General features: G+C 64.0%; 52 protein-coding genes (1 of these 52 running past the window's edge). 23 read left to right on the top strand and 29 right to left on the bottom strand.

From position 1 onward, the window contains the following. A protein-coding gene (locus AB5Y93_RS15785) for a sodium-dependent transporter (protein ID WP_041211033.1) crosses the window boundary here: on the top strand, positions 1-585 show its 3' portion. It extends 729 nt beyond the left edge of the window; only the last 585 of its 1,314 coding nucleotides appear in the window; the start codon falls outside the window, past its left edge; its stop codon occupies positions 583-585. 36 nt (positions 586-621) lie between these two features. Here the strand turns inward: AB5Y93_RS15785 and AB5Y93_RS15780 are convergent, their stop codons facing one another. The 3 genes from AB5Y93_RS15780 to AB5Y93_RS15770 all read right to left on the bottom strand — a co-directional run bounded on the left by AB5Y93_RS15780 (position 622) and on the right by AB5Y93_RS15770 (position 4,269). Continuing rightward, complete coding sequence (locus tag AB5Y93_RS15780; RefSeq protein WP_368229794.1) at positions 622-2,259, bottom strand: hypothetical protein; 1,638 nt, start codon at positions 2,257-2,259, stop codon at positions 622-624. Positions 2,260-2,401: 142 nt separating this feature from the next. Beyond that, the gene (locus AB5Y93_RS15775; protein WP_368229793.1) at positions 2,402-2,866 is read right to left on the bottom strand and encodes a hypothetical protein; all 465 of its coding nucleotides are present in this window, start codon (positions 2,864-2,866) and stop codon (positions 2,402-2,404) included. Between the two features lie 29 nt (positions 2,867-2,895). Next, positions 2,896-4,269, bottom strand: coding sequence for a PLP-dependent aminotransferase family protein (locus AB5Y93_RS15770; RefSeq protein WP_368229792.1), 1,374 nt, complete (start codon positions 4,267-4,269; stop codon positions 2,896-2,898). A gap of 116 nt (positions 4,270-4,385) precedes the next feature. On the opposite strand from AB5Y93_RS15770, the gene AB5Y93_RS15765 reads away from it, so the two are divergent. From AB5Y93_RS15765 to AB5Y93_RS15750, 4 genes are all read left to right on the top strand, one after another. Then, positions 4,386-4,982: a LysE family translocator gene (locus AB5Y93_RS15765; RefSeq protein WP_039039402.1), complete on the top strand. Its 597-nt coding sequence runs from the start codon at positions 4,386-4,388 to the stop codon at positions 4,980-4,982. Between the two features lie 102 nt (positions 4,983-5,084). Then, positions 5,085-5,675 carry a LysE family translocator gene (locus AB5Y93_RS15760; RefSeq protein WP_010672906.1) on the top strand — a complete coding sequence of 197 codons (591 nt, stop codon included), beginning with the start codon at positions 5,085-5,087 and terminating at the stop codon, positions 5,673-5,675. Positions 5,676-5,810: 135 nt separating this feature from the next. Further along, positions 5,811-6,503 carry an aspartate/glutamate racemase family protein gene (locus tag AB5Y93_RS15755; protein ID WP_043155387.1) on the top strand — a complete coding sequence of 231 codons (693 nt, stop codon included), beginning with the start codon at positions 5,811-5,813 and terminating at the stop codon, positions 6,501-6,503. Between the two features lie 227 nt (positions 6,504-6,730). After that, on the top strand, positions 6,731-7,945 hold the full coding sequence (locus tag AB5Y93_RS15750) for an aldose 1-epimerase family protein (protein ID WP_368229791.1): 1,215 nt from the start codon (positions 6,731-6,733) through the stop codon (positions 7,943-7,945). A 60-nt stretch (positions 7,946-8,005) separates the two neighbouring features. Here AB5Y93_RS15750 and AB5Y93_RS15745 read toward each other — a convergent pair whose 3' ends face one another. Then, positions 8,006-9,796 carry a long-chain fatty acid--CoA ligase gene (locus AB5Y93_RS15745; RefSeq protein ID WP_103244259.1) on the bottom strand — a complete coding sequence of 597 codons (1,791 nt, stop codon included), beginning with the start codon at positions 9,794-9,796 and terminating at the stop codon, positions 8,006-8,008. A 181-nt stretch (positions 9,797-9,977) separates the two neighbouring features. On the opposite strand from AB5Y93_RS15745, the gene AB5Y93_RS15740 reads away from it, so the two are divergent. Then, complete coding sequence (locus AB5Y93_RS15740; protein ID WP_042016521.1) at positions 9,978-10,520, top strand: hypothetical protein; 543 nt, start codon at positions 9,978-9,980, stop codon at positions 10,518-10,520. Positions 10,521-10,592: 72 nt separating this feature from the next. Here the strand turns inward: AB5Y93_RS15740 and rimI are convergent, their stop codons facing one another. Together rimI and AB5Y93_RS15730 are read right to left on the bottom strand one after the other, a co-directional pair. Further along, a complete protein-coding gene (gene rimI, locus AB5Y93_RS15735) occupies positions 10,593-11,042 on the bottom strand; it encodes a ribosomal protein S18-alanine N-acetyltransferase (protein ID WP_103255305.1) in 450 nt (149 codons plus the stop codon). Between the two features lie 74 nt (positions 11,043-11,116). After that, entirely contained in the window at positions 11,117-11,554 is a 438-nt protein-coding gene (locus AB5Y93_RS15730; protein WP_049635924.1) for a DNA polymerase III subunit psi, read from the bottom strand. 216 nt (positions 11,555-11,770) lie between these two features. On the opposite strand from AB5Y93_RS15730, the gene AB5Y93_RS15725 reads away from it, so the two are divergent. Together AB5Y93_RS15725 and viaA are read left to right on the top strand one after the other, a co-directional pair. Continuing rightward, positions 11,771-13,384, top strand: coding sequence for an ATPase RavA domain-containing protein (locus AB5Y93_RS15725; protein WP_102983761.1), 1,614 nt, complete (start codon positions 11,771-11,773; stop codon positions 13,382-13,384). 95 nt (positions 13,385-13,479) lie between these two features. Then, entirely contained in the window at positions 13,480-14,934 is a 1,455-nt protein-coding gene (gene viaA / locus AB5Y93_RS15720) for an ATPase RavA stimulator ViaA (RefSeq protein ID WP_368229790.1), read from the top strand. Between the two features lie 12 nt (positions 14,935-14,946). Here viaA and AB5Y93_RS15715 read toward each other — a convergent pair whose 3' ends face one another. Next, entirely contained in the window at positions 14,947-15,951 is a 1,005-nt protein-coding gene (locus tag AB5Y93_RS15715; RefSeq protein WP_368229789.1) for a diguanylate cyclase, read from the bottom strand. Between the two features lie 195 nt (positions 15,952-16,146). Here AB5Y93_RS15715 and AB5Y93_RS15710 point away from each other — a divergent pair, with 195 nt between their 5' ends. The 4 genes from AB5Y93_RS15710 to AB5Y93_RS15695 all read left to right on the top strand — a co-directional run bounded on the left by AB5Y93_RS15710 (position 16,147) and on the right by AB5Y93_RS15695 (position 21,398). Next, the gene (locus AB5Y93_RS15710; RefSeq protein ID WP_368229788.1) at positions 16,147-18,009 is read left to right on the top strand and encodes a diguanylate cyclase; all 1,863 of its coding nucleotides are present in this window, start codon (positions 16,147-16,149) and stop codon (positions 18,007-18,009) included. 244 nt (positions 18,010-18,253) lie between these two features. Further along, a complete protein-coding gene (gene prfC, locus AB5Y93_RS15705) occupies positions 18,254-19,843 on the top strand; it encodes a peptide chain release factor 3 (protein ID WP_103255304.1) in 1,590 nt (529 codons plus the stop codon). 168 nt (positions 19,844-20,011) lie between these two features. Next, positions 20,012-20,350 carry a nuclear transport factor 2 family protein gene (locus tag AB5Y93_RS15700; protein ID WP_039039412.1) on the top strand — a complete coding sequence of 113 codons (339 nt, stop codon included), beginning with the start codon at positions 20,012-20,014 and terminating at the stop codon, positions 20,348-20,350. A 103-nt stretch (positions 20,351-20,453) separates the two neighbouring features. Beyond that, entirely contained in the window at positions 20,454-21,398 is a 945-nt protein-coding gene (locus AB5Y93_RS15695; protein WP_041214550.1) for a bile acid:sodium symporter family protein, read from the top strand. Positions 21,399-21,454: 56 nt separating this feature from the next. Here the strand turns inward: AB5Y93_RS15695 and AB5Y93_RS15690 are convergent, their stop codons facing one another. Continuing rightward, positions 21,455-22,366 (bottom strand): MarR family transcriptional regulator, encoded by a 912-nt coding sequence (locus AB5Y93_RS15690; protein WP_042864394.1) that lies wholly within the window; start codon positions 22,364-22,366, stop codon positions 21,455-21,457. 192 nt (positions 22,367-22,558) lie between these two features. After that, positions 22,559-23,596 (bottom strand): alkene reductase, encoded by a 1,038-nt coding sequence (locus AB5Y93_RS15685; RefSeq protein ID WP_041211048.1) that lies wholly within the window; start codon positions 23,594-23,596, stop codon positions 22,559-22,561. A gap of 167 nt (positions 23,597-23,763) precedes the next feature. Here AB5Y93_RS15685 and AB5Y93_RS15680 point away from each other — a divergent pair, with 167 nt between their 5' ends. After that, a complete protein-coding gene (locus AB5Y93_RS15680; RefSeq protein WP_368229787.1) occupies positions 23,764-24,330 on the top strand; it encodes a TetR/AcrR family transcriptional regulator in 567 nt (188 codons plus the stop codon). A gap of 339 nt (positions 24,331-24,669) precedes the next feature. Here AB5Y93_RS15680 and AB5Y93_RS15675 read toward each other — a convergent pair whose 3' ends face one another. Both AB5Y93_RS15675 and AB5Y93_RS15670 read right to left on the bottom strand, forming a co-directional pair. Beyond that, entirely contained in the window at positions 24,670-25,005 is a 336-nt protein-coding gene (locus AB5Y93_RS15675) for an endonuclease domain-containing protein (protein WP_368229786.1), read from the bottom strand. A gap of 418 nt (positions 25,006-25,423) precedes the next feature. Then, on the bottom strand, positions 25,424-26,335 hold the full coding sequence (locus AB5Y93_RS15670; RefSeq protein WP_128345618.1) for a LysR family transcriptional regulator: 912 nt from the start codon (positions 26,333-26,335) through the stop codon (positions 25,424-25,426). 145 nt (positions 26,336-26,480) lie between these two features. Here AB5Y93_RS15670 and aguA point away from each other — a divergent pair, with 145 nt between their 5' ends. Both aguA and AB5Y93_RS15660 read left to right on the top strand, forming a co-directional pair. Beyond that, positions 26,481-27,578: an agmatine deiminase gene (aguA, locus tag AB5Y93_RS15665; RefSeq protein WP_368229785.1), complete on the top strand. Its 1,098-nt coding sequence runs from the start codon at positions 26,481-26,483 to the stop codon at positions 27,576-27,578. Between the two features lie 256 nt (positions 27,579-27,834). Continuing rightward, positions 27,835-29,538 (top strand): amidase, encoded by a 1,704-nt coding sequence (locus AB5Y93_RS15660; RefSeq protein WP_368229784.1) that lies wholly within the window; start codon positions 27,835-27,837, stop codon positions 29,536-29,538. A 119-nt stretch (positions 29,539-29,657) separates the two neighbouring features. Here the strand turns inward: AB5Y93_RS15660 and AB5Y93_RS15655 are convergent, their stop codons facing one another. After that, positions 29,658-30,452: a hypothetical protein gene (locus tag AB5Y93_RS15655; protein ID WP_368229783.1), complete on the bottom strand. Its 795-nt coding sequence runs from the start codon at positions 30,450-30,452 to the stop codon at positions 29,658-29,660. Between the two features lie 668 nt (positions 30,453-31,120). Between AB5Y93_RS15655 and AB5Y93_RS15650 the strand changes: the two genes are divergently transcribed. Beyond that, complete coding sequence (locus tag AB5Y93_RS15650; RefSeq protein ID WP_336574758.1) at positions 31,121-31,300, top strand: hypothetical protein; 180 nt, start codon at positions 31,121-31,123, stop codon at positions 31,298-31,300. Between the two features lie 109 nt (positions 31,301-31,409). Here the strand turns inward: AB5Y93_RS15650 and AB5Y93_RS15645 are convergent, their stop codons facing one another. The 10 genes from AB5Y93_RS15645 to AB5Y93_RS15600 form a co-directional block, all read right to left on the bottom strand. Beyond that, positions 31,410-31,805: a hypothetical protein gene (locus AB5Y93_RS15645; protein WP_042016530.1), complete on the bottom strand. Its 396-nt coding sequence runs from the start codon at positions 31,803-31,805 to the stop codon at positions 31,410-31,412. 314 nt (positions 31,806-32,119) lie between these two features. Further along, complete coding sequence (locus AB5Y93_RS15640) at positions 32,120-32,725, bottom strand: LysE family translocator (RefSeq protein ID WP_368229782.1); 606 nt, start codon at positions 32,723-32,725, stop codon at positions 32,120-32,122. 16 nt (positions 32,726-32,741) lie between these two features. Continuing rightward, a complete protein-coding gene (locus AB5Y93_RS15635) occupies positions 32,742-33,569 on the bottom strand; it encodes an AraC family transcriptional regulator (protein WP_069652483.1) in 828 nt (275 codons plus the stop codon). Positions 33,570-33,713: 144 nt separating this feature from the next. Further along, positions 33,714-35,039 (bottom strand): ferric reductase-like transmembrane domain-containing protein, encoded by a 1,326-nt coding sequence (locus tag AB5Y93_RS15630; protein WP_368229781.1) that lies wholly within the window; start codon positions 35,037-35,039, stop codon positions 33,714-33,716. A 227-nt stretch (positions 35,040-35,266) separates the two neighbouring features. Then, positions 35,267-36,520: a DEAD/DEAH box helicase gene (locus tag AB5Y93_RS15625; RefSeq protein ID WP_368229780.1), complete on the bottom strand. Its 1,254-nt coding sequence runs from the start codon at positions 36,518-36,520 to the stop codon at positions 35,267-35,269. A 102-nt stretch (positions 36,521-36,622) separates the two neighbouring features. Next, positions 36,623-38,098, bottom strand: a complete 1,476-nt coding sequence (locus AB5Y93_RS15620) for a GGDEF domain-containing protein (protein ID WP_368229779.1) — start codon at positions 38,096-38,098, stop codon at positions 36,623-36,625. A gap of 219 nt (positions 38,099-38,317) precedes the next feature. After that, positions 38,318-38,971, bottom strand: coding sequence for a DUF799 domain-containing protein (locus AB5Y93_RS15615; RefSeq protein ID WP_214006037.1), 654 nt, complete (start codon positions 38,969-38,971; stop codon positions 38,318-38,320). Next, positions 38,968-39,327 (bottom strand): DUF4810 domain-containing protein, encoded by a 360-nt coding sequence (locus AB5Y93_RS15610; RefSeq protein ID WP_368229778.1) that lies wholly within the window; start codon positions 39,325-39,327, stop codon positions 38,968-38,970. Before AB5Y93_RS15610 ends, AB5Y93_RS15615 begins: the two co-directional genes overlap by 4 nt. 11 nt (positions 39,328-39,338) lie before the next feature. Next, the gene (locus tag AB5Y93_RS15605; protein ID WP_182935825.1) at positions 39,339-40,010 is read right to left on the bottom strand and encodes a CsgG/HfaB family protein; all 672 of its coding nucleotides are present in this window, start codon (positions 40,008-40,010) and stop codon (positions 39,339-39,341) included. Between the two features lie 89 nt (positions 40,011-40,099). Further along, positions 40,100-41,008: a LysR family transcriptional regulator gene (locus tag AB5Y93_RS15600; protein ID WP_368229777.1), complete on the bottom strand. Its 909-nt coding sequence runs from the start codon at positions 41,006-41,008 to the stop codon at positions 40,100-40,102. A 246-nt stretch (positions 41,009-41,254) separates the two neighbouring features. Between AB5Y93_RS15600 and AB5Y93_RS15595 the strand changes: the two genes are divergently transcribed. After that, positions 41,255-42,481 (top strand): MFS transporter, encoded by a 1,227-nt coding sequence (locus tag AB5Y93_RS15595; RefSeq protein WP_368229776.1) that lies wholly within the window; start codon positions 41,255-41,257, stop codon positions 42,479-42,481. Between the two features lie 7 nt (positions 42,482-42,488). Here AB5Y93_RS15595 and AB5Y93_RS15590 read toward each other — a convergent pair whose 3' ends face one another. Next, a complete protein-coding gene (locus AB5Y93_RS15590) occupies positions 42,489-42,950 on the bottom strand; it encodes a hypothetical protein (protein WP_368229775.1) in 462 nt (153 codons plus the stop codon). A gap of 150 nt (positions 42,951-43,100) precedes the next feature. Between AB5Y93_RS15590 and AB5Y93_RS15585 the strand changes: the two genes are divergently transcribed. Both AB5Y93_RS15585 and AB5Y93_RS15580 read left to right on the top strand, forming a co-directional pair. Then, complete coding sequence (locus tag AB5Y93_RS15585) at positions 43,101-44,009, top strand: S-adenosyl-l-methionine hydroxide adenosyltransferase family protein (RefSeq protein WP_368229774.1); 909 nt, start codon at positions 43,101-43,103, stop codon at positions 44,007-44,009. Between the two features lie 270 nt (positions 44,010-44,279). Beyond that, a complete protein-coding gene (locus AB5Y93_RS15580; RefSeq protein ID WP_368229773.1) occupies positions 44,280-46,175 on the top strand; it encodes a PhoX family phosphatase in 1,896 nt (631 codons plus the stop codon). 223 nt (positions 46,176-46,398) lie between these two features. Here the strand turns inward: AB5Y93_RS15580 and AB5Y93_RS15575 are convergent, their stop codons facing one another. Together AB5Y93_RS15575 and AB5Y93_RS15570 are read right to left on the bottom strand one after the other, a co-directional pair. Continuing rightward, positions 46,399-48,348: a MacB family efflux pump subunit gene (locus AB5Y93_RS15575; RefSeq protein WP_368229772.1), complete on the bottom strand. Its 1,950-nt coding sequence runs from the start codon at positions 48,346-48,348 to the stop codon at positions 46,399-46,401. 2 nt (positions 48,349-48,350) lie between these two features. Beyond that, positions 48,351-49,508, bottom strand: coding sequence for an efflux RND transporter periplasmic adaptor subunit (locus AB5Y93_RS15570; protein ID WP_368229771.1), 1,158 nt, complete (start codon positions 49,506-49,508; stop codon positions 48,351-48,353). A 148-nt stretch (positions 49,509-49,656) separates the two neighbouring features. Here AB5Y93_RS15570 and AB5Y93_RS15565 point away from each other — a divergent pair, with 148 nt between their 5' ends. Beyond that, positions 49,657-50,337 (top strand): response regulator transcription factor, encoded by a 681-nt coding sequence (locus AB5Y93_RS15565; RefSeq protein ID WP_010672948.1) that lies wholly within the window; start codon positions 49,657-49,659, stop codon positions 50,335-50,337. Positions 50,338-50,351: 14 nt separating this feature from the next. After that, positions 50,352-51,671, top strand: a complete 1,320-nt coding sequence (locus AB5Y93_RS15560) for an ATP-binding protein (protein ID WP_234936755.1) — start codon at positions 50,352-50,354, stop codon at positions 51,669-51,671. A gap of 90 nt (positions 51,672-51,761) precedes the next feature. Here the strand turns inward: AB5Y93_RS15560 and AB5Y93_RS15555 are convergent, their stop codons facing one another. The 3 genes from AB5Y93_RS15555 to AB5Y93_RS15545 form a co-directional block, all read right to left on the bottom strand. Next, positions 51,762-52,172 (bottom strand): DUF6515 family protein, encoded by a 411-nt coding sequence (locus AB5Y93_RS15555; RefSeq protein WP_214006029.1) that lies wholly within the window; start codon positions 52,170-52,172, stop codon positions 51,762-51,764. Position 52,173: 1 nt separating this feature from the next. Next, positions 52,174-52,467, bottom strand: a complete 294-nt coding sequence (locus AB5Y93_RS15550) for a hypothetical protein (protein ID WP_041214573.1) — start codon at positions 52,465-52,467, stop codon at positions 52,174-52,176. Between the two features lie 146 nt (positions 52,468-52,613). Then, a complete protein-coding gene (locus AB5Y93_RS15545) occupies positions 52,614-53,174 on the bottom strand; it encodes a carbonate dehydratase (RefSeq protein WP_010672952.1) in 561 nt (186 codons plus the stop codon). Positions 53,175-53,395: 221 nt separating this feature from the next. Here AB5Y93_RS15545 and AB5Y93_RS15540 point away from each other — a divergent pair, with 221 nt between their 5' ends. Both AB5Y93_RS15540 and AB5Y93_RS15535 read left to right on the top strand, forming a co-directional pair. Further along, the gene (locus AB5Y93_RS15540) at positions 53,396-54,037 is read left to right on the top strand and encodes a ribonuclease (protein ID WP_214006028.1); all 642 of its coding nucleotides are present in this window, start codon (positions 53,396-53,398) and stop codon (positions 54,035-54,037) included. Between the two features lie 203 nt (positions 54,038-54,240). Continuing rightward, positions 54,241-55,287 (top strand): NAD(P)H-dependent flavin oxidoreductase, encoded by a 1,047-nt coding sequence (locus AB5Y93_RS15535; RefSeq protein ID WP_368229770.1) that lies wholly within the window; start codon positions 54,241-54,243, stop codon positions 55,285-55,287. A 230-nt stretch (positions 55,288-55,517) separates the two neighbouring features. On the opposite strand, the gene AB5Y93_RS15530 is transcribed toward AB5Y93_RS15535, so the two are convergent. Then, positions 55,518-55,751, bottom strand: a 234-nt coding sequence (locus AB5Y93_RS15530) for a hypothetical protein (RefSeq protein ID WP_368229769.1), incomplete at its 5' end; no start/stop codon positions are given.

Here is a 55,751-nt window from a genome sequence, read left to right as displayed (position 1 = left end):
GCGCTGCGCTCCGGGGTCTGGGTGGTCACCCTGGCGAGCTGCATCTCGGTGCTGGCGGGGCTGATGATCTTCCCGGTGCTGGCCTCTACCGGCATCGATCCTGCCGCCGGCCCCGGCCTCACCTTCATGACCATGCCGGCGGTGTTCAACCACCTGCCGTTCGGTCAGGGGCTGGCGGTGATCTTCTTCCTGCTGCTGCTGGTGGCGGCGCTCTCCTCCTCCATCTCCATGCTGGAGCACCTGGTGCGCTTCACCACCGAGGAGTGGGGCTGGTCGCGCCGCAATGCCTGCCGGGTGCTGACCCTGCTCATCATGGCCTGCGGCATTCCGGTCAGTCTGTCGTTCGGGCCCTGGGCGGACTACACCCTGTTTGGCAAGACCCTGTTCGATCTGCTGGATTACCTCACCTCCAATCTGATGATGCCCCTGTTCGGTCTGGTGCTGACCCTGCTGCTTGGCTGGAAGCTGGGGGACAGTATTGTGCCTGCGGATCTCTCGCCGCTGATGCGTGGTGCGCTGCTCTGGTGCTGGCGGCTGGTCGCCCCCCTGCTGATCGCGGGGATCCTGGTGCGGGGCTTGTTGTAACGCACCTGCCAGGGCGGCATGCACCGCCCTGGATGGCTATAGGCCCTGGTGGGGACCGAGGGGCGGCAGTTTGGGGGCCAGGTGGGATCTCACCTGTTGCAGGGTCTCCCGATAGGCGTTCCCATGGTGCTCCAGGAAGGCGGCACTGTGGTTGAGACGCTGCTCCAGCCTGTCCACCAGGCGGGCCACCGCCGGGGCCGCCATGCCGGCGGGCCAGCACTGGGTCAGCAATACCAGCAGTTGCCAGGCATCCCCCGCCTGGGCCGGGAATCGCTCCTGCAGGGTCAGAGCACTCTGCACGGCGAGCTGGAGCTGACCCGTGGTCATGGCCCGTTGCCGCTCCTCGCGCAGCTGGGTCAGCTGCTGCTCCCGCTGCGCCAGTTGCCGCGCCAGATCGTCGACCACCTGCAAAATGAGCCCCTGCAACAGCGGGGTCTGTGCCACCGGCCCCTGATATTGGCCGAGCTGGGCCAGATAACGCTGGGCATGGTGGGGAAGCCCGCAGAACTGGCTGACGGCCACCCCGAGCAACTGGTTGAGGTGATTGTCCCGCGCCGCCTCCGGCGGGTGCTTGGCCAGCAGCATCAAGGCGTCATCGAATCGATAATCCAGACCCAGCATCAGGGCGCGCAGCAGCCCCTCCTCGTGGGCCCGCAGGGTCACGGCCTGCTGGCCGAGCTCCTCCAGGGTCTGCTGCAGCTCATGAACTCTGGCCTCTCCCGGTGGATGCCAGAGCACCGCCAGGGTCGCATCCAGCAGGCAGCGTTCGACAGAGTGGCGAAACGTCTGTTTGGGGAAGTAGCGCAGGATGAAATCGCTGGCCTGCGCCAGCACCTGACCTTCATCCCTTCGCAGCAGGGCCAGCAAAATGGCCACCTGGCGCCACTGCGGCTGCCAGGGGCAGCGTTGCAGCAAGCCTGACAAGGTTTCCCAGGCAGGATCCCACTGCGTCTCGTGCAGTTGGCAGGCGAGAACCAGCGCCTGATGGATGACGGGGGGCAGTCGCTCCCGGTTGCGGGCCAGATCCTTGTGGGCGCTCTCCACCCGGTTCAGCCCGAGCAGGGCCTGGTTCAGTCCCTGGCGTGGCCACCAGGCATCGTACTCCGTGGTGCAGATGGCGTAGTGCTGGGCGGCCTGCACCCGTTCCCCGGCTTGCAGCAGCATGTAGCCCTTTACCCTGTCCATCTGTGCTTCCAGCCCCTTGTGACTGGCGTGCCGGTAAAGCAGATCCTCGCACTGGGCGCAGGCGCTGCGCCACTCCCTGAGCGCCATGGGGGTGGCCAGGGGGCGGGTCACCGTGGTCAGTGCCAGCAGCGCTTGCAGGCTGTGCGCCAGCTGCTCCGTGGTGAAGGGCACGGCCAGACGCAGGGCGAAATAGAGGTCGGAGGGGGGGAACTGGCCGGTGTCCTCGTCCTGCTCCAGCAGCAGGAGCACGCAGCCGGGCGCGAGCAGGCCCAGGTGGTGTGCTTCATGCAGCAGCCTGACTCCCTCGTGGGCCTGGTGGTGATACTGGCGGCAAAGAATGGCATCGAAGGCGTGCTGGCGCAGCAGGGCGGGCAGGCTTGCTATCTCTTTGCAGTGGAACAGCTCGGTGGGGGGCAGCCCCAGATCACTCAGTCCCTGGGTGAGGGTCGAGCCCATCATGGCATCGTCTTCGATGAGGAGGATCTGCATCTTTGACGCTCCTTCGCCGGTCGGGGGTGGCGAGGTTGGATTCAAAGTTAGCCTCCACTCTCCCGCGAGAGCCAGAGGGGGTCAATACCCCACCTGGGTCAGGGATGGTTCAGTGCCGGCCTTCGGCGGGGCAAAGAAAGCATCACTGAAGGCCGGGCCCCCTGGCCGAGAAGGGGCAGTCCCTCTGGGGGACACGCAGCTCCCCGGCTCCCGACTTTCCCTGCCAGGCGAGCTCGAGCTGGCCCTGGCGCCCGAGGCGGCGCAGCTCGAACTCGTAGCGCAGGCAGGGGTTGTCGGTGGGCAGCTGCGTCATCCCGGCGGGCAGCCGGTAGTCGTAGCGCAGCAGGGGGCCATCTTGCAGCCGGCTTTGCACGGGCACCAGTCCCTCCGCCGTCGGTGCGGGGGCCTTGAGATAGCGGCGCAGCGCCACCGGGGCGTCGATGGCTTTTTGATAGTGAAGGCCGTTCAGGGCTGCCAACTCCTCCTCCAGCCGCGTCAGCTCCCCCTCCAGCCCGCTCAGGGCGGCGCCAAGCTGTTGATGGGCCGGGGAGGCGCAGCCTCCCAGCAGCAGGGTCGCGATCAGCAGGGCGGGACGGACGGCAGACATGAAGGCTCCTCGGGTGCCAGGGTCAATGACTATAGCAGGGGATTGGTGGGCGGCGAGCCCCTCAGCAGCCCGGCTAGGCGCTCCAGCCCTTCGGCGACGCGGGCGTCGGTGGCGGGCTGGCTCAGGCTGAGGCGTACTCCCTGCGGGGCGGCAAACTGGCCGGCGGCGAAGTGTTCTCCGCTGGCGACCCCCACGTCAAGGGCGTTGGCGGCCTCCGCAAACTCCTGGCTGCGCCAGGGCTCGGGCAGTGGCAGCCAGGCGTGCATGGACCCCGGCTGCCAGCGCGCTCCCGGCAGCAGGTGGCGCAGGAGCTCACCCCGGCGCGCCAGGATTTTTCGCTGGTGTTCGATGAGCGGCATGATCTGGCGCTGGCTCACCAGCTTGCAGGCCAGCTCGATGAGCAGCGGACTCACCATCCAGCTCGACAGCCGCATCGCCTGGGCGAAGCCGTTGCGAAGGGCGGGGGGGGACAACACGAAGCCGACCCGCAGGCCGCCGCAGGCGATTTTGGCGAGACTGCCGAGGTAGATGACCCGCTCCGGTGCCAGGTTGACCAGGGGAGGGAGCGCACTTTCGGGCAGCAGGCCGTTGACGTCATCCTCGACGATCAGCAGATCGTGGCGACGGGCGATGGCGACGATGGCGTCGCGCCGCGCCAGGCTCATGGTGGCCGTGGTGGGGTTTTGCAGGGTGGGGGTGAGGTAGAGCAGCTTGGCCCGGCGGGTACGGCACGCGGCATCCAGCGCCTCTGGCAGCAGTCCCTCCTCATCCATCGCCAGTCCCACCACCTGATTCTTGAGCTGGCGTGCATTGCCCAGCATGCCGGGGTAGCTCAGTCCCTCGCAAAACAGGGTCTCTCCCACGCAGCCGGTGGCCAGCAGGGCCAGCATGATGCCGTGCTGGGCCCCATGGCTGAACAGCAGGCGATCTTCGCTCGCCGTGATGCCCTGCTCGGCGAGCCAGTCGACGAACAGCTGGCGCTGTGCGGGGCGTCCCGCCTCCTTGTCATAACCGAGCAGGCCGTTGAGATCCCCCTGCGCCAGATCGGTGAGCAGGGGCCTGATGATGGCGCCCCTGTCCAGCTGGACCGGGAGGTTCTGCCACAGCTCGATGCGCTGGCTGTCTTCATTGCGGATCACCCATTCGTTGGCGGGATCCGCCGCTCCCCTGACCCAGGTGCCGTGCCCGACCCGGGCCGCCAGCAGGCCCCGTCGCTCCGCCTCGGTGTAGGCGCGGGTGACGGTGCCCACGGTGACCCCCAGCTTGTCTGCCAGGGCCCTGTGGGTCGGCAGCCGGGTCTCGGGTGAGAGGATGCCGGTGGAGATGGCCTGCTCGATGGCCTTGACCAGTTTGAGGTAGAGGGGCCCCTCGAAAGGGGTGAGGTCGGGCGTCCAGATTGTCATGGTGACAATAAATCCATTGATCCAATATTGTCCGCAATATAGCGTGATTATCAGCCTATACACAACCAACAAGCACACATTGTATCGGTACAATGTGGCGAGAAAGGAGTCTCCCCATGACCATCGAATGGTATGCCACCCTGTTTGGCTTCGCCCTGCTCACCTGCGGCACGCCCGGGCCGAACAACCTGATGTTGACGGCGTCCGGCGCCAACTTCGGCGTGCGGCGCACCCTGCCCCATCTCATCGGGGTGGCGGTGGGCCAGCCTGTGTTGCAACTGGTGCTGGCGCTCGGCTTCTATCCGCTGTTCGAGCGCTGGCCCCTGCTCAAGCTGAGCCTGCAGGTGCTGGGCAGCCTTTACCTGCTGTGGCTGGCGTGGCGCATCGCGGTGGCAGGCGCCCCCGGAGATCCCGCCAGCCGTGCCCGCCCCTTGACCCTGCTTGAAGGGCTGGGCTTCCAGTTCCTCAATCCCAAGGCGTGGATGATGGGGATCTCGGCCATCAGTCTGTTCAGCCTGCCGGGGAGCGACTACTGGCCGAGTATGTGGGGCATCATGAGTGTCTTCCCCATGGCGGGGTTCCCGGTCTGCTTCGCCTGGGTGATGTTTGGCCATCAGCTCAGCCGCTGGATCAACTCGGACAAGGGGTGGCGTCGTCTCAACGGCAGCCTGGGTGCCTTGACCGCCCTGTGCGTGGTGATGCTCTGGTATTAACAGCACCTTGATTATTCATGCAAAGAAAATGCATTGCTGACCTTGTCGTCAGGGCGTCGGCTCTGCATATTAGGAGGCTTGCCGTATCTGAACGAGGTTGAGATGGATCTGAACTGGTTGCTCCCCCTGGCGGGCTTTGCCCTTATCACCTGTGGCACGCCGGGCCCCAACAACATGCTGCTCACCAGTGCCGGGGCCGCCCAGGGGTTTCGCCGCTCCGTGCCTCTGCTGGTGGGGGTGGTGGGGGGCATCAACCTGATGATCCTGGCCACGGCCCTGGGGCTCGGGGTGGTGTTCGAGCGTCTGCCCCTGCTGCACGACGGCCTCAAGCTGGTGGGGTCGGCCTACCTGCTCTGGCTGGCTTGGAAGGTGGCCAACGCCAGTGGCCCGGCGGAGGGGAACCGGCCGCTCATCCCGGCCCATCAGGGGGCCATGCTGCAACTGCTCAACCCCAAAGCCTGGATGATGGCGCTCTCCGCCATCAGCGGCTTCACCCTGGCGGGGGAGGCTTACTGGCCGTCCGCGGGCTGGGTGCTCGGCATTTTCTTCGTGACCGGCCTCTATACCGGTGCCTTCTGGGTGCTGTTCGGTGCCCAGGTGCGCCGCCTCATCCGCACCGCCACCGGTTGGCGTCGTTTCAATCTGGGCATGGGGCTCGCCACGGCGGCCTGCGTGCTGATGATCTGGGTTTAGGCCTCGGCCTGAGCCTTTACCGGCTGTCTTGTTGGCCCTTCGGGGCCTTTTTTATTGCCGGGGCGGTGCAATCAAACGCGCCCCCTGAGGGATTGCGGCATTGGTTTGCATCATCGGGTTACATAAGGAGATCCCATGAAATGTATCGGTCTGCTGGGTGGCATGAGCTGGGAGTCCACCGTCAGCTATTACCAGGCCCTCAACCGGGGGGTACGCGAGCGGCTCGGCGGTCTGCACTCGGCGCGGGTGCTGCTGAGCAGCGTGGATTTTGCCGGGATAGAGCGGTTGCAGCACGCCGGTGACTGGCCCGCCACCGCCCGTCTGCTGGCGGCCGAGGCCAGGGCCATCCAGGCCGGTGGCGCCGATTTCCTGCTGATCGGAACCAACACCATGCACAAGGTGGCGCCGGAGATCGAGGCCGCCATCGACATTCCCCTGCTCCACATCGCCGATGCCACGGCCCATCGCCTCCAGGCCGACGGGGTGACCCGGGTGGGCTTGCTCGGCACCCGCTTCACCATGGAGCAGGATTTCTACAAGGGGCGGCTCCAGGAGCGCTTCGGGCTGGAGGTGCTGGTGCCTGATGACGCTGCACGGGAGCGGGTGCACCGCATCATCTATGACGAGCTCTGCCTCGGCGATATTCGCGAGTCGTCTCAGGCCGAGTATCTGGCCATCATCGCCGATCTGGCACAGACCGGTGCCCAGGCGGTGATCCTGGGTTGCACCGAGATCGCCCTGCTGGTGGGGGCGTGCCAGGCCGCCGTGCCTCTCTATGACACCACCGCCATCCACGCCGAAGCCGCGGTGACGCTGGCCCTTGCCTGATGTGGTGCGGGCGGGGTGAGGGGGCGCCCCTCTCGGCGCCCCGCCTGTTTTTTCCTCCTTTCATAACTGTGAGTCAGCCTTCATTTCAGCAGGGCTGAAGCCGTTTTTATTGTCAATCGGCTCACATTTCCTCTTTTTGTCTCTTGAGTCCGGGGCATCAGACGCCTAGTTTTCGATCACTGAAACGATTCAGCTTTCACAAAAACAAGAGACACGAGGATAAATCCATGTTGAAGAAACTCTCCATTGCCGTGCTGCTCGCCCTGGGCGCCACCGCGGGTCACGCCGCCGAATTTCTGCTGACCGACTCCCAGCAAGGGCTGGATGTGGGTGACTGGAAGATCACCAGCGAGAAGCTCGGTATCAAGAGCCCGGTTCCCTTCACCATCGAGAAGAAACGCCTGCACGGCGGCCGCCAGGAAGGGGTGGATCTGCTCATCGTCGACAACGGCGTCATGAAAATCACCCTGGTGCCGACCCGCGGCATGGGGATCAAGGAGGTCAAGGCGGCGGATCTGCGCCTCGGCTGGGATTCACCGGTCAAGGAGGTGGTCAATCCCGCCTTCATCGATCTCGAGAGCCGTGGCGGCCTCGGCTGGCTCGACGGCTTCAACGAGATGCTGGTGCGCTGCGGCTACGAGTGGACGGGTCATCCCGGGATGGATGACGACGGCCGCCTCAAGAGCCTGCATGGCCGGGTGCAGAACATTCCTGCCTCCGTGGTCAGCGTGACCGTGGACGAAGAGCCGCCCTATGCCATCCACGTGCTGGGCCGGGTGGACGAGCGCACCTTCAAGATGAGCGAACTGGTCACCTGGACCCAGCTGAGCGTGGTGCCCGGTCAGGCGGAGTTTGCCCTGCAGGACAAGCTGACCAACCACGCGGACTACGAGAACGAGTACCAGATCATCTATCACGGCAACTTCGGGGCCCCCATTCTGGAGGAGGGAGCCAGGGTGAGCACGCCGGTGAAGCAGATCTCCCCGTTCAATGACTACGCCAAGGCCGGACTCAAGGGCTGGCAAACCTATCTGGGGCCCACCAAGGGCTTCGACGAGATGGTGTTCAACCTGGTGCCCTACAGCGACGCCGACGGCAATACCCTGGCAGTGCTGAACAACCGGGCCGGCAACGCCGGAGTGGCGGTGGGCTACAACACCAGACAGCTGCCGGTGCTGACCCTGTGGAAGAACACCGACACCCGGGCCCAGGGCTATGTGACCGGCATCGAACCCGGTACCAGCTATGCCTACAGCACCAAGTACCAGCGCCCGCTCGGGCTGGTCCCCAAGATCCAGCCGGGGGAGACCAAGACCTTCGATCTGACCTATCGCCTGCTGCAAAATGCCGACGAGGTGAAGCAGGCCCTGGCCCAGGTGGAGAAGATCCAGGGCGGTCGGGGCACCGAGCTGCGCGAGCACCCCCTGGTCAAGCTGCCATAAGGGAGAGACGCCCAGCAAAAAGCCGCTCCATGAGCGGCTTTTTCATATCAGGCCCGTCGATCAGACGTGGCTGTACATGGCTTCTATCTCGCGCTGGTACTTGGCCTCGATGATCTTGCGGCGCAGCTTCATGGTGGGGGTGATCTCCCCGAGCTCCATGGAGAAGGCGCTCGGCAGCAGGGTGAACTTCTTCACCTGCTCGAACTTGGCCAGCTCCTTTTGCAGATCCTGAATGCGGGCCTCGAAGAACTCCATCACTCGGGAGTGGCGCAGCAGCTCGGTCTTGCACTGGTACTGCAGGTTGATGGAGCGGGCGTACTCCTCCAGGGACTCGAAGCAGGGCACGATGAGCGCCGACACGAAGTGGCGGGCATCGGCGACGATGGCAATCTGCTCGATGAAACGATCCTTGCCGAGGGTCCCCTCCACCAGTTGCGGCGCCACGTACTTGCCGTTGGAGGTCTTCATCAGCTCCTTCAAGCGCTCGGTGAAGTAGATGTTGCCCTCGTCATCCAGCTCGCCTGCATCGCCGGTGCGCAGGAAGCCATCCTCGGTCATCACCTCGGCGGTAGCCTCCGGCTTGTTGTAGTAGCCACGCATCACGGTGGGGGCGCGCACCAGCAGTTCATTGTTCTCGCCGAGTTTCACCTCGATGCCGTTTAGCGCCGTGCCGATGGAGCCCAGCCTGAACTGGGTGTCTTCATAGCAGCAGACGGTGGCGGTGGTCTCGGTCATGCCGTAGCCGTACTTGAGGTTGAGCCCCATGGCCTGGAAGAAGAGATTCACCTCGTCCGCGAGACGGGCGCCCGCCACCGGCAGGAAGCGGGTGCGGCCGCCGAAACGGGCGCGCAGCTTGCGAAACACCAGGCGCTCGGCAAGCCAGAGCTGGCCATAGAGCAGGGGAGAGGCGGACTTGCCCGCCTGACGGGTGGCGACCATCTGCTTGCCCACCCGGGTGGCCCAGCCGAACAGGGCGCGGCGCAGGCGCGGCGCCTGGGCGACCTTGGCCTGGATCATGGCGTAGGCCTTCTCGTAGAGGCGGGGCACGGCGCACATCACGGTGGGCTTCACCTCGCCGATGACATCCATCACCTTCTGCGGGTCGCGAATGTAGACGTTCTCGGCGCCGCAATAGAGCACGTAGTAGCTCCAGGCGCGCTCGAACACATGACTCAGCGGCAGCATGCAGAGGGAGACATCCTGCTCGCTGAGGTCGAGGCGAGCGTCATGCATCTCGAAGCAGGCGGCCATGTTGGCGAAATCGAGCATGACCCCCTTGGGTTCGCCCGTGGTGCCCGAGGTGTAGATGAGGGTCAGCAGGTCGTCCATGCGGTAGTGGCGCTCGCGCTCGCGCAGCACCTGCTCGCTGGGTTGGTGGTTGCCGGAGACGAGGAAGGTCTGGAAGTGGCTGGCCGAGGCGCAGCCGCGCAGATCGACGGTGCCGTCCAGGGCGACGATGTGGCTTATCTCGCCGCTGTCGATGAGGTGCAGCGCCTGATCGAACTGGGGCTGCTCCCCCACGAACAGCATCCTGATGCCGGCATCCTTGACGATGTAGCGCAGCTGATCGAGGGTGCTGGTGGGGTAGATGGGCACGCTGACGCCGCGGGCGGCCAGGATGCCGAGGTCGGCCTGGGTCCACTCGGGCATGTTGCGGGCATAGATGCCGACCATCTCGCCGGACTGGTGGCCCGCCCGGATCAGTCCCTGGGCGCAATAATCCATGGCCTGACCCAGGGTTCGCCAGCCGATGGCGCGCCACTGGCCATCCTGCTGGACGCGCAGGGCGGCCTTGTTGCCAAGGCGGGCAATACGCTCACGCATCACTCTAACCAGATGAAACTGCGACATCTCACGCATCCTCAAGTAACAGTTGTGCGCCCGCAGGGGCACCAAAATCGGGGCTGGAGTTTAAACTCTAACATTACAGCTTACAAGTGTGCGCCATTTGTCCTGGATCACAAAGTCGTCAACCAGATGAGAGTGAGGCATGATAGGGAGCAGGGATCGGATTCATTCAGGGAGTTGCACCATGAATATCGGGATCAAGAGCCTGTTCACCGGCGTGTTGCTGCTGTTGGCGGGGGCAGGCGCCCTCTGGTATCTACTGGGGGGCGCGGGGGAGCAGGATAATCCCTGGCTGAGCGGCGCCGAGGGCTATGAGCAGGCGCAGCGGCTGGCGCTGAGGGAAGGATACCCCTTGCTCTACGTGATCGAGCGCGCCAAGTGCCGACGCTGCAAGGCGCTGAATACCAGGCTGTGGCGTGCCCCCGAGATGCAATCCGCCCTGGCGGGGCTGGTGAAGGTGCGACTCAACCCGGATGCGGGGGATGGCAGCGAGCACATTCTGCGCCGCTTCCCCCAGGTTGCGACGGCCCCTGGCATCTATGTCCAGCGACCGGGTGAGCCGCTTCGCCCCATCAAGATCGCGGTGGATATCGAACAGATCTGGATGCCCGGCGTCACCTATGGTCGCGGCTTCTTCATGCCCCTCTCGGGAGCCGCCTTCGAGGCCGTGCTGAGGGTGACCCTGAGCCTGGAAGACCCCTCCATCGACAATGCGCCCCTGCCCTGAGGGGGGAAGCGAAGAGGGGGAGTCTGGGAGGTCAGAGGGGGGCGTCCGCTGACGGCGGTCTGCTGCGGGTTGTCAGCCGAAGTCGAACAGACGGGACATCAGCACGGCATCCTCCCTCTCCTGCCCGGTGCCGTAGTAGTCGGCGCGGCGGCAATATTCGGCAAACCCCTCGCTCTCGTAGAGGTTGATGGCGGTGCGGTTGCCGGCCCTGACCTCCAGGAACCAGGCCTCGGCCTTGCCGGCCTTGCTGCGGGCCAGGTACTCCCTGAGCAGCGCCCGCCCCAGCCCCTTGCCCTGAAAATCGGGGTGCACGCAGAGATTCATCAGGGAGCTGTCTCCCGCCACCAGATCCGAGATGTAGAAACCGGCCGGTCGTCCGTCCACCAGCATCAGGCCGTTGAGATAGCGCGGCCCGAAGCAGGAGAGCAGGTTGGCCTGGCTCCAGGGCTCCTGGTGGGCGGCCTGCTCGATGGGGTAGATGGCTTCGAAGTCCGATTCGAGTAGGGGGCGAAAGTGGGGCAAGAGGTCAGACATGGTCACTCCGGACGGGATTCAGGCTTGCGATGGACACCATGGCCGTGCCATGGTCGTGAGCATCAAGGGGTGTGGCGCTGCCGGCACTGCTGCCAGAGGGCGCGCTTGTGCGCCCCATCGGGCTTGAGCGGGCAGACCAGTGCATCGGGCCAGCGAGGGTCCGGCGCCGTCAGCCAGAGCAGGGGCGAAGTGGCCCCCGCGGGCAGGGAAGGCATCTCGGACAGCAGGGAGACCTCGTCGGTGCCAAGGCCGAGCCAGCGGCAGATGTCCCCGAGCAGGGAGGGCGCGGGCAGCGTCTCTGCCAGCAGCCAGAGCTTGCCGGTCGGCAGAGGGGCGGTCTCCTGCGGGGCCAGCACCTCGTCGGCGGGCGTGTTTGCCGGCTGCGCGGCGCCGTCGGGGCTGGTGCCTCCCGCCAGGAGTCGGCCTCTTTGTTGCCAGAGGGGGATGCCCATGCGGGCCAGGATGCGCTGGCGCAGCGGGTCCAGCAGGGGATCTTGCATGGCGAAGGCTCACTCTTGATCTGCGTTGGGGTAAATAATGATGCGCAGAGTACACTCTCGCGGGATTTGCTGCACCCCGGACGTGCGCTTTTCGCCCTGTGGCGATGGTAAACGAGCGCCTCCCCGGGGGCAGAGATGACAGACAATGAGAGTGGGGCGGGGCCAGAGGCCGGACCCCGTCACCACGGATGACCTATCAGCTTCGGAACTGTGCCTATGCCGCCTTTAGCCCAGAATACTGTTCGTGCCACCCCCATTCATGAGCGCCTGCCACGGCTCCTTTCCGCCCTTGGTGAGGGACTGTATGAGCGCCAGGATGCCCTGCGGCTCGGCCTGCTGGCGGCCCTGAGTGGCGAGAGCGTCTTTCTGCTGGGCCCCCCGGGCATCGCCAAGAGCCTGATCGCGCGGCGCCTCAAGCTGGCGTTTCAGGATGCCCGCCATTTCGAATACCTGATGACCCGTTTCAGTACGCCGGAGGAGGTGTTCGGCCCCCTCTCCATCCAGGCGCTCAAGGAGGATGGCAAGTACCTGCGGTTGACCAGCGGCTACCTGCCGGAGGCCGAGGTGGTCTTCCTCGACGAGATCTGGAAGGCGGGCCCCGCCATCCTCAACACCCTGCTCACCGCCATCAACGAGCGGCAGTTTCGCAACGGCGACAGCCAGCACCCCATTCCCATGCGGCTGCTGGTCACCGCCTCGAACGAGCTGCCTGCCCCGGACAGCGGGCTGGAGGCGCTCTACGACCGCATGCTGGTGCGGGTCTGGATGGACAGGGTGCAGGAGAAATCCAACTTCCAGGCCATGCTGGCGAGCGATGGCCAATCCCATCAGAACCTGACCCCGGCGGTGCAGATTCGGGGGGAAGAGTACGACGCCTGGCAGGATGCCATCGAGCAGGTACGCCTGCCGGACGCCTGTTTCGAACTCATCTACCAGCTGCGCCAGCAGCTCGACAGCCAGCTCGGGCACGGCTGCTATGTCTCGGATCGGCGCTGGAAGAAGGCGGTGCGGCTCATCAAGGCGAGCGCCTTCTTCAATGGCCGCGACGAGGTGGCTCCCCTGGATCTGCTGCTGTTCAAGGATTGCCTCTGGCACGACGAGGCTTCCCGCACCGCGCTGCTGGAGATGATCGGCGAGTTTTCCCGCCTCTACGGCTACCAGCAACTGGCGCTGACCCGGGAGCTGCTCTCCCTGCGCGAGCAGTTCAAGCAGTTGCAGGGGGCGGTCGCCTTGCGCATCGGCTGCAAGGCGGTCAAGCGCAAGCAGTGGTTCGGCCGCCGCGCCCGCGGCACCGAACTGCCGCTGGCCAACGCCAGGCCGTTCGGCAAGCTGGTGCACTTCCAGCTGCTCACCCCGGCGCCCCTGGATGGCAGCGATCCCGAGCGCCTCACCGGCACCCTCACCTTCGATCGCACTCTGCTCTCTCACTGGCACCCCACCGGGGAGGCGCTGGTGGGCTGGCCCCTCGGCAACCCCAAGGAGGGGCACTACGAGCTGGTGCTGGACGAGCAGTTGCGGCTGCATGTGCTGGATATCCAGCGCCAGCCCGTGCCCCTGATGCTGGTGGAGCGTACCCCCATCCCCGAGGTGGTGATGGCCCCCTGGCTGTCGGCCCTGGACGACCTGACGGGCCAGGTGAACCGGGTGCTGCAAAATCTCAAGGGTCAGCGCAACCTGTTCGACCGTCACCAGCCCCATCTGTTCGTGGGGGACCACTGGTTGCGTCAGGTGGAGGACAGCTTCTTCGTGCTGAGCCGGGACCTGGAGCGGCTGGGGGCCGAGCTGCAGCAGTGGCGGGATCGTCTGCCTCTTCTCGATGCACAGGGGTGACGTCGCGCCTGACGTGGGATTGGTGAAATAAAAAGGATGAAAAACATGTTTCGTCAGCATGATACTCCATCACATCTCAACATCCGGGGTGGCCCATGCTAGAGATCGGCATGATGGACCTGGGGCTGCTCATGGGGGAGGGGGAGCTGGCGGGGGAGATGGCGCTGCTGCTTGCCTCCACCCCCAAGATCTCCGAGTTCCTCAAGCGCTCGCCCCTGCAGGGGAAGCTGCTCAGAAAGCGAATCCAGACCTGGAGCGAACAGCTTGGGGAGGAGATGCGCCACAAGCCGGTGCCGGTGGCCCTCGAGCGGGAATACCTGCTCTATCAGGCCCACCGGCAACTGCCCCTGCCGGAGCTGGTGGGGCGCCTGCCCGCCCTGCTGGAAGCCCTGGAGCAGCACAGCCCCTTCGCGGGGGATGCCCGAAGCCTGGTGCGCCAGATAGTGGCCCAGCCCACCGAGGGACTGCGCCAGCTCTTCATCGAGAAGTGGCGCGCCAGCCTGGTGGGCAGCCTGTTGCAGTTGCAGCAGCAGATAGCGGAGGCGGAGCGGGAGAAGCAGCGCCAGGAGATAGAGGATCAACTGCTGGCCAACCGGACCCTGGCCGATGCCCTGGATCCGCACCAGATCTCCGCCGGTGGGCTCTGGGATCTGGCCCAGGGGAGCTGGCACAAGCGCAGCCTGGCGCTGGTGAAGCAGTACGCCCGCATGTTGCAGCAGGAGCCTCTGCTCGCGGAGATCGCCGCCCTGCTTGGACGCAGCGAGCGGGAGCGGCGCAGCGAGGACAGGACGCTGCCGCCGGTGCCTGTGCACGAGCTGGAAGAGGTGCAAAGTGACGATGTGCCCGACGATCTGGTGGGGGTGCACCCGGCCAGCGATCTGATGCGCCTCCTGCCGAGCGAGGCGGTGATGCTGGCGCTGCCGGAGCTGGAGCTGGAGTTCTATCGCCGTTATCTGGAGCGGCGCCTGCTGAGCTACCAGTCGCGGGGCACCCTGCCGCACCAGCGTCTGATGCTGCGCTCCCCCGAGCAGGGAGGGCAGGAGGTGCAGCCGCGGGGCCCTTTCATCGTCTGCGTCGATACGTCAGGTTCCATGGGGGGCTATCCGGAGGAGTGTGCCAAGGCGCTGTTTCTCGCCCTGCTCAAGGGGGCGATGGAGGAGAAGCGGGGCTGCTATCTGATGCTCTTCTCCACCGAGGTGGCGACCCTGGAGATCACCGCCGACACCGGGCTTGAGAAGGCGGAGCGCTTTCTCTCCATGAGTTTTCACGGGGGGACCGATCTGGTGCCCTGCCTGGAGCAGGCCCTGACCCAGCTCGAACAACCCGCCTTTGCCAAGGCCGACGTGCTGGTGATCTCCGACTTCATCGCCCAGAACCTGCCCCACGCCCTGCTCGAGCGGATGAACCGGCGACGGGCGCAGCAGACACGCTTCCATGCGGTCGCCATGTCCCGTCACGCCAAGGCGGCTATTTTGCGGGTGTTCGACAACAGCTGGCTGCTCGATTGCGGCCTGCGTGGACGCCTGCTGCGGCGCTGGCAGCGCCATTGAGGGCACTCAGGCTCAGAGAGTGGGCCTGTGGTAGAGGCCCCGTTCGTTGACCTGCTCCTGATCCAGCAGCGGCTGACCGCTTGGCTGGGCAATATAAAAACCCCGCTTGCCGCTGCGCTTGACCCTGTACATGGCCTGATCCGCCCGGGCCAGTGCCGCGCCGAAATCGTCCTGGGGCCGGATGGCCGCAATTCCCATGCTCAGTCCCACCGAGGCGTCCCCGTTGGGCAGCTCGAAGGGGGTGGCGATGGCATCGATGCACTGGCGGGCGAGGTGGCTGGTGCGGGGATCGTCGCACGCCCAGGGCAGCAGCAGCACGAACTCGTCCCCGCCGATGCGCCCCAGCCGTACCTTCTCGCCGCAGCAGTGGCGAAGGCGCTGGGCAAGGGAGACCAGCAGTTCGTCACCTGCCCGGTGGCCCAGGTTGTCGTTCACCAGCTTGAAGTCATCGAGATCGATGAAGCAGATGGCCTGGTACTCCCCGGGAAAGTGGCGGTGCAGCGCGGTGCGGTTGAACAGGCCGGTGAGGGGATCCCGGTGGGCAAGCTGGGCGAGCTGCTGCTCGTACTCCTTCTCGTGGGTGATGTCGATGTGGGTGCCCATCACCCGGACGGGGTTGCCCTGATCATCCCGCTCCACCACCCGGCCCCGGTCCAGCACCCAGGTGGTCTTGCCATCCTTGGCGATCATGCGGTGCATCGCCTGATAAAACGGGCTCTTGCCCTCCAGATGATCGAAGAAGGCCTGCAGCACCTGCTCCCTGTCCTCCGGGTGCAGGTGGGCGCGCCAGACGTCGAAGTGGGCCGACAGCTCCTTGGGCTGGTAACCGAGCATGGAGCCCCAGCGCCGGTTGAAGATGATGAGTTTGCCGGTGGGCACATGGTTCTGCCAGATGCACAGGCCGGTGCCGTCCATGGCGGCGTCCAGCTTCTCCCGCGCGTCATCCGCGATGCGTTTGAGACGCTCGTTCTCCAGCAACAACCTGTCGTAAGCCTCCCTCAGCTCCTCGTAGGTCATTCCTCATCCCTTCCCCTGTTCGAAAGCATATATAGTCGATGCACTCTCTCCTTCTGTAAAGAAGGGGATAGGGGAGGCTCTCGTTCGATATGAGGCGTTTTCTCACCCTCTGGCGGCTGTGCGCCCAGAGTCTGTGGGGATATGATGACAGCGGTGAGCGCGGCGTCCGGCCAGTGAAGAGGAGAAAATGTCCGCATGAAGATCCTGATGGGAGGTGGTCTGTTGCTGGGGGTTGCCCTGGCCCAGGCGACGCCACTGGCTGGGTACGAGTTGCAACTGGCGTTGCAGCGACTGGAAGAGTCGACGATGCCGGTGCAGGTGTTTCGCGAGCGCGTCGCCGCCCTGACTGCCGAACAGGCACACTATCCGCCCGAGGTGCAGGGCCGCCTTGCCCGGCTGCAGTGCTGGGCCCAGCCGAGTGAACGGGACGAGGAGTTTCGCCGCGCGGTGGCGTTTGCCGAGCAGGGGCTGGCGCAGGCCCGTGCCCGCAAGGACAGGGTCACCGAGGTGGGGTTGCTCGCCTGTCGCGGCTATCACCGACAACTGCTCGGCAACATGGCCGGGGCCGGGGAGGATTACGACGCCGCCCTGACCCTGGCTCGCCGACTCGGGGATGAGCGCCAGCGTGCCGACATCCTGAGCCTGCGGGGGGAGATGTACTCCTACCAGGGGGAGCTGGCGGAGGGGCTGATGGAGCTCATCGATGCCCACCAGCGCTACGAGGCGCTCGGGCTGGAGGCCAAGGGGCGCGAGGTGCTCGCCAATATTGCCAATGCCTATCGCAGGATGGGGCTCTATGAGCGGGCCGAGAGCTATTTCAAGGAGCTGGAGCACGACTACCGGCAGCTCGGGGTCGAGGAGTACCTGGTGGACATTCACAGCCAGCAGGGGCTCCTCTACATCGACACCGAAGAGTACGACAAGGCGCTGCCCCTGATGGCCGAAGCGGAGCGTTACTATCTGGGGTCAAACCAGGAAGGGGTCCTGGCCTGGAGCCGGATCGAGCTGGCCACCATCCTGCAGAAACAGGGCAAGCCGGACCAGGCCATGACCAAGCTCGATCAGGCGGCAGCCTCCCTTCATCAGGGGGAGGGGGCGGACAGCGTCACCCTGGGCCACTGGCACCTCGTCATGGCCGAGGTCCTCGAGGCCCTGAACCGACCCGGCGAGGCGCTGCGGCACCTGGACGAGGCCGAGCCCATCTTTACCCGGGAGCAGAACCTGCGCTTCCTCGCCCGGGTGCATGAGACACGGGCCCGGGTGCTGGAGCGTCAGGGGCATATCCAGTCGGCCCTCACCAGCCTCAAGACCTATGTCGAGACCCGCCAGGCCCTCGAGCTGAGATTGCGGGAACAGCGCTCCTTGCAGATGCGTTTCGAGTTCGATCTCGCCCGCAAGGAGCTGGAAAACCAGACCCTCAGGTCCCAGCAGCAGTTGCAGGCGGAGAAACTCAAGCAGTTGCAGGAGAGGCGCTACTGGCAATACCTGGTGGTGGCCCTGCTGCTGGTGGTGATGGGTACCCTGGTGGTGCACCAGCGCGGGCGCACCCGCAAGATGCAGCGCCTCGCCATGACGGACGAACTGACCGGCATCCACAACCGGCGCCAGATCCAGGCCAAGGGGCGCAAATGGTTCACCCAGGCGCGGGAGGAGGGCAAACCCCTGTGCGTGCTGCTGCTGGATGTGGATCACTTCAAGAAGGTGAACGACCAGCTGGGCCACCACGTGGGTGACAGGGTGCTCACCGCCGTGGCCCAGTGCATCGAGGAGCAGTTGCGCAGCCTCGACAGGGTGGGGCGCAACGGCGGCGAGGAGTTTCTGGTGCTGCTGCCGGATACCCTCCTGAACGAGGCCGTCGAGGTGGCGGAGCGGATCCGCCAGGCCGTCGCCCGTCTCGAGATTGAGGGGGTGCCTGCGGATCACCCCATCCGCATCAGCATCGGCTGCGCCCAGTACAAACCCGAGGATGACAACCTGGGCGAGCTGGTGCGCCGGGCCGACGAGGCCATGTACCAGGCCAAGCTGGCGGGGCGCAACCGGGTGATGACGGCCCGGTGAGGCCGACCCCAGGCCCCCGTGATAGCGGGCTGGGTATTTTTCACTCGCGCGGGTATAATGCCGCGCAATTTTGCTTTGATCCGGGGCCAGACCCATGTAATGCAACGCGCTTCTCCTGTCTCCACCGGCGGTCACTGACCCGCCCGCGTGGTGTCGTTGTCTGCATGGGCGCCCTGATTCCAAGGTGCTGTCCCGCATTTTTCCCACGGTGGCTCCAGGCCGCCGCTCAATAGAAGAACGTCGAATTATGTCAGCTGAATTTCTGAGTGAAGTCTCCAAGAGACGCACTTTTGCGATCATCTCGCACCCGGATGCGGGTAAAACCACCATCACCGAAAAGGTCCTGCTGTTCGGACAGGCCATTCAGCGCGCCGGTACCGTCAAGGGCCGTGGCTCGGGCCAGCACGCCAAATCCGACTGGATGGAGATGGAGAAGCAGCGCGGTATCTCCATCACCACTTCCGTAATGCAGTTCCCCTACGCCGACTGCCTGGTCAACCTGCTCGACACCCCGGGTCACGAGGACTTCTCCGAAGATACCTACCGTACTCTCACGGCGGTCGACTGCTGCCTGATGGTCATCGACGCCGCCAAGGGTGTTGAAGACCGGACCCGCAAGCTGATGGAAGTGACCCGTCTGCGTGACACCCCCATCCTCACCTTCATGAACAAGCTGGACCGCGAAGTGCGCGATCCGATGGAGGTCATGGACGAGGTGGAGCGCGAGCTCAACATCATGTGCGCCCCCATCACCTGGCCCATCGGCTGTGGCAAATCCTTCAAGGGGGTCTACCACCTCTACAAGGACGAGACCTACCTGTATCAGAGCGGTCAGGGCCACACCATCCAGGAGAAGCGGGTGGTCAAGGGGTTGAACAACCCCGAGCTGGACGCCGCCATCGGTGAAGATCTGGCTGCCCAGCTGCGTGGCGAGCTGGAGCTGGTGCAGGGCGCCTCTCCCGAGTTCGATCACGACGCCTTCATCGCCGGCGAGATGACCCCGGTCTTCTTCGGGACCGCCCTCGGCAACTTCGGTGTCGACCACATGCTGGACGGCCTGACCGACTGGGCGCCAGCCCCCATGCCGCGCAAGGCCGAGAGCCGCGAAGTGGTGGCCACCGAGGAGAAGTTCTCCGGCTTCGTGTTCAAGATCCAGGCGAACATGGACCCGAAACACCGCGACCGTATCGCCTTTATGCGTATCGTGTCAGGCACTTACTCCAAGGGCATGAAGATGCGTCACGTGCGCATCGGCAAGGACGTGAACATCTCCGACGCCGTCACCTTCATGGCCGGTGACCGTGAACAGGCGGTCGAGGCCTGTGCCGGCGACATCATCGGTCTGCACAACCACGGCACCATCCAGATCGGCGACACCTTCACCCAGGGTGAAGATCTCAAGTTCACCGGCATCCCGAACTTCGCGCCGGAACTGTTCCGCCGCATCCGCCTGCGTGACCCCCTCAAGCAGAAGCAGCTGCTCAAGGGGCTGGTGCAGCTCTCCGAAGAGGGGGCGGTGCAGGTGTTCCGTCCGCTCATCAGCAACGATCTCATCGTCGGTGCGGTCGGTGTGCTGCAGTTCGACGTGGTGGTTTCTCGTCTGAAGAGCGAGTACAACGTCGAGGCCATCTACGAGGCGGTCAACGTCGCCACCGCCCGCTGGGTGGAAGGGACCGACGTCAAGAAGTTCGAAGAGTTCAAGCGCAAGAACGAGGTCAACCTGGCCCTCGATGGGGGTGACAACCTCACCTACATCGCGCCGACCATGGTCAACCTGCGCCTGGCCCAGGAGCGTCACCCGGACGTTCACTTCCGCCAGACCCGCGAACACTGATCACCCCGCCCGCGCACAGCGGGTGGCGGATGACCAGAGAGACCCCGCTTCGGCGGGGTTTTTTGTTATGGGGCGTTTCATTGGAAGGGGCGTAGATCCCCATTCGGGGCTTGATGTCTGAATAAAAATCCAGGATAAGTGATTTTAATTTCGCTCATGGAGAGAGGCATGTCCGTCACCCAACCCGTAGAGGCGCAGTTTGCCGCCTACAATGCCCACGATCTCGACGCCTTCGTGGCCTGCTTTGCCCCGGATTTCAAAGGCTATCGCATGCCGACTGAGACGCCGAGCACAGTCGGCAAGGGGGCGCTGCGGGCCTTCTATGCACAGCACAGATTCAACAACCCGCTGCTCAAGGCCGAGCTGCTGTCACGCACCGTCTTGGGCAACAAGGTGTTCGATCACGAGCTGATCCACGGTCTCTCCCCCGAGCCCATCGAGAGCGTGGCGGTGTTCGAGGTGAAGGAGGGTCTTATCCAGACCGCCTGGTTCTATTTCCCTTCCTGAGCGCCGCTACACGGGCCTGCCGGCGACAAAGCTGGTATAAGAGAAAGTTCCCTGCGGGCATCCTCCGGTCAGCCCGCGTCTGGACAATAACAAGGAGTACATCATGCTTGGACGCATCACCCACCTCTTCCCGCTTTGGGCCCTGCTGTTTTCCCTGCTGGCCTACTGGCAGCCCGAGCCCTTCGTCGGCCTCAAGGGCCAGATAGTGCCGCTGCTGACCATCATCATGCTGGCCATGGGGCTGACCCTCAAACCCCAGAACTTCCTCGACGTGGTGCGCAACAAGAAGGCCATCGGCCTCGGGCTGGTATTGCAGTTCAGCGTGATGCCGCTGGCCGCCCTGCTGGTCAGCCTGTTGCTGGGTTTTGATGCCGAGCTGACCGTGGGCATGGTGCTGGTGGGCAGCGTCGCCGGTGGCACCTCTTCCAACGTGATGTGCTATCTGGCCAAGGGCGATGTCGCTCTCTCCATCACCATGACAGCTCTCTCCACCCTGCTCGGGGTGCTCGTCACCCCCCTGCTGGTGCAGTTGCTGGCTGGCAAGAGCGTCGACGTGCCGGTGCTGGACATGCTGCTGAGCCTGGTGAAGATAGTGCTGATCCCCGTGGTGTTCGGGGTGGTTGCCAATGTCTTCCTCCACTCCCTGACGGCACGTATCGAGCCCGTGCTGCCGCTCGTCTCCATGGCCGCCATCGTCATGATCATCGCCATCGTGGTCGCCCTCAACGCAGGGCAGTTCGCCAGCATCGGCCCCATCGTGGCGCTGGCGGTGATCCTGCACAACGGCATCGGCATTGCGGCGGGCTACTGGGTCAGTCGCTGGCTGGGCTTTGAGGAGCGGATCTGCCGCACCGTGGCTTTCGAAGTGGGGTTGCAGAATTCTGGCCTCGCCACGGCGCTGGCCATGAAGTTCTTCACCCCTGCCTCGGCCATGGCTGGTACCCTCTTCTCGGTCTGGCACAACCTGTCCGGCTCGCTGCTGGCCGGGGTCTGGGCCAAGCGGCCGCTTTCCCGGCCTGCTGGGACCCTGGAGCAGAGCGCTGGCTGATCAGGGGGCGACAGATGAAACAACTAGGGGCCATGGGCCCCTAGTTGTTGTTTGAGCTAGTCGAGCGCCAGTACCATGCAGATCTCGCAGGCGTCGTGGCCCGTGCAGCCAAGGGGCCCCGGCAGGTGTTCGAAGCCCAGGGATTCATAGAGGGCGGTGGCTTCCCGCAGCACGGCGGTGGTCTCCAGATAGCAGCGCTGGTAACCCAGGGCGCGAGCCTCGGCCAGCGCCTGCAACACCAGCCGCCGTCCCAGCCCCAGCCCTCGCAGGGCGGGCAGGAAGTACATCTTCTGCAGCTCGCACACATCCGCTGCCCCCGCCAGCGGCGCTATGCCGCCCCCGCCGAGAATGGCGCCGTCCGGTCCCTCAATCACCCAGTAGCGGCTGCGCTCCCCCTGATAGGTCTCGTGGAGAAAATCGAGGTTGGGATCCGCCACCCCGTACCCCTTGTCGGCAGTGAGGCCGTATTCGGCGGAGACGGCGCGCACCACGGCGGCGATCCGGGGATTGTCGGCCGGGGTGATGGGGCGGATGACGAAGCCCTGCTGGCGGCGGGCGCGGGAGAGGGCGCTGCGATAGAGCCGCATGCCCTCCCAGATCTGCTCGCACTCGGCGGGGGAGAGCTGGGCCAGGGCCCCCGCCATGGTCTCGTCCATCTGCCGGTGCAGCTCCTCAAGCTGTGCCTTGCCCGGCTCGGTGAGGCTCGCCTCCTTGCTGCGCCCGTCCGAGGGGTGGGGTTGCCAGGCGATCAGCTCCCGCTCGGCGAGGCGGGCCAGGGGGCGGCTGGCGTTGGACTTGTCGATGCGAAGGCGCTCGGCAAGCTGCTGGTTGGTGGCGGGACCGTTCTCCAGCTCGATGAGCAGGTGGGCCTCCAGGGGGCTCAGTGCCAGCGAGCCGCACTGCTGGGAGAGCATGCCGAGTTCGCGTACCAGTTCCCTCGACAGGGCGCGCAGGGGGCGGGGGTCCATGGGGTTGTCTCCTAGTGATGGTATTTGGTTGTTGTACGCAACCAATAGCATCATTTGGTTGTTGATGACAACCATTTGCGTGAAAAAGGGCGAAAGACAGGCAGAAAAAAGGGCCCGGGAGGGGGCCCAAACATTGGAAACCCGCGCGGGGGCGCGGATCCCATCCTTGGTCAGGCAAGGCGCCGGCGAGGGTTAGACCAGTTCCGCCAGCATGGTGTCGGCATAGGGGGTCAGCGCCTCTCCCTGCTTCACCTTGGCGAGGTAGTCCGGGTTGGCGATGAGGGGGCGACCGATGGCGACGAGGTCGAAGCGGTCCGCCTCGATGGCCTCGAGCGCGGTCTCTGCGCTGTAGTTGCCCACCCCTACCAGGTGGCCGTCGTAGCGGGCACGCAGGTAGTCGGAGGCGCGGCCGTCCAGGTAGTCGAAGGTGAGGCTGTCATCGAAGATGCCCAGGTGCAGATAGGCCAGAGTGCGCTGGTTCAGCTCGGCCAGCAGGTGGTCGAACACGGCGCGATCCCGGGCATCCCCCTCCAGGTGCACATAGGCGCCGGGGGAGAGACGAAGGCCGGTGCGATCCCCGCCAATGCGGGCGGCGATGGCATCCACTACCTCGAGGGCGAAGCGGCTCATGTTCTCGGGGCTGCCGCCGTAGTTGTCGGTGCGCAGGTTGCTGGCGTGGTGCAGGAACTGATCGATGAGGTAGCCGTTGGCACCGTGGATCTCCACCCCGTCAAAGCCCGCCTCGATGGCGTTGGCGGCAGCCTGGGCGTAATCCTCGACCAGCTGGGCGATTTCGCGCTCGGTCAGGGCGCGCGGCACCTGATAGACCAGCTCGCGCATGCGCGGCACCGTGCCCTCATGGGCGACGGCGGAGGGGGCCAGCACTTCGGCGTGGTGGAAGAAGGGGTGGGAGAGACGGCCCACGTGCCACAGCTGGGCGAAGATCTTGCCGCCGTTGGCATGCACGGCGCTGGTCACTTTCTTCCAGCCGGCGATCTGTTCGGCGCTGTAGAGCCCCGGGGTATTGGGGTAGCCCTGCCCGTCCGGACGGATGATGGTGGCTTCGGAGATGATGAGGCCGATGTCGGCGCGGCGGCCGTAGTAGGCGGCCATCTGTTCGGTGGGCACCAGACCCGGGCCCGCCATGCAGCGGGTGAGGGGGGCCATCATGAAACGGTTCGCGAGGGTGAGGGTGTCGTTGAGGCGATAGGGCTGAAACAGGGTATTCATGATCGTCTGTCCTGAGGGAGTGATTCTTGAACGGGCATTCAAGACGTTTTTTGGTTTGTGTGCAAGTATTTTTTGAGCAAGCATTCAACATGGATTGACGGGGGGGGCTGGGGTAAACTTGCCGCCCTGTTTTTTCCGTCCTGCGGGACCTTGCCACCGGAGACCCCATGCGCAGCGCCGAATACGATCGGGATGCCGTCTTGCGAAACGCCATGGAAGCCTTTCGCGCCAAAGGCTATGCCAAGACCACCATGCAGGAGCTGGTGGCCGCAACCGGCCTGCACCCGGGCAGCCTCTATGCCGCCTTTGGCAACAAACGCGGCCTGCTGCTGGCGGCGGTCGATCACTATGTGGCAGAGAAGGGAGCCCTGCGCCGTCGCTGCCTGGCACAGCCCAGCCCGCTGGCGGGGCTGCACGCCCTCCTCGAGCAGGTGGTGGACGATGCCCTGCAGGGCTCCTGCCTGCTGACCCGCACCCTGATGGAGCTGGCGGAGCAGGACGAGGAGCTGCACCTTCGCTTCAAGGCCATCTACGGCGAGCTGGAACAGGATCTGGCCGGGCAGCTGGCCCTGGCAAAGGCGAAGGGAGAGCTGGCAAAAGAGGGGGACATCCCCACCCTGACCGCCTTCTTGCAGGTCCATATCCAGGGACTGGTCACCTTCGCCCAGTGCCACCCCGACCGCCCTCTGCTGGCCGGTGTCGTCGCCCGGATGATGAGCGCCCTGCGGGCGTGATGGCGAGGATGGAAACAACAAAGGCTCCCGCGGGAGCCTTTGTTGTTGCTGGGATGCCACACGCCGCCGGGTTGTTTGCTCCCTTCTCCCCTTGCGGGAGCCATGGCTGTTTCTGGGGGAGGCCACACGCCGCTGGGTTGTTTGTTCCCTTCTCCCCTTGCGGGAGCCATGGTTGTTGCTGGGGATGCCACACGCCGCTGGGTTGTTTGCTCCCTTCTCCCCTTGCGGGAGCCATGGTTGTTGCTGGGGATGCCACACGCCGCCGGGTTGTTTGCTCCCTTCTCCCGCTCATCTACAAAAGAATGGGAGAAGGGCTGGGGATGAAGGGGAGGGCTCTGCTCAGCGCAATGAGAGCCAAATATGGGCCAGTACGGCCTCCATCCGACTCAACACATCGTTATTCCACACCCTGATCACCCGAAAGCCTTGCTGATTGAGGTAGGCCGTTCTTGCTCCATCATATTGCCGCCCTGCCGGTTCGTTGTGCTGCGATCCATCGACCTCGATGATCAGCCTCTGCTCAAGCGAGATGAAATCGACAATGTAGGGCCCGATGGGCATCTGGCGACGGAATTTCACCCCGGCCAGACGGCGGTCGCGCAATTGCAGCCACAGTTTCTGTTCGGCAAGGGTGGCTTCTCGCCTCATGCGCCTGGCAAATGCATGGGTTCTCATGGTGCCTATCCAGAGCTGTTTGACCCTATTAGATATAGCCATTCCCCGGTCTGGTGACTGAGTGGGTGGCGTCCCCTCACCCTGACCCTCTCCCAGAGGGAGAGGGGACAGATCGAGTGACAGTTGTCATCTTGTTGGTCATCTCGGGGCCATCGTGGTGTGGTGTGACATTGAACTGATGAATCGATAGGTCGATGTGCTGGTGGGATGTATTCCGCCCTAGCAGACAGGTTGTTTGCGATGCTGCCAGTGGCGCAGATCCGCTCCCTTCTCCCCTTGCGGGAGAAGGGTTGGGGATGAGGGGGGGAGTCACACGCCGTCGGGTTATTCAGGAGTCACCAGCTCTTTCATCAGATGCTTGAGCCACACCTGGGCCGGCTGCTGCGCATGCTGCTTTGGTATGCCAGACGCTGCGGGTTTACGCGGGGCTGACCAGATCCTTCATCAATGCCTTCAACCAGATCAACGCCGGTTGCTGGGCGTGGACCGGGTGCCAGACGCAGTTGAGGTGATAGTCCGGCACGTCGTCGGGCAGGGGCAGGCTTTTCAGCGGCCAGTGGCTGGCGAGCAGCTCGGCCACCATGCTGGGCAGCACCAGCAGGTGATCGCTCTGGCTCACGATGGCGGCGGCGGACATATAGCTCTGGCTGTTGACCGAGATGGTGCGGCTGTGGCCCAGGCTCTGCAAATAGCGGTCGAGGCTCGCCTCCGAGGTGCCGAGCGGCGAGTGGAACACATGGGGCATCTCGATTAACTGGTCGAGGGTGATGCGCTCCTCCTCCAGCTCCAGGGTGGCGCGTACCAGCCCGGCCAGGGGTTCGGTGAGCCAGGTCTCCTTGCCCAGATACCCCGGTACCTGCATGTACTCGTCAAACCCAAGCACGAGATCTATCTCGCCGCTCGCCAGCTCGGCTTCGGGCAGGGTATCGCGCAGGATGCGGATTTCGATGGTGACGCCGGGGGCCAGCTTCCTGAGGCGCTGGATAAGGGGCGGGATCAGCACGCACTCCACGTAATCCGTGGTGCAGAGCACGAAGCGGCGCTTCGACTGACGCGGCGCGAACTCGTCCTCCTCCCAGAGTTGCTGCTCCAGCAGCCGCAGCGCCTGCTGCACCCCCAGATGCAGGCGCTGGGCCCGGGGAGTCGGCAACATCCCCTGGGGCGTGCGCACCAGCAGCGGGTCGCCGAGAAAGGCCCGTAACCGGCCGAGGGAGTGGCTCATGGCGGGCTGGCTGATAAAGAGCGATTCGGCGGCGCGGGTCACGCTCCCTTGCGTCATCAGGGCGTCAAAGGCGAGCAGCAGATTGAGGTCGAGCTGGTGCAGTTTCATGGGGGGATTATTCGCCGTGTTTATGGGACAATTAATCCTATTCATTTGATGGATGGGCGCGCAACTTCTTACACTGCGACCCACTCTTATTTTTTCAGGGTTCCCAGGCAAATCGGGGGCCTCAATCCATGCAAGGAGCCTTGCGATGAGCATCAAGACCATGAATTCCACGCCGGCCGCCGACGGCTTCACCATGCCCGCCGAGTGGGCTCACCAGCAAGCCGTCTGGATGATCTGGCCGTTCCGCCCGGACAACTGGCGGGAAGCCGGTCGCTTCGCCCAGGCCACCTTCGCCAAGGTGGCGGATGCCATCGGTGGCGCGACGCCGGTCTTTATGGGGGTGCCGGCCCAGTTTATGGAGCAGGCCCGTGGCATCATGCCCGCCCACGTTACCCTGGTGGAGATGGCCAGCGATGACTGCTGGGCCCGCGACACTGGCCCCACCATCGTCACCAACGCCGCTGGCGAGTGCCGTGGGGTGGACTGGGGCTTCAACGCCTGGGGCGGCCACAAGGGGGGTCTCTACTACCCGTGGAACCAGGATGAAGAGGTCGCTGCCCGGATGCTGGAACAGCACGACATGGATCGTTACGACGCGCCGCTCATTCTGGAAGGGGGCTCCATCCATGTGGATGGCGAAGGCACCTGCCTGACCACCGCCGAGTGCCTGCTCAACGAAAACCGCAACCCGCACCTGACCAAAGAGCAGATCGAAGCTCACCTGCGCGACTATCTGGGCGTCACCAGCTTTATCTGGCTGGACGAAGGGGTCTACATGGATGAAACCGACGGCCACATCGACAACATGTGCTGCTTCGTGCGCCCGGGTGAAGTGGCCCTGCACTGGACCGATGACGAGAACGATCCCCAGTACGCCCGCTCCGTGGCTGCCCTCCAGGTGCTGGAAGCGGCGGTCGATGCCAAGGGGCGCAAGCTGAAAGTGTGGAAGCTGCCCCAGCCGGGCCCGCTCTTCTGCACTGAAGAGGAGTCTGCTGGCGTCGAGAGCGGCAGCGGTGTGCCGCGCGAGGCAGAAGGCCGTCTGGCCGGTTCCTACGTGAACTTCCTTATCACCAACGATCGCATCGTCTATCCGCTGCTGGATGCCGCCACCGACGGCGAAGCCCAGCGCATTCTGGAAGAGATCTTCCCGGAGCATAAGGTCGTCGGCGTACCGGCCCGCGAGATCCTGCTGGGCGGTGGCAATATCCACTGCATTACCCAGCAGATCCCTTCCGGCAAATAAGAACCGGATGACGATCCTGCTGCGAGGCCGTGATCAAGGCTCATGTGCTGCTCGGAAGCCTCACGTATGTTTATACGCTCCGGTTCCTGCGCTGCTCTTCACCTTGCTGACGGCCTCTCGCGACGGGTCGTAAACCGGTTCTAGTTAGTATTCAAAACCCCACGCCGTGGGGTTTTATCTCTTGATAATGTGATGGTCGCAGGCGCCGATGCGGCGATCATCATGACAAACAGTCACCCTTTTACAGGAGATCCCCATGATCGAAGTGACCGAGGTTTCCATTGCAGAGCTGCGCGGTGCGCTCGAAGCAGGCCGCACCACCGCGGTCGAACTGGTCGAGGCCTATCAGGCCCGGATCGCCGCCTATGACGGCCCCGAGACACAAACCCGCCTCAATGCCGTCGTGGTGCCCAACCCCGATGCCCTGAAAGAGGCCGAGGCTTCCGATGCCCGCCGCGCCCGTGGGGAAACCCTGGGGCCGCTCGACGGCATCCCCTACACCGCCAAGGACAGCTATCTGGTCAAGGGGCTGACCGCCGCCTCCGGCAGCCCGGCCTTCAAGGATCTGGTGGCCCAGCGCGATGCCTTTACCGTTGAGCGCCTGCGCGCCGCCGGTGCCATCTGCCTTGGCAAGACCAATATGCCCCCCATGGCCAATGGCGGCATGCAGCGCGGCGTCTATGGCCGCGCCGAGAGCCCCTACAACGCCGACTACTTGACCGCGCCCTTTGCCTCCGGCTCCTCCAACGGGGCCGGTACTGCCACCGCCGCCAGTTTCGCTGCCTTTGGTCTGGCGGAAGAGACCTGGTCGAGCGGCCGTGGCCCTGCCTCCAACAACGGTCTGTGCGCCTACACCCCGTCCCGTGGCGTGATTTCGGTGCGCGGCAACTGGCCGCTGACTCCGACCATGGATGTGGTGGTGCCCTATGCCCGCACCATGGCCGATCTGCTGGAAGTGCTGGATGTGGTCGTCGCCGACGATGCCGAGACTCGTGGCGATCTCTGGCGCATGCAGCCCTGGGTGCAACTGCCCAAGGCCTCCGAAGTGCGTCCGGCTTCCTATCTGGAACTGGCTGCCAAGGCCGATGCCCTCAAGGGCAAGCGCCTCGGCGTGCCGCGCATGTTTATCAACAAGGATGAACTGGCGGGCACCAGCGACAATCCCGGCATCGGCGGCCCGACCGGTCAGCGCATCCATACCCGCGAGGCCGTGATTGCCCTCTGGGAAGAGGCGCGCAAGGCGCTGGAAGCGGCAGGTGCCGAAGTCATCGAAGTGGACTTCCCGCTGGTCTCCAACTGCGAAGGGGACAGACCGGGCGCGCCGACCGTGTTCAATCGCGGCATCGTGAGCCCGGAGTTTCTCAATGACGAGCTGTGGGAGCTCTCCGGCTGGGCGTTCGACGACTTCCTGTGCGCCAATGGCGATCCCAAACTCAACAAGCTTGCCGATGTAGATGGGCCGAAGATCTTCCCCCACGATCCGGGCACCTTGCCGAACCGCGAGGGCGATCTGGCGGCGGGCATGGACGAGTACGTCAAGATGGCCAAGCGCGGCCTCAAGCGTTTCGACGAGATTGCCTCGGTGCCGGACGGCCTGCGCGGTCTGGAGCAGACCCGCAAGCTGGACTTGGAGGACTGGATGGATGGGCTCAAGCTCGATGCCGTGCTGTTCCCCACCGTCGCCGACGTCGCCCCGGCTGATGCGGATGTGAACCCGGCCTCCGCCGACATCGCCTGGAGCAACGGCATCTGGGTTGCCAACGGCAACCTCGCCATTCGCCATCTCGGTGTGCCGACCGTCACCGTCCCCATGGGCGTCATGGCCGATATCGGTATGCCGGTGGGGCTGACCTTCGCCGGTCGCGCCTATGACGACAATAACCTGCTGCGCTTTGCCTCGGCCTTCGAGTCCACTGGCAGCAAGCGCAGGGTGCCGCCGCGTACCCCGCCGTTGGGGTGATTGGTGTTGTGAGTTAAATTTCTTGGGATTTACCGGCAATAAGAAAAGCAAACCCATCCGTTATGCGGGTGGGTTTTATTTGCTTTAATATGACTGTTCGTAGGTGTTTTTTATGGGGTTTATTTTGTTCTATTAGGATGGGATGAGAGTTTTTCAATAGACACAGCAATAGTCTCTGCAACCTCTTTAATATCGAAAATGTTTATAAATGGAATTTTCAATATGGTTTTATTTATCATCTGATTTTTTATTTTTATCACTCTTTGTTGATGTATATCATCATGGCAATTTAGGTTTATCATGACTAAGCATCCATCTATTACATAAAAATAAGTTATCCCATCGTTTATGTCTTCAGTCTTTACTATATTCAGGTCTATAAAAATGCGTTTAATAACGTCATCATCCAGTTGTCTACTGAAGTCTTTTAACCTGAAAATAGCTACTCGAAAGAAGTGGTCTAGCTTTATAGATGGTGACAACCTGACTGACTCTTTAAGAAGGCATGCTGCAAACCTAGCATTCATTTTGTCATCAAAGTTAATATGGCGGTATCGTTCAATTGTTGAAATAGATGCTCGCCAAAGAATAGAAATGAGGAACAAATAAAATTTATTGTAGTTAAAGTTCTTTATTTTTACATGAAGATTTTCTCTTTCAATGTTTTGTGTCCTTCTGAATATTTGAGTGCCGTACGCTTCATATTTTTTAGAAATGTGTTGCTCACATTCAAAACAAAGTAAATGCTCTTTAGGGTCAAAGTTAGATAGTGATGGTGGAGTATCCTTATCTATTGCTATCTCCAATACTTGGCCGTTCCCCGATTTTATTTTTTTGAAATACGATCGAGGGAATATGTGAGACTCCTGTAGTTCGGCTTCTTGTTGACATAAATGGCATTTTGAAAAAATCACGTATACCTCTCATTCCTCACGATAAAAATACATTTCGTATATTGTGAATCGTTCGACATTGTGTTTGTGGTTAGCATAACCGCAAGCAGTGGGTTCGAATAGCGCAGCGTATTCGAACGATCGCGAATAGGAGGTCGGCCGAGAGACCGCCGATATCTGGAGTTTCCTGCCGGTCTTGCCATTACTCGGTACGTGGCGGTATGCGGACGATTACGCTGCGCTAATCGACCCTACATAATGGGGCTTATTGTTACCTCCCCCTCATCCCCGGCCCTTCTCCCGCAAGGGGAGAAGGGAGCAAAACGGTTCAGCTGACTCTGCTTTACGTACGAGGTTCGGGTGGGGATATGAGGGGGTTGGAATTGGCTCGGACCATCCCCTCTCCCTCGGGAGAGGGCTAGGGTGAGGGGCTGCTATCTGTGTTGTCGTTTCGTTTTGAGCCTTTACCTCTCTCCATTTCCCGCACCGTCAATCGCCATATTGGTCGTGGCTCGCTGCCGATCCCCCTGATTTTTTCTGACTTCCACCTGACTTTCCCCAGACTTCACCTTCTCTTCACACAACCTCATTTTCCCCTCACAAATCCCCCGTATCTTCTGCTCACTGCTTAAAAGGCCCGGCTTGCCACAGGGGTGGCGAGGGGGCGGTTGGTTCGAGGGAGCAAGATGATGAAAGGTTGGATAAAGTGCACATTGGCCGGAGCCGTGGTGCTGATGGCGAGTTTCTGGGGTGGCAGTGTGCGTGCGGCGCAGATGCCCCTTGGCCGGGATGCTGCCCTGCCGGTACAGATAACCGGGCAAGATGCGGCGGTTCTGACGGTGGCCTCTTTCCTGTCGCTCGGGGAATAGCCATCGGTTGCTGCCGGGCTCAGCACCTCAGGGCAGGGATTGGGGCCTGTCTATCCGGACCTGGGCGGTGAGGGCGCGGCATATGGCGTATCAACACAGGCCGGGTGGCCTATCGCGTCTGGTATTGGGCATCCAGCCAGGCGATGGCCTCTTGGGGGTCGTTGAATGCCCGGATATGGTCCGGGTGGGTGAGGGAGAGGCAGGAGAGGGCGATGTGATGGAGCACCTTGGCCGAATAGAGGGAGGCGATGGCCACCAGATTCTTCTGGGTCAGCCACTGATAGGTCTCCTGCAGATGGGGCAGGGCGGATAGCACTACCCCCTGATGCTGACGATGGTCCACCAGGGCGCAGAAACGCTTACCGTCCAGGCTGTTCACCACGGACTTTATCTGTGCAATCCACGCCAGCATACCCTCTTCATTGAAAGGGCCGATCAGCTCGCAGGTGACCAGGTGTTCCTGCACATTGAAGATGAACTCACCGTGCTTTTTATCAAAGGACATACAACATTCTTATCCATGACCAGGGGCCGCAAGATGATATTGATTCATTCAACCTGCATCAATATCCGAATGAGGGTTTTGGTCATGGCGTCGTATTGCTGCGTTGACGCCGATGAGGGAAGGGGTCTGCCTCTGGTACCGAAGCGAACCATGGGGAGCGTCACTTCGGGCACAAGACCCTGTTGAGGATAGTCAGCCCATGGCGAAAATGACCCGAAAAGGCCGGTGAAGCAGTGCCCGGCCTGTGTCTTCTCAGTTGCAGTGCCATTTCATCGGTGGTGTTTTACCGTTTTTGGCATGGGCAATTGACCTGCTCAGGCGGCCAACGGCAGGTAGACATGCTGGTAGGCCAGGGCGATGGCGCTGTAGAGCAGCAGGGCGGCCATCAGCAGGTTGAAGTACCTGAACCAGCGAGGATGTTGAAGATGACGTCCGATGAGGCTGCCAGCCATCGAGTAGCTGCCGGGGGCACCGGCGGCCAGCAGGCCGAGCAGCAGGGACCAGGGCAGCAGGCTCCAGCCGTGGATCTGGGCTGCCGGGAACTGGATGCTGGTGATGGGCAGGGTGGCGATCATCGCCTTGGGGTTGAGCAGCTGGATGACGAAGCCGCTGCGCACCCCCAGAGGGCGGGCAGGCGCCTCGTTGGCACCGAGCTCGCCGCTGTCGCTGGCGATCTTGATGGCGAGATAGGCGATATAGAGGCACCCCACCAGGCTGACATAGATCAGGGTATCTTCCCGCACCAGGCGGGTGCCCGCCCAGCCAAACAGCAGCAGGAGCACAAACATCGCGATGCCAACCCCGAGGAAGAAGCCAAGGGAGGCACGGGTGCGGCCGCCCAGGCCAGCGTTGAGGCCGATGAGGTTGACGGGGCCTGGGGTATACATGATGCCGATGGCATAGGCGAGGAGCTCAATCATGGGGCGTTCCTTGGGCTCAGCGGATCAGGCTGGCGCTGTATTGGGTGGGGGTCATGCCATAGATGCGCTTGAAGCGACGGTTGAGGTGACTGAGATCGGTGAAACCGAAGCGGTACACCAGATCCTGCGCCGACTCTCCGGCGGCCAGGGCGCGCCGGGCGGCATTGATGCGGCAGTTGATCACGTATTGATGGGGGGTGATGCCAAGCTGCTGGCGAAACAGCCGCAGGAAGTGGTACTTGGAGATGTTGGCCGCCGCGCTGATGTCGGCCAGGGAGATATCCTGCTGGAAGTGGGCGTGGATAAAGTCCCTGGCCTGCAACAGGAGGCGATCGATGCGACTCACCCGGCCATTGGGCTCAAAACGTCCCGCCTGCTGCATCACCCGGGTGGCGAGGCGATAGAGGGCAAACTCCTGCTCTATGCTGTCGGCCTGGCCGCGTACCGCCTGCGCCAGATCGAGGATGCAGGCGCTCAGCGCCTCATCGCGCACCAGGGGCTGCAACAACCGGTAGGTCCCCATTGCCCGCTCGCCCGCGGCATCGGCAAACAGCGGAGTGAGTTCGTGGGGCGGAATGTAGAGCATGGTGTAGTCGAGGCTGGCGTTGTCCCCGGCATGGCCGTCGTGAACATCCCCGGGATTGAACTGGATGACGCTGCCTGCCGGGCTGGAGTGGGCTCCACCGTGGCAGAAGAAGTTCTGCCGCCCGGCCAGGGTGACCCCGAAGGAGTACTCCTCGTGGGCGTGACGGTCGTAGCGAAATTCCGTCATGTTGACCCGCAGCGCAGTCAGGCTCGCCAGGTGCTGACTGTGTGCGAATATGAACTGGTTGTCCTGCGCCATCTTTCCCTCCTGGACCAGACTGCCCCCCTAATCTAGCCCCAAGGGTGTGCCTCTCGCTTGGACAATCTTGCTGTTTGCCGGCCCGCCTGCGCCCCGCACCGAGAAAAACGGCGCTGCCGATGGCTGGCTGCGCCGGCTGGCCCGTCAGCGAAAGCGGAACAGCTCCCGGTGCAGCGGGGTGGCCAGATGGGCATCCAGAGTGTGGGCCATAGGCTCGGGGCCGCAGAACCACACCGGGGTGTGCTGGCGCTCACCCAGGGCGGCGAGATCCAGCCGGCCACGCTCGGACTCCAGGTGCAGCCGGTAGTCGATCCCGACCCGGCGGCACAGATCGGCCAGCCGACCGTGATAGGGGGCGGCCTCGGCGGTGGGGGCGCATTGCAGCAAGGTGGTGCCCGGGCGTGTCTCGCCACGGCGCACCAGGGCCTCCAGCCAGGCGACGAAGGGGGTGATGCCGATACCGGCGCCCACCCAGAGCGCCGGGGCCGGATCTGGCAGGGCGAAGGCGCCATAGGGGCCGGTCACGGTGACCGTATCCCCCACCTTGAGGTGGCGGTGCAGCCAGCGGGTGTGATCCCCGAGGGCACGTACCGCTAGGGTGAGGGTGCGGCTATCCGCCGAGACATCGACCAGGGTGTAAGGGTGGGGCTCGCCGCGCCCGGCAAAATCGAAGAAGGCGAACTGCCCCGGGCGATAGCCGTGCAGGGGCGCGGTGAGGCCAACCCGGATCTCCAGGGTGCGCTCGTCCAGAGGGGTGAGGGCGCTGACCGTCCCCTGGCGGCGTGCGTCCCGTCCCACTCGGCCAAACAGGGAGTAGAGCGCCCCCAGAGCACCCAGCCCGCCACCGATAAGCAGGGTCAGGCCGACCGGGGTCAGGGCGCCGATGCGCGGCAGCAGACAGAGCCCGTGCAGCCAGCCCATCAGATAGATGACCGGGGCCAGCCGGTGAACCACCTTGAAGCGCTCGTAGCGCACCACCGCCAGCAGGCTTACCACCACCAGCGCCAGCAGCAGATAGAAACTCCATTCCCCCAGGGTATTGCCGAGGCTGTGCCAGAGGGCATCGTTGCCAGCACCAGCACCAGCACCAGCACCAGCACCAGCACCAGCACCAGCACCGCGGCGCGCCGGCCGGGTCAGCCAGTCGGCGGCGACAGCCCACTTGGGGGCTTCCACCAGCAGCCAGTGTGCCACCAGGGTGCCGGTGGCCCAGAGGGCGCTGCTGCGGTGCAGGTGCAACATGCGATCCAGCCCGCCGCACCAGGCTTCGAGCCTGGGCAGGCGAAGGGCCAGCAGCAAAGAGAGGGTCATGGCGCCAAGGCCAATCAGACCGGTCAGGATCAGCAGTTCGTGGCGCCAGGGCCAGAGACCGGCGGGCCACTGGGTGAGGCCAGCGAACCAGAGCAGAGTGAGGGTCAGGGGCAGGGCCCAGACGAGGGATGCGGGTTTCATGATGTCCTCCTTGTCCATGCCTCCATTGCACGCCTGCTTTGTGGCGAAAGTGTGCCCCCTGACTACCTCTTTTGTAGCAGAGTGTGGCAAAGGGTCGACGGGTCAGGGCAAGCGGACTGAGGAGGAGGGCGCGGAGAAAAACAAGGGGGGAGCGGCAGGAAAGCGGTTGGCGTCACCCCACAGGCCTGGGTCTGGAGAGGGGTGATGCTGGGGCCGCCACATGGCTGCCCCAGCAAACAGTCGTGTCAGGATTTTCGTCCCTTGCCGCCCTTGTTGCCCGCGAGGGCCTGCTTTCTGGCCTTCTGCTTCAGGGCTCCCTTGCTGGCGCGGCGCGGCTCGGGGTCGACGCGGGTGAGATCCGGTTCAAAGCCCGGGAACCACTGCTGGGGCAGACGGGTGTCGAGCACTGCCTCCACCTTCTCTAGAAGCGGCGCGTCTTCCGGGCTGAACAGGGTGATGGCGAGCCCCTTGTTGCCGGCGCGGCCGGTGCGCCCGATGCGGTGGACATAATCCTCGGGCTGATGGGGGAACTCCAGATTGATCACATGGTTGAGCTCGCTGATATCGAGGCCGCGAGCCGCCACGTCGGTGGCCACCAGGGCCTGCAAGGTGCCGGCGCGAAACGCCAGCAGCACGTTTTCCCGCGCGCTCTGTGACAGATCCCCGTGGAAGGCGAGCGCATTGATGCCCCCCTTGCCAAGCTGCTGGGCCAGCTTGTCGGCCCCCTGGCGAGTGCGGCTGAAGATCAGCGCCGGCGCCCAGCCCTTCACGGTCAGCATGTGTTGGACCAGCGCCACCTTGCGATCGCTGTCCACCGCATAGACCCGCTGCTCCACCTCGGCCGCCGTGGTGTTGCGCGGTGCCACTTCCACCAGCGCCGGGTCGCGCAGCAGTACCTTGCAGAGGGCAAACAGGTTGTCATCGCAGGTGGCCGAGAACAGCAGGGTCTGGCGATCCGCCGGGATTTGCTTCAACAGCGCCTGGATCTCGTCCATAAAGCCCATGTCGAGCATCCTGTCCGCCTCGTCAAACACCAGATGGAGCAGTTCGGCCAGCGTGAGCGCCCCCTGGCGCAGGTGATCGAGCAGGCGGCCCGGGGTGGCGATGAGGATATCCACCCCGGCGTTCAGCGCCTTCACCTGTGCGGCGATGCTCACCCCGCCGTAGACCAGCGTGCTGGTGAGAGTGGTGCCCCTGGCGTAGCGAGTGACGCTCTCGGCAACCTGCACCGCCAGCTCGCGGGTCGGCACCAGCACCAGGGCGCGGATGGGGCGAGGGCCATCGCTCGTCGGGTGTTGCAGCAACTGCTCCAGCAGCGGCAGCACGAAGGCGGCGGTCTTGCCGGTGCCGGTCTGGGCGCCTGCCATCAGATCCCGCCCCGCGAGGATCAGGGGGATGGCGCTGGCCTGCACCGGGGTGGGGGCGGCGTAGCCAAGCTCGGTCAGGGTTTGCTGCAAGCGGGGGGAGAGGGCCAGTTCGGCGAAAGAGGCAATGGACATAGGGCACCAGTATGGGGTTATCCCGCCCCGTGGCCGGGACGGAAACAATCAGCGTGGCCGGGATGGTAACAGATAGCAGGGGAGCGGCAGAAGCCGGGCCGCTCAGGGGGATGAATTGGCACCCGGATCGCGGACAAGGCGGATGGTCTGCCCCTGGTAATAGGCGATATTGCGCTTGCCGTGCTGCTTGACGTGATAGAGCAGGTCGTCGGCCAGTTGCACCGCCTCGGCCACCGTCAGGTAATCGCGAATGCGGGTTACTCCGGCGGAGAAGGTGATGGGGGCGGGCAGCTCGGGGATGCGCAATGGCCGCTCCAGCAGGCGGGCGGCGGAGTGATGCATCATGTTGTCATCGTCCATCCCCTTGAACAGCACGATGAACTCTTCCCCGCCCCAGCGAATGGCGACATCGCCCTTGCGGATATTGGTCTTGAGGTGATTGGCGAAGGCGACGAGCGCCAGGTCACCCACCCCGTGACCATGGGTGTCGTTGACGGACTTGAAGTTGTCGATGTCGAGGATCATCAGGTAGTCGTGCTCCCGCAGCAGCGCCTGATTGAGGATGTCACGGCGTGGCAGCCGGGTCAGCGCGTCGGTCTGTGCCTGAGTGCGTACGCGAGTGATGATGCTTCGCCCCGTCAGCATCAGCAGCAGCAGGGCGATGAGATAAATCTTGAAGGCCGGTCCGAAGAGGACGGCCCGGGCAAAATCGCCGTAGCTGTATGACCACTTGAGGTAGAGGTCGCTGTCCGCCTTGGTGCGCATCAGCGGCGTGCTCAGGCAGAGGTGGAACGGACGGCAGGGCTCGACCTCTTCGAAGGAGAGGACGGTCCGGGTCGGATTGAGGCTCTCGAAGGGGCGCAGCACCTCCTTGAACGCTCGGTCGACGGCGATGTCGATGCCCTTGAGTCCATAGCGGTAGTCCTTGATGGCTGGCTCGTAATAGACGAAGGGGAAGTAGAGGGTGATGGCCTGCAACCCGGTGAAGGTATCGACATAGAGACCGGAGACCCAGGCTTCATCCGTGCTGCAGGGGACATGGGTGGAGGCGAAGAAGGCGCAACCGAAATAGTGGGTCCAGGGCTCGATGTCATTGAGGTCGGTGTTGACCGGGAGCAGCTGGCTCGGCAGCATCCCCTTGTTGGCGACCATGCCAAGCATGCGGCGATCGTCATAGAAGGCGTAGAGGTTGAGGACCTCGGGGTTGGAGATGACGTACTGGTAGGCGAGGAGCATCTGGTTGGCCGGGGGCAACACGGGAATGACCGCCAGACGCTTCAGGGTGGGGAGATCATAGCCGTAGGCATAGGCCGTCGCATCCCCGTTGTCGCTGAAGATGGGCATCTTGATGCTGCTGCTGTCGATGAAGGCGGCCAGTTTCTCTGGCGCCAGGATGCGGGCCCGCTGATAGAACACCTCGAACAGGTTGGGTTGCTTGGCGGTGATGAGCGCCATGTCGTGCCTGATACGGAGGTAGGTGTAGTTGGATACCAGCCCCAGTCCCGCTATCGCTAGGCAAAGCAGTCCCAACCGATTCAGCCACGAGCGGGGAACGATATGCCTCAGTGATCCAGCCATGCAGTGAACGCTCCCGTGGTGACAGAGGCCATTCTTGTAACTGATTTCGCCGGGCATCACCAGATGAAGTTGGTGGGTCGTCACCCAGCATGCGCAAGAATGAGCCAACAATATCAAAAAGATAGACGATGAGGCGTCATTCGATGTCAGGCAGGGAAAAGGGAGGGCGACTGAAACAAGAGGGCATGGCACCCTCTTGTGTGGACTGTGACGGGCGCCTTAGCGAGCCTGGTATTTCGGCGAGCGGGGGCCATGGAGGATGCCGTTGGGCATGTCGGCACTGAGCAGCCTGATGCTGGTGATACCTGCGATTTCATGGCCCTTGTCGGTAAGGGTGTTGGCAATCTGATTGACCACCGCCACCACCAGCATACCGATGAGGCCGCCCCCCGAATTGCCCTGCTGCTCGGCACTGCTGGCGCTGGCACTGCCTTCCCACAGCAGCTTGCCGGTGCGCAGATCCACCAGGCGGGCACTGGCGGTGACCACTGTCTCGCTGGAGATGACCAGATAGCTGGTGCCGTACTCCTTGATGTCGAGGTAGAGGGCGGTATCGGCTCCGTAGATCTCGTGGAGCTTCTTGATGGGCAGCGCCTGGATGTCGGCGGGCTCGGTCACGCCGTTCTGCCGGAACGTCTCGTTGGTGACCGCCACCGGCAGCACGTAATAGCCAGACTCGGCGAGCGGATAGGTGATCTGGGATTGCAGGCTGGCGCCCGCCTTGATGTCCGGCGAGTGATTCACCGGCGGCAGCACCAGAATGGAGGTCGGTCTGCTCTCCTTGAAGTTGCTGTAGTCGTAACCGGGGCCCTGTGCACAGCCGCCCAGAAGGAGGGCGCCCAGCGTGAGGGCAAGGAGGGTGCGCAGGGTCATTGGGTCTCTCCCTTCTTGTTGGACATCAGGAAGTTCATGAAGGGGGCCGATTCGGGGAAGAGGCGCTTCTCGGTTTCGAACTGCTCACGAGTCTGGGCATCCTTGCCGAGCTGGGCGTACAGCATGCCGAGGTGAGCGTGAAAGCCCGGTGGCACAGTCTGCCCCTTGGCGCTCGCTTCTTGCTGGTTTTTCTCCAGCGCATCGATCTGCGCTTCGACCCCGGTGTCGTCACCCTGCATGTGCTGGTAAACCACCCCCTGATATTGATCCCAGTTGTAGAGCGTCTGCGGCCCCTGGGCGCAGGCGCTCAGCAGCAGGCCGCTGGCCAGCAGCAGGGAAGGACGGAACCGCGTCATCTCGTCTCTCCTCATTGGGCCGGGCGCCAGGCACCGGTCTCGATGCCGTTCACCAGATTGTTGACGGCCTCGCGGATGGCGAGATCCAGCACCTTGCCGTTCAGGGTGGAGTCGTAGCTGGCGGTGCCGCCGAAGCCGACGATCTCGCGGTTGGAGAGTTCGTACTCCCCGGCACCCTGGGAAGAGAAGACCACTTCCGAGGTGGTGACGTTGACGATGTTCAGGTTGACCTTGGCATAGGCGATCTGTGACTTGCCGCGACCCAGGATGCCAAACAGCTGATGATCACCGACTTCCTTGCGACCAAACTCGGTGACGTCGCCGGTGACCACGTAGTCGGCGCCCTTGAGTTGCTGAGCCTGTTGCTTGATCCCGGCTTCGGCCTGGATTTCCGCCATGTTGTCGCGATCCAGCACGCTGAAGCGGCCGGTCTGCTGCAGGTGGGTGATCAGCACGGTTTTCGCCTGGTTGCCCAGCCGGTCCACGCCGTCGGAGAAGATGCCACGCATGTAGCTGGAACGGTTGTCGAACTTGCCGACGGCGATGGGGCTGCGTGCGCCCTGATAGTGGCTCTGATAGGAGGCAACCTTGGGTACCTCCAGGGTGCGCGACGACTCGCTCGCACAGGCTGTCAGCAAGCCCGCCACCAGGATGACACTGGATGAAACAACAAACTTCTTCATGTAAGGCCCCGTTATCAAAGGAAAAAACAGCGGCGGACTCTAACATGGTTCGTTGCGAAGAAAGTGCCCCGTATGGGGGGCATACCCGCTCAATCCCTGTGCGTTTTACAGGGGAGAGCGGAGGGCCGGGTCTGTTGCAGGGGCTGGAACACCTCCTCCAGGGCTGCCACCAGGGCGCGCATGCGGCCCGTCTTCTGCACATCCGGGTGCAACACCATCCAGATGTCGATGGGATCGTGCTTGTCAGGCAGCAGGCGCACCAGGGCGGGATCCTCCTCGGCGAGGAAGGTGGAGAGCAGGGCGATGCCGAGCCCCTGCCGGGCGGCCGCCATCAGCACCAGCTGGGCATTGCTCTGCAGGACCACGTTGGGTTCGTGGAGCGGTTCGCCGCACAGACTCAGCCAGTGACGGGCCACCAGCTCTTTGGGAAAGAGCAGCAGGTCGTGCTCTTGCAGTGCCTGACCCGAGCGGGGCGTGCCTCGCCTGGCCAGGTAGTCGGGAGAGGCGTAGAGCCCCATCTTGATGGTGGCGAGCCGTTTGACCACGAGATCTCCCTGCTCGGGACGCACGCTGCGAATGGCGAGATCCGCCTCCTGATTGGGGATGTCGCTCACGCTGACGGCGGTCAGCAACTTGAGGCGGATGCCGGGGTAGCGCTGGCGCAGCAGGCTGAACGCGGGCAGCACGAAGCCCTGTGCCAGGGTATCCGTGGTGGCGATGCAAAGCTCCCCTTCCAGCTCCCCCAGGCTCGCGGTGCGCATCATGGCCAGGGCCGCCTGCGCCATGGCCTCGGCCTGGGGCAGCAGCGCTTCCCCCAGGGGGCTGGGGCGATAGTGTCTGGGGGTGCGGATAAACAGCTTGGCCCCCAGCTGCTGCTCGAGCAGGGTGATCCGCCGCCCGACGGTGGCCTGATCCACCCCGAGCTCGAGTCCGGCCTGCCGCAGGCTGCCCCGCCGTGCCAGGGCCAGGAAGAAGCGGGCATCGTCCCAATTGATCATGCTTGCTCCTCGCTCAAGCAGAACGCCCGATTGGCGCCGCAATATTAGATGCCAGCGGGGATGGCAGCACAAGGGGATAGACCGGGTCCGGTGCGTGCCTGCGGCTCCCCGGCCAAGGGCGCGTGCCACCCCGACGTGATGCAGGATTGAGTCGGCGTGATGCAGAACTGCCGCAGTCCGGGGTGGGCGGGATCGCTATGATGTCGCTCCCGATTGCGGTTTCATTCGTCTGCCACTGGAGTGTCCATGTCTGTCTCAAGCGTCCCGGCTTGCGAGCCAGGTCAGGTTGTCCATCCTCGTCTGCGCTGGTTTCTCTCCCTCGCCCTGATGTCGGCCCTGCTCAACAGCAGCGTGCCTACCCCGCTCTATCCCCATTACCAGGCGGCGCTGGCGCTGAGCGATCTCGGCCTCAGCCTCATCTATGGCGGCTATGCGGGGGGCGTGCTCATCGCCTTGTTCGGGGTGGGCAACCTGGCAGGACGCGTGGCGGATCTGCGCACCCTGATCCTGCCTGCCCTGGTGGCGGTCGGGGGCGGGGCACTGCTCTTCTCCCTGGCCGACAGCTTCTGGGCCCTTTTGCTGGCGCGGCTGCTGGCCGGGATTGGCACGGGCACCCTGACCGGTGCCGCCAATGTGGCGCTGCTGCGCTTCGGCCCGAAGGATGGGGGCAAGCGGGCGGCGCTGAGCGCCACATTATCGTTCACCGCCGGGCTGGCCCTTGGCCCCGTGTTCAGCGGGCTGGCGCTGCAGCAGGATCTCTACCCGACCACGCTGCCGTTTTTGCTGATCCTGGGGATGGCGGCCTGCGCCATCGGGGGGCTGGTGTTGAGCTGGCCCAAAGGGGCGAGGGCGACGGAGGCCGCCCCGAGCGGGCAGGGTGGCGGATCCCTGGGAGAGGGGCTTAGGGCCACGGGGGTCGGGTTCTTCCTTTGCGCCCTGGCGCTCTTCACCGCCTGGGCGGTGGCGGCCAGCTTGCTGGCCATGGGTCCCAAGGTGGTGAGCGAGATACTGGGCATGACGGATCTGGGGCTGTTCGGCTATCTTGTCGCGGCCTATCTGGTCTTCTCCGGGCTTTGCCAGCTCTGGGCCCGTCGCCTCGATGCCCGCCATACCCTGCAAAGCGGCGTGCTGGCCCTGGCGCTGTGCGTGCTGCTCTTTGCCGGGGCCGTTCACGGCCTGCCCAGCTGGCTGGCGGGACTCGGGCTGCTGGTGGCGGGCTATGCCCAGGGGGCCGTGTTCGTGGGCAGTGCGACCCTGATCAATCGCATCGCGCCCCCGGCCAGCCACGCGCGGCTGCTCTCCCTCTTCTATGTGATCGCCTATGTGGCGAACTGGGTACCCGTGTTGCTGGGCTGGGTGAGCGACGGGGCCGGTCTTGGCGTCGCGCTGGATCTGCTCTTCGTCGGCAGCACCCTGACAAGCCTGGGGCTGGCCTGGGCGGTGTCTCGGCGGCGCTTCGAACCCGCTGTGTGACAGGGCATCACCCATCGACCAGGACGACGCTCCCGGCATCCAGGTGGTGCATCCACTCCCGGAGGATCAGCAGGGCGGCGGCGATGCGCCTCTCCCTCGGCAACTGGGCCGACGCCAGGGGATCCCCCTCCACCATGGCGGCAAGCTGACCGAACAACCGCTCTATGTTCTCCCGGCTCTGCACCCGGTTGCCTAGCACCTCGGTCAGGGGCTCCGGGCTTTGCAGGTGCAGCACGGGGTGGGGCGGGATCCGTGCCGCGAGGGGCATCAGCACACCCTCCACCACCATGATGGCTTGCTCAAGCTCCAGGGGCGTCGGCGGATCCCGGCGAAAGGGTCCCGGGGTCAGGGCATCGAGCCCCAGTGTCAATGCAAATGTCTGGCTGGTGCCATCGGCCGCGGTGAGCGCGACCTGGCTTCGAGTATTGCCCAGGCTCAGCAAAATGGTGTCGTGATGCTCTCTGGTCATCTGGTGTGCTCCCGGCGTTGGATGCCCCATGGATACACCCGCACGGGGCGGATTGGCGAGTCATTTCGCCCCCCATTCGGGCATCAGGGGTTGCAAAGATCGCCATGAGTGGCAATCTGGACGTCCAAACGTCTTTAAAGGAGCCCTGACATGGATATTCGTATCGTCCCCCGCGCCCTCGTGCTCGCCCTTTCTCTGGTGGGGGCGAGTGCCCTTGCCAACGAGGCCCTGGTGTTCCAGACCGACTTCGGTCTCAAGGATGGCGCCGTCTCGGCCATGAAGGGGGTCGCCTTCGGGGTGGACCGCACCCTGCCGCTCCATGACCTGACCCATGAGATCCCGGCCTACAACATCTGGGAAGCCTCCTACCGCCTCTATCAGACCCTGCAATACTGGCCCGCGGGTACCGTCTTCGTCAGCGTGGTGGACCCCGGTGTCGGCACCGAACGCAAGTCGGTGGTACTCAAGACCAGGAGCGGCCACTACATCGTCAGCCCGGACAACGGCACCCTGACCCTGGTGGCGGAGCACTTCGGCATCGAGGCGGTGCGCCAGATCGACGAAAAGACCAACCGCCTAAAGGGCTCCGAGAAGTCCTACACCTTCCACGGCCGCGACGTCTACGCCTACACCGGCGCGCGCCTCGCCTCCGGTGCCATCAGCTTCGAGCAGGTGGGGCCCCTGCTGCCCGCCGAGGTGGTGACCATCCCCTATCAGCCCGCGGTGGCCGAGCAAGACGGTACCCTGAAGGGCACCATTCCGATCCTGGACGTGCAGTACGGCAACGTCTGGACCAATATCGACGACAGCCTGCTGACCAAGGCGGGTATCCACAAGGGGGACAACGCCTGCATCAGGATCAGCGAAGGGGATGCGCTGAAATACGAGGGCAAGGCCCCCTACGTCAGCAGCTTTGGCGATGTGCCGGAGGGCCAGCCCCTGGTCTACCTCAACAGCCTGTTGCAGGTGTCGGTGGCCCTGAACATGGACAGCTTCGCCGCCAAATATCAGGTGCAATCCGGCGCCAACTGGCATATCAGCCTGAAGAAGTGCGGCTAGAGGCTGCCAGCTGTCAGCGGGTGCTATCCGGTACAAACGGGCATAGCAGTCTGAAGACGTGCGGCTAGATAGAGGGGAGAGCTTCTGTCGGCGATGTGTCTCTTGGGGCGGTGGGACTGGTGTCCACCGCCCCTTGTCGTTGGCGGTGGCGTCTTGCCGGGCCAGCCGGTTATCTCATCATTTGTCATCCTCGTTTAATAAAGCGCTGCCATGCTGTGGCCGGACGCCGTGATGACGCAATGATTGCGCCGAGATAACAAGGAAAAGCCGATGAGCCGTTTTGACGAGAAAGACAGTGCCAACCACCCCCGCGAGCAGGAGCCGGCATTCAACCGCCTCATCGAGGCGGATCTCAGCCGCCGTGGCTTCCTCAAAGGGGTGGGCGCCGCCAGCATGGTGGCCTTCTTTGCCGCGAGCCCCGTGGCCCAGGCCGTGGCTGCCGCCACCCGGCCGCTGCTTGGCTTCCAGGCCGTGCCCGCCTCGGTGGCCGACACCATAGTGGTGCCGCCCGGCTACAAGGCCGAGGTGCTGATCGCCTGGGGAGATGCCCTCTTCCCCGATGCCCCCGCCTTTGCCCAGGGCAATGATGCCAAGGCCCAGGCCCGCCAGTTTGGCGACAACAACGACGGCATGAGCTTCTTCTCCCTGGGGCCGGATCGCGCCCTGCTCGCCGTCAACAACGAATACACCAACTACGAATACCTGTTTGAAGATGGTGGCAAGACCCTCAGTGCAGAGGCTGTCGCCAAGGCTCAGGCGGCCCACGGGGTCTCCCTGGTGGAGCTGGTGCGCATCGATGGCAAGTGGCAGGCCAACCCCAAGGGGGCCCTCAACCGCCGCATCACCGCCACGACCCCCATGACATTGAGCGGCCCGGCGGCGGGCCATGCCCTGCTCAAGACCCAGGCCGATCCCGAGGGGCGCACCGCCCTTGGCACCTTCAACAACTGCGCCAATGGCCAGACCCCCTGGGGCACCTACCTCACCTGCGAGGAGAACTTCAACGGCTACTTCGGCAGCGAGGGCAAGCCGGAGCTGGACCAGCGCGCCGCCCGCTACGGCTTGGCCGCCGAGGATGCGGGCTTTGGCTGGCACAGGTTCGACGAGCGCTTCGATCTCGCGAAGCATCCCCAGGAGCCGCACCGCTTCGGCTGGGTGGTGGAAATCGATCCCCGCGATCCCGCCTCCACCCCGAAGAAGCGCACCGCCCTTGGCCGCTTCAAGCATGAGAATGCGGCCTTCACCATCAACCAGGATGGCCGCGCCGTGGTCTACCTCGGCGACGACGAGCGGGGGGAGCACATCTACCGCTTCGTCTCGAAGAACAAGGTGGCGCCGGGCAACGATCCTGCGAACCGGGATCTGCTGGATGAGGGCACCCTCTATGTGGCTCGCTTCGAGGCGAGGGAGGGGGAGCTCAAGGGCACCGGCCAATGGCTGCCCCTGGTGCACGGCGAGCACGGTCTGACCCGGGAGAACGGCTTCGCCGATCAGGGGGAGGTGCTCATCTTCGCCCGGGAGGCGGCGACCCGGCTCGGCGCCACCACTATGGACAGGCCCGAGTGGGTGGCCGTGCATCCCCACAGAGCCGAGGTCTACTGCACCCTGACCAACAACAAGAATCGCGGCCTCAAGGAGAACCAACCTCTCGATGGCGCCAATCCCAGGGCCGAGAACCCCTATGGCCAGATCATCCGCTGGCGCCCGATGGGGGACGATCACGGGAGCGATCGCTTCGAGTGGGATCTCTTCCTGCTGGCGGGCAACCCCGGCGTGCACAAGGAGGGGCTGATGGCGGGCAGTGCCAACATCCACCCGGACAACATGTTCAACAGCCCGGACGGCATCGGCTTCGACGAGGCGGGGAGGCTCTGGATCCAGACCGACGGCGACTACTCCAACGAGAAGCAGTTTGCCGGCATGGGCAACAACCAGATGCTGTGCGCCGATCCCGCGAGCGGCGAGGTGCGCCGCTTCCTGACCGGCCCCGTGGCCTGCGAAATAACGGGCCTCACCTTCACGCCAGACTGGCGCACCCTGTTCGTCGGGGTGCAGCACCCGGGTGAGGAGGGGGCACCCTCCCATTTCCCGGACGGCGGCACCGCCATTCCCCGCTCTGCTGTGTTGCGGATCACCCGGGACGATGGCGGCATCATCGGCGCCTGATGGCCCGGAATCACCGCCTGGCCCGTGATGACAAGAGCCGCCTTCGGGCGGCTTTTTTGCGGGTATAGCGGGCGGGAGACAAAAAAAGACCGGGTACGGGACCCGGTCAAAGAACCCGCGCATTCAGGGAAGAAGTGCGGGCGTTCAGGCTTGGTGGCGGGGCCGGGCATCGGCCCCCGATCCGGTGTCGGGGAGAGTGGCGTCACCCCGGCGTCAATGCGGGCTATTCGCGCTCCAGTGCGTGGATGGGATCCAGCCTGGCGGCCCGGCGGGCCGGGGCGAAGCCGAATATTACCCCGATCAGGCTGGCGCAAAGGCAGGCCACCCCCATGGCGGCAAGGGAGTAGCTCATCCGGACGCCGCTGCTGAAGTGGTCGAACAGTTGGCCCAGCAGCAGGGAGAGGACGATGCCGAGCACGCCCCCCAGCAGGCAGATCAGCACGGCTTCAATCAGGAACTGCTGCTGGATGTCCCGGGTCCGGGCGCCGACCGCCATCCGCACCCCTATCTCCCGGGTGCGCTCGGTGACCGAGACCAGCATGATGTTCATCACCCCTATGCCCCCGACGATCAGGGAAATGAGGGCGATGAGGGCGATCAGCGTGGTCAGGGTGGCGCTGGTCTGGCTGATGGTCTGACGGATGCTGTCGGTGTTGAGCAGGAAGAAGTCCTGGCTGCCGTGGCGCAGGGTGAGCAGGCGGCTGATGCCGTCCTGGGCGGCGTCGAGGCTCACCTCGTCCCGCACGCGCACACTGATGCTGCGCAGATGGCTCTGCCCCAGCAGGCGGCTCATGGCGGTGGTATGAGGGATCCAGACGTTGAGGGTCTCGTCGCTGCCAAAGCCGCTCTGGTTCTTGATGGCGACCCCGATCACCCGGCAGGGCAGATCCCCCAGCAGGATCACCTGGCCCAGGGGGGACTGGGTCGGGGCGAACAGCTTGTCCCGGGTGTGCTCGTCGATCACCACCTCCTGGGCCAGGCTCTCCTCGCTCTGGCGATCAAAGCCCATGCCCTGGGCCAGGCGATAGCCCCTGACCTGGAAGAACTGGGCGCCGACGCCGTTGATGGTGCCGGAGACGGCGGTGCTGCCAAGGCGCAGGGTGGCGCTGGTGCTGAGGCTGGGGGTGACGCTGTGCACGTAGTCCAGCCGGGCGATGGCCTCGGCGTCCCCGATCCGCAACGTCTGTATGGTAGCGGAGCGCATGTCCCCGAAGCCGCGGCCGGGGAACACCTCCAGGGTGCTGGTGCCCATGGCGTTGATGTTCTCCAGCACTCGCTCCCGGGAGCCCTGCCCGAGGGCCACCACGGTCACCACCGAGGCGATACCTATGATGATGCCGAGCATGGTGAGAAAGGTGCGCAGACGCTGGGCAACCATGGCCTTGAGGGCCATCTGCAGGGCATTCCCGAGCCCCGCCATCAGCGGGGTCTTCCCCCTGGCGGACGTCTTGGTGGCGGCCTGGGTCGCCTGGGGAAGGGCCTGTGGCTCGCGCGTGCGGCGATCGGCGATCACCCGGCCATCTTTCAGTTCGATGATCCGCTCGGCGTGGCGGGCGATGTCCATGTCGTGGGTGACGATCACCAGGGTGTGGCCCTGGCGATGCAGGGCCTGAAGGCTCGCCATCACCTCGGCGCCGCTCTGGCTGTCGAGGGCCCCGGTCGGCTCGTCGGCCAGGATCACCTCGCCGCCGTTGATGAGGGCCCGGGCGATGCTGACCCGCTGCTGCTGGCCGCCGGAGAGCTGGCTTGGCTTGTGTTCGAGCCGGCTGGCGAGGCCTAAGCGGGTCAGCAGGGCCTCGGCCCGCTGGCGTCGCTCGGCCGGATCCAGACCGGCGTAGAGGGCGGGCACTTCCACGTTGGTGCGGGCATCGAGATCCGCCAGCAGGTGATAACGCTGGAAAATGAAGCCGAAGTGCTCCCGGCGCAGGGCGGCGAGCTCGTCCCGGCTGAGGGTGGCAGTGTCGCGCCCGGCCACCAGATAGGCCCCCTCGCTCGGCTGATCCAGGCAGCCCAGCAGGTTCATCAGGGTGGATTTGCCGGAGCCCGAAGCGCCGACGATGGCCACCATCTCTCCACGGGCGATCGCCAGATCGATGCCATCGAGCACGGTGACGGTGCGCTCACCCTCTCCGAAGTGGCGGCGGATGCCCCGCAGTTGCAACAAGGCGCCCATGGTCACATCCCCATGGGGGGCGGCATGCCCCCGGCGGCGTTGCTCTGGCCTGCGCTCACTTCGCTGACGATGACCCGCTCACCGGTGCTCAGGCCCGACAGGATCTGGGCATCCACCTTGTTGTTCAGGCCGACCTTGACCCGGCGCAGGCTGATCCGGCCTCCGTCGTCGATCACCCTGACCTGATCCCCCTGCAGGGCGATGGCCGGGATCACCAGCGCATCTTTGAGCCGGGCGACCACCAGATAGACCTGGGCCGTCATGCTGATCCTGAGCTGACCATCCTGGTTGGGCACCTCGAATAGGCCGTGATAATAGATGGCGCTGCTGTCGCTGCTGCTGGTGGTGTCGTCGTCATTGATGGTGTCGGGGGCGGGCTCGATGGCCCGCAGGGATCCCTCGAAGCGGCGCTGGCTGTTGCCAAGAATGGTGAAATAGACCGGCATGCCGACCCGGACGTTGATGACGTCGGCCTCGGAGATCCTGGCCTCCACCGTCATGGTATCGAGCTGGGCGATCTTGAGCAGGGTGGGGGTGCTCTGGCTGGCGTTGAGGGTCTGCCCCTCCTCCACCGGCATGGCCACCACGGTACCGGAGAGGGGGGCCAGGATCCGGGTATACCCCAGGTTGACCCGGGCTGTGTCCACCGCGATCTCGGCCTGCACCCGCTGGGCGTTGAGGGCCCGGATATCGGCCAGGGTCTCGTCCAGGGTCGCCTTGGCGCTGTCATGGTCGGCCGTGCTGCCAAGACCTCTTGCGACGATCTGCCGCTGGCGCTGGTATGCGAGGCGAGCATTGCGAAGGGTGGCCTCTTTGGAATCCAGCTGGGCCTGGAGGTTGTCGCGCTGGGCCAGGGCATCCTTGAGGGTGTTCTGCTGGGGCAGATCGTCTATCTCGACCAGCAGCTCCCCCTGTTTGACCTCCTGCCCCAGAGTCACGTGCAGTTTCTTGATCTGGCCCGACACCTGGGCGCCCACGCTCACCTGCTTGCGCGCCTTCAGGGTGCCGTCCGCCATGATGAGCTGCTCCAGATCCCGGGTCTCGGCACTGGCGGTGATGTAGTCGCTGGCGGGTGCCTTGGCTTGGGGGCGCCAGGCCAGCAACAGGGCGAGGGCGCACAGAGGCAGCAGCCAGAAGAGACGAGGGGAGAACGTGGGCATGACAACCTGTATCCTGAATGACGATCACGGCGGCACTCTACCCCAGAGCCGGGTTAAGGCTCTTTGCGCCAAGCGTAAGGGTTTCGTAAAAATGGCTGCCAAGTGCGTGGCAAGCGGCGAAAATGGCCGCCGACAAGGGAGACCGCATATGAAGATCCTGCTGGTGGATGACGATGCCGAACTGGGCGCCATGCTGAGTGAATACCTGGGGGGAGAAGGGTTTGATACCACCCAGGTGCTGACCGGAGGGGAAGGTGTGCACCATGCCCTCTCCGGCCGTTACAGCGCCCTGCTGCTGGATGTGATGCTGCCCGACTTGAGCGGCACCGAGGTGCTGCGCCAGGTGCGCCAGCGCAGCCGCCTGCCGATCATCATGCTGACCGCCAAGGGGGACAACGTGGATCGAGTGGTGGGACTGGAGATGGGGGCCGATGACTATGTGCCCAAACCCTGCTACCCCAGGGAGCTGGTGGCCCGGCTGCGGGCCGTTCTGCGGCGGGTCAACGAGGGGGGGAGCGCAACCCCCTCGCCGGATGCCCTCATCCTGGGGGATCTGACGGTCACCCCGGCCAACCGGGTCTGTCTCTGGCAGGGGGAGCCGCTGGAGCTGACCGCCACCGAGTTCAACATGCTGGTGTTGCTGGTGCGAGCACCGGAGCAGGTGGTCACCAAGGACACCCTCTCCCTGCAAGGGGTAGGGCGCCCGAGGGAGGCCTATGATCGCAGCGTCGATGTGCACATCTGCAACCTGAGGCAGAAACTGCAGCAGAAGGCGGGGGAAGCCGTCACCATAGAGACGGTGCGCAGCATAGGGTACAAGATACGGTGATCCTCAAGGGACGTTTGTTCTGGAAGATTCTGCTGGGCTTCTGGCTGGCCATCGTGCTGGTCAGCCAACTGCTCTGGCTCGGTTTTCGTGCCGAGCGTGACCCCCCGGAAGAGCACCTGGCCCAGCAGTTGGCGAGCCAGCATCTGGAGATGGCGGCAGCCGTGCTGGCAAAGGGGGGAATCGAGGCTGCGACGGCATTGAGCCAGGCCATGTCGCCGCCGTTGCTGCAGATAACACTCCTCGATGTCTCCGATGCGCCTCCCCGGCCAGCGCCCCGGGCATCCAGGCCGCGAGCCTCAGGGGAACCTGGCCCGGGCACCGTGCTGACACGCACCGTGATTGCCAGCGACGGGCAGACCTATCTGCTGCAGACCAGAGCGGACCCGCGCGTTCTCCCCGGCGGGCCGGCTCCCGGCCCCCTCTCCTGGTTCAACATTCCTCCGCCCATGCTCTGGATTGGCGGCCTGGGGGGACTCTTGTTCAGCATTCTGTTCGCCTGGCACCTGACCCGGCCCATGAACGCCCTGCGGCGCAGCTTCGATCGGGTAGCCAGAGGGGATCTGGGGGTCAGACTCTGGCCCGCTCTGCGCTGGCGCCGGGACGAGCTCACGGAGGTGGCGAAGGAGTTCGATCTCATGGTGGAGCGGTTGCAGCAACTGGTCGAGGGGCGCGAGCAACTGCTTCACGACGTCTCCCACGAGCTGCGATCCCCCCTGGCCCGCATCCAGATGGCCATCGGCCTGGCGGAGCAGCGCCCAGAGAAGGCGAGCGACGCCCTGGCGCGGATCCGGCTCGAGACGGAGCGGATGGACAGGATGATAGGGGAGCTGCTGACCCTCTCCCGTGCCGAGCAGGGCCACGGGCTTGAGCAGAGCCACTACGACCTGCTGGCGCTGGTGGAGACCGTCGTCCAGGATGCCAGGTTCGAAGCCCAGCAATCCGGAGTCGAGATAGCGCTCGAGGCGGCGCTGGGGGAGGGTTGCCTCCTGCTGGGGCATGCCGAGCTGGTGCGCCGCGCCGTGGATAACGTGGTGCGCAACGCCCTGCGTTTCTCGCAGTCGGGCCAGATGGTGAATGTTCGCTTGCTGCGCCTGGGCCAGGAGGTGCAGCTCTCCATCGCCGATCGGGGGCCCGGGGTGGAGGAAGGGAAGCTGGCGGGGATCTTCGACCCCTTCGTGCGCATCGGCTCACCCCGCATGGGCAAGGGCTACGGGCTCGGGCTCGCCATCGCCCGCAAGGCGGTGATTCTGCAGGGCGGTACCATCCAGGCGCGCAATCGCGCACAGGGGGGGCTGAGAGTGACCATGACGCTGCCCCTGCATGACCCGTCTTGAGGTACGCGGCTCAGACCCGAGTGGGGTAAACACCCCGGTAATGAAAGAGGGGGCCAAGGCCCCCTGCTCGTATCTGTTCCTCCGTGCGATTCAGTGCAGCGCCGCTGGCGGCGGCACCTCGGTGTAGCGCCCGTCTATTTCTCGCAGGTAGTAGTGACCCTCCCTGACGTAATAGCGGCGGCCATCCAGATCAAGAGGGATGAGCCCTGTCTCTGCCCCCACCAGGACCTGAGGAGGTGGGGAGACCACCACATAGTGGTTCTCCTGCCGGCGGTAGAAGATGCCGTCGAGCACATAGTAGGTGAGCCCGGCCAGCAGCAAGGTTTCCACCCCTCCCGGCAGCCGGTCGACGCGGTGGCCGAAGCCGGGACCAGCCCCATGGCCGTACTGCGGGGCAGGGCTCTCCCATCCGCCCGGTCTGCTCATGTTCCCCGGACCCGCCATGGCGGGCAGGGCGATGGCCATGGCAAGCAGCCAGAGTGAAGGGCGGTGCAGACTCATCTTACTGCCCCTTGAGCGGCGCACCGGCGGGCTGGGGTTTGAGTGGCTGGGGCGGCAGTTCGCGCACGCTGACCGTGACCTCGTAGCGGGTATCCGGCTTGGCGGCATCAATGTTTTTGGACAGCGCCTGGACCAGGACCTGGGGATCCGCACCCTGCTTGCTGGCGTGATAGAGCACTGAGGGGGGGGGTGTCATGGGGCCTCCCTGGCGGGCGCCCATCGGGGGCGGCATCTCGCCGGCATGAAGGAGCGTGGTGCCCAGCAGCAGGGCAAGGGCGACAGGATAGCGTGACATGATGATGACTCCATTGATGGGAACGCCCCCATCAAACGCGACGCGTGCACTCGGCTCAACCACCTTTACACCCTCTTTTCGCCCTCTTTACAGTTGTGACAACGGGCGCCGTGGCGCCCGTTGTGTGTCGTGAACCGCTCGCCGGATCAAAACTCGTTGGAGAGCGCCTTGTAACCCCTGACCAGGTCGATATTGGTGTGAGCCACATCCTCGGAGAACTCGGTGGCGTCCACGGTGACGCGCGGGATCTGCGCCAGATCGCTCTGCTGGTTGATGCGGGTGGTGGAGGGGACATAGAAGCCGGGGGGAATATCGCAGCCATCGACCACGGAGTTGTGGCGCACCACGGACCCTTCGCCGATGTGGCAGTTGAACAACACGCTGTTGAAGCCGATGAAGACCCGGTTACCCACTTCGCAGGGGCCGTGGACGATGCTGCGGTGGGCGATGGAGCTGAACTCGCCGATGGTGACGGCAGCGCCGGATTTGGAGTGGATGACGACGCCATCCTGAATGTTGGAGTTGGCGCCGATGACGATGGGTTCCATGTCACCACTCTCGTCCACTTCGTCTGCGCGGATCACGGCATAGGGGCCGACAAACACGTTCTCCTTGATGATCACCTTGCCACAGATGATGGCGGTCTTGTCGATATAGGCGGATTCGTCGATAACGGGCAGGTGACCTGAGGGATTCTTGCGGATCATGTTACGTCCTGTTGCTGATGAAATCGGGGATACGTGGCGCGTCATGAAGGCCCGCCGGAGAGCCAGCTTACGCCTCTGATCCGGCAGGGGAAACCTTTTACTGGTCTGACCCACAGTGAGTAAGGCCATTTTGAGCGATTGTTCTTTGACTCCCTGTTATGGGAGCATGAGGGCGTAAAATGGGGCGCCACCGGGTGCAAAGAGATGAGGGGGAACGAGAGATGAAGCAGGTCATGGTATGGCTGGTGGGGTCGCTGTTGTGGATCTCCGCCGCCCAGGGCAAAGGCTATGCGGGGGAGTTTGACTATTACGCCATGGCACTCTCCTGGTCGCCCGAGCATTGCGCCATCAAGCCAGGGGATCGGGAGCAGTGCGCCCGCAAGCTGGGGTTCGTGCTGCATGGGCTCTGGCCCCAGTATCAGCGCGGCTACCCCGCCAGCTGCACCCGCGAGCGGCTGGATGCGGATATGGAGCAGCAGTTTGCCGGGCTCTACCCCAGCCGCTTCCTCTATCGCCACGAATGGGAGAAGCACGGCACCTGTTCCGGGCTGAGCCAGGAGGCATTTCACCAATTGGCCAGCGATCTGCGCCAGAAGGTGAATATCCCGGCCGCCTATCAATCGCCGGAAGAGCCGCTGCGCAAAAACAGCTTCCAGCTCAAGGCTGATCTGGCGAGCGCCAACGAGTGGCTGGCCCCCGATAACATCACGGTGGCCTGCGCTGATGGGGGCCGCTTCCTGCGGGAGATCTACATCTGCATCAACAAGCAGGGGACGGATGCCGTTCCCTGCTCCGACGAGATGCAGAAGCGGGAGCGCCGCTCCTGTGGCCAGCCGGACTTCCTGCTGCGCAGCGTGCGCTGACACCTCACGTTCGGGCCCTTCGCGGGCCCGATGTGCAATGAACCTCAAGGAGCCTGATGGATGAAAGCCAAGACAGGATGTCTGGCCGGGAACTGGACAGGCGATATGGCCAGACGACGTGTCAGCACGTCAGGTGCGCTCTGCCGACTCAACCTTCCTCTGTTGCACAATCAGACTGACCATCAGAAACAGGAAACCATCATATGACGCTCTTTGCCGAACTGGGGATGCGCTATCCCGTCATTCAGGCCCCCATGGCGGGCGTGCAGAACAGCGCCCTGGCGATGGCGGCGACCAGTGCGGGGGCACTGGGCTCCCTGCCTGCCGCCATGCTGAGTGGTGCCGAGCTGCGCCAGGAGCTGAGCCGCCTCGCCGCCAGCGGGCCGGGTCCATACAACATCAACTTCTTTTGCCATCGGCAGCAGGAGCCGGAACCGGCAGCGGAGCAGCGCTGGCGCCAGGTACTGTTACCCTATTACGCCGAGTTCGGGGTGGATGCCGCTGCGCCGTCGCGAGCCCCCTCTCGGGCCCCCTTCAATGACGAGCATGCGGCCCTGCTTGCAGAGTTCAGACCTGCCGTGGTCAGTTTCCACTTCGGCTTGCCCGAGCCCGAATTGCTTGCCCAGGTAAAAGCCACAGGCGCAAAAGTGTTTGCCAGCGCCACCACGGTGGCAGAAGCGCAGTGGCTTGCTGACCACGGAGCCGATGCCGTCATCGCCCAGGGGCTGGAGGCGGGTGGCCATCGCGGCCACTTCCTGAGTGAGGATCTCAGCTTGCAGCAGGGCACCTTTACCCTTCTGCCACAGGTAGTGGCGGCAGTGGATCTGCCTGTCATCGCCGCCGGGGGCATAGTCGACGGCAAGGGGATCAAGGCTGCCTTGGCACTGGGGGCCAGCGCAGTCCAGGTGGGAACGGCGTTCCTCTGCTGCCACGAGGCGACGACCTCGCCTCTGCACCGTGCGGCGCTGCAGGGGAGGCATGGTCAACACACCGCACTGACCAATCTGTTCAGCGGCCGTCCGGCGCGGGGGATAGTCAACCGCTTGATGCGGGAACTCGGCCCCCTTTCGGTGCTGCCGCCAGACTTCCCGTATGCCAGCGGCGCATTGGCTCCGTTGCGTGCCGCAGCCGAAAAGGCGGGTGACAGCGGTTTCTCGCCACTCTGGGCCGGGCAGAATATATCGGGTTGCCGCTCCATGGCGGCAGCCGAGCTGATCGCTGCCTGGGTTGCTGAGGCAGGACTGGTCTGAGCGTCACTTTGCGATTCTCTTCCTTTATATATGGATTGATATGGTCAGCAACCCTTCGAACAGGAGACGGGCAGAGAGGAACGGGAGGTAATAGGGTGCAGAATGAGCCCTTTCCGGGTTTGCCCTGTGGGTAAGTCTGTATAAAAACTGTGTTTTGATATGAATAACTAAGAATTGACATTTTTTTGCAATTTTATTGCGATGAAAGCTTGCCAATGTGATCTATGTCTCTATAATGCGCCTCCATCGACAGGGCAAGCGGCAACGCAAACAAGCCAGTCGGTGCCTCGAAAAAGCCTCGTAAAATAAGGCTTGACTCGAGAAGGCGGTTGAGTAGAATGCCACTCCCGCAGCAGCCAAAAGCTGCGTTGCTCTTTAACAATTTGAATCAAGCAATCTGTGTGGGCACTCACAGCATCGAGCATCAAAAACAATTTTTGATTTTCAATGTCTGATGAAGTGAC

The organism is Aeromonas sp. R10-1, from assembly GCF_040908465.1.
Lineage (GTDB): Bacteria > Pseudomonadota > Gammaproteobacteria > Enterobacterales > Aeromonadaceae > Aeromonas > Aeromonas caviae.
This window is presented reverse-complemented; position numbering and strand designations above follow the sequence as displayed.

What these genes read in the sequence shown, in the direction of transcription:
- AB5Y93_RS15760 (WP_010672906.1), top strand. Translation starts at nt 5,085, where the DNA reads ATGGATCTGAACTGGTTGCTCCCCCTGGCGGGCTTTGCCCTTATCACC.
- AB5Y93_RS15770 (WP_368229792.1), bottom strand. Translation starts at nt 4,269, where the DNA reads ATGACAATCTGGACGCCCGACCTCACCCCTTTCGAGGGGCCCCTCTAC.
- AB5Y93_RS15670 (WP_128345618.1), bottom strand. Translation starts at nt 26,335, where the DNA reads ATGAAACTGCACCAGCTCGACCTCAATCTGCTGCTCGCCTTTGACGCC.
- AB5Y93_RS15630 (WP_368229781.1), bottom strand. Translation starts at nt 35,039, where the DNA reads ATGGACAAGGAGGACATCATGAAACCCGCATCCCTCGTCTGGGCCCTG.
- AB5Y93_RS15640 (WP_368229782.1), bottom strand. Translation starts at nt 32,725, where the DNA reads ATGATTGAGCTCCTCGCCTATGCCATCGGCATCATGTATACCCCAGGC.
- AB5Y93_RS15710 (WP_368229788.1), top strand. Translation starts at nt 16,147, where the DNA reads ATGAAGATCCTGATGGGAGGTGGTCTGTTGCTGGGGGTTGCCCTGGCC.
- AB5Y93_RS15675 (WP_368229786.1), bottom strand. Translation starts at nt 25,005, where the DNA reads ATGAGAACCCATGCATTTGCCAGGCGCATGAGGCGAGAAGCCACCCTT.
- viaA (WP_368229790.1), top strand. Translation starts at nt 13,480, where the DNA reads ATGCTAGAGATCGGCATGATGGACCTGGGGCTGCTCATGGGGGAGGGG.
- AB5Y93_RS15645 (WP_042016530.1), bottom strand. Translation starts at nt 31,805, where the DNA reads ATGTCCTTTGATAAAAAGCACGGTGAGTTCATCTTCAATGTGCAGGAA.
- AB5Y93_RS15590 (WP_368229775.1), bottom strand. Translation starts at nt 42,950, where the DNA reads ATGACCAGAGAGCATCACGACACCATTTTGCTGAGCCTGGGCAATACT.
- AB5Y93_RS15680 (WP_368229787.1), top strand. Translation starts at nt 23,764, where the DNA reads ATGCGCAGCGCCGAATACGATCGGGATGCCGTCTTGCGAAACGCCATG.
- AB5Y93_RS15755 (WP_043155387.1), top strand. Translation starts at nt 5,811, where the DNA reads ATGAAATGTATCGGTCTGCTGGGTGGCATGAGCTGGGAGTCCACCGTC.
- AB5Y93_RS15535 (WP_368229770.1), top strand. Translation starts at nt 54,241, where the DNA reads ATGACGCTCTTTGCCGAACTGGGGATGCGCTATCCCGTCATTCAGGCC.
- AB5Y93_RS15700 (WP_039039412.1), top strand. Translation starts at nt 20,012, where the DNA reads ATGTCCGTCACCCAACCCGTAGAGGCGCAGTTTGCCGCCTACAATGCC.
- AB5Y93_RS15540 (WP_214006028.1), top strand. Translation starts at nt 53,396, where the DNA reads ATGAAGCAGGTCATGGTATGGCTGGTGGGGTCGCTGTTGTGGATCTCC.
- AB5Y93_RS15775 (WP_368229793.1), bottom strand. Translation starts at nt 2,866, where the DNA reads ATGTCTGCCGTCCGTCCCGCCCTGCTGATCGCGACCCTGCTGCTGGGA.
- AB5Y93_RS15690 (WP_042864394.1), bottom strand. Translation starts at nt 22,366, where the DNA reads ATGGACCCCCGCCCCCTGCGCGCCCTGTCGAGGGAACTGGTACGCGAA.
- AB5Y93_RS15625 (WP_368229780.1), bottom strand. Translation starts at nt 36,520, where the DNA reads ATGTCCATTGCCTCTTTCGCCGAACTGGCCCTCTCCCCCCGCTTGCAG.
- AB5Y93_RS15685 (WP_041211048.1), bottom strand. Translation starts at nt 23,596, where the DNA reads ATGAATACCCTGTTTCAGCCCTATCGCCTCAACGACACCCTCACCCTC.
- AB5Y93_RS15780 (WP_368229794.1), bottom strand. Translation starts at nt 2,259, where the DNA reads ATGCAGATCCTCCTCATCGAAGACGATGCCATGATGGGCTCGACCCTC.
- AB5Y93_RS15695 (WP_041214550.1), top strand. Translation starts at nt 20,454, where the DNA reads ATGCTTGGACGCATCACCCACCTCTTCCCGCTTTGGGCCCTGCTGTTT.
- AB5Y93_RS15570 (WP_368229771.1), bottom strand. Translation starts at nt 49,508, where the DNA reads ATGCCCACGTTCTCCCCTCGTCTCTTCTGGCTGCTGCCTCTGTGCGCC.
- AB5Y93_RS15725 (WP_102983761.1), top strand. Translation starts at nt 11,771, where the DNA reads ATGCCGCCTTTAGCCCAGAATACTGTTCGTGCCACCCCCATTCATGAG.
- AB5Y93_RS15650 (WP_336574758.1), top strand. Translation starts at nt 31,121, where the DNA reads ATGAAAGGTTGGATAAAGTGCACATTGGCCGGAGCCGTGGTGCTGATG.
- AB5Y93_RS15745 (WP_103244259.1), bottom strand. Translation starts at nt 9,796, where the DNA reads ATGTCGCAGTTTCATCTGGTTAGAGTGATGCGTGAGCGTATTGCCCGC.
- AB5Y93_RS15580 (WP_368229773.1), top strand. Translation starts at nt 44,280, where the DNA reads ATGAGCCGTTTTGACGAGAAAGACAGTGCCAACCACCCCCGCGAGCAG.
- AB5Y93_RS15565 (WP_010672948.1), top strand. Translation starts at nt 49,657, where the DNA reads ATGAAGATCCTGCTGGTGGATGACGATGCCGAACTGGGCGCCATGCTG.
- AB5Y93_RS15585 (WP_368229774.1), top strand. Translation starts at nt 43,101, where the DNA reads ATGGATATTCGTATCGTCCCCCGCGCCCTCGTGCTCGCCCTTTCTCTG.
- AB5Y93_RS15620 (WP_368229779.1), bottom strand. Translation starts at nt 38,098, where the DNA reads ATGGCTGGATCACTGAGGCATATCGTTCCCCGCTCGTGGCTGAATCGG.
- AB5Y93_RS15550 (WP_041214573.1), bottom strand. Translation starts at nt 52,467, where the DNA reads ATGTCACGCTATCCTGTCGCCCTTGCCCTGCTGCTGGGCACCACGCTC.
- AB5Y93_RS15730 (WP_049635924.1), bottom strand. Translation starts at nt 11,554, where the DNA reads ATGCAAGATCCCCTGCTGGACCCGCTGCGCCAGCGCATCCTGGCCCGC.
- AB5Y93_RS15740 (WP_042016521.1), top strand. Translation starts at nt 9,978, where the DNA reads ATGAATATCGGGATCAAGAGCCTGTTCACCGGCGTGTTGCTGCTGTTG.
- AB5Y93_RS15575 (WP_368229772.1), bottom strand. Translation starts at nt 48,348, where the DNA reads ATGGGCGCCTTGTTGCAACTGCGGGGCATCCGCCGCCACTTCGGAGAG.
- AB5Y93_RS15715 (WP_368229789.1), bottom strand. Translation starts at nt 15,951, where the DNA reads ATGACCTACGAGGAGCTGAGGGAGGCTTACGACAGGTTGTTGCTGGAG.
- AB5Y93_RS15545 (WP_010672952.1), bottom strand. Translation starts at nt 53,174, where the DNA reads ATGATCCGCAAGAATCCCTCAGGTCACCTGCCCGTTATCGACGAATCC.
- AB5Y93_RS15605 (WP_182935825.1), bottom strand. Translation starts at nt 40,010, where the DNA reads ATGAAGAAGTTTGTTGTTTCATCCAGTGTCATCCTGGTGGCGGGCTTG.
- AB5Y93_RS15765 (WP_039039402.1), top strand. Translation starts at nt 4,386, where the DNA reads ATGACCATCGAATGGTATGCCACCCTGTTTGGCTTCGCCCTGCTCACC.
- AB5Y93_RS15750 (WP_368229791.1), top strand. Translation starts at nt 6,731, where the DNA reads ATGTTGAAGAAACTCTCCATTGCCGTGCTGCTCGCCCTGGGCGCCACC.
- AB5Y93_RS15610 (WP_368229778.1), bottom strand. Translation starts at nt 39,327, where the DNA reads ATGACGCGGTTCCGTCCTTCCCTGCTGCTGGCCAGCGGCCTGCTGCTG.
- AB5Y93_RS15615 (WP_214006037.1), bottom strand. Translation starts at nt 38,971, where the DNA reads ATGACCCTGCGCACCCTCCTTGCCCTCACGCTGGGCGCCCTCCTTCTG.
- aguA (WP_368229785.1), top strand. Translation starts at nt 26,481, where the DNA reads ATGAGCATCAAGACCATGAATTCCACGCCGGCCGCCGACGGCTTCACC.
- AB5Y93_RS15595 (WP_368229776.1), top strand. Translation starts at nt 41,255, where the DNA reads ATGTCTGTCTCAAGCGTCCCGGCTTGCGAGCCAGGTCAGGTTGTCCAT.
- AB5Y93_RS15600 (WP_368229777.1), bottom strand. Translation starts at nt 41,008, where the DNA reads ATGATCAATTGGGACGATGCCCGCTTCTTCCTGGCCCTGGCACGGCGG.
- AB5Y93_RS15555 (WP_214006029.1), bottom strand. Translation starts at nt 52,172, where the DNA reads ATGAGTCTGCACCGCCCTTCACTCTGGCTGCTTGCCATGGCCATCGCC.
- AB5Y93_RS15635 (WP_069652483.1), bottom strand. Translation starts at nt 33,569, where the DNA reads ATGGCGCAGGACAACCAGTTCATATTCGCACACAGTCAGCACCTGGCG.
- AB5Y93_RS15660 (WP_368229784.1), top strand. Translation starts at nt 27,835, where the DNA reads ATGATCGAAGTGACCGAGGTTTCCATTGCAGAGCTGCGCGGTGCGCTC.